At 69.1% G+C, this 57468-nt stretch carries 53 protein-coding genes (2 of these 53 only partly in view); 37 read left to right on the forward strand and 16 right to left on the reverse strand.

The features are described from left to right. The 4 genes from EDF40_RS15175 to EDF40_RS15195 form a co-directional block, all read left to right on the forward strand. A protein-coding gene (locus EDF40_RS15175) for a hypothetical protein (RefSeq protein WP_123340336.1) crosses the window boundary here: on the forward strand, positions 1 to 1204 show its 3' portion. Its footprint begins 398 nt before the window's first position; only the last 1204 of its 1602 coding nucleotides appear in the window; its start codon lies off the left edge, out of view; the stop codon is at positions 1202 to 1204. A gap of 226 nt (positions 1205 to 1430) precedes the next feature. Next, a complete protein-coding gene (locus EDF40_RS15185; protein ID WP_123340335.1) occupies positions 1431 to 2840 on the forward strand; it encodes a hypothetical protein in 1410 nt (469 codons plus the stop codon). Positions 2841 to 3045: 205 nt separating this feature from the next. Beyond that, positions 3046 to 4668: a putative Ig domain-containing protein gene (locus tag EDF40_RS15190; RefSeq protein ID WP_123340334.1), complete on the forward strand. Its 1623-nt coding sequence runs from the start codon at positions 3046 to 3048 to the stop codon at positions 4666 to 4668. Positions 4669 to 4841: 173 nt separating this feature from the next. Then, positions 4842 to 5474 (forward strand): FMN-dependent NADH-azoreductase, encoded by a 633-nt coding sequence (locus tag EDF40_RS15195; protein WP_123340530.1) that lies wholly within the window; start codon positions 4842 to 4844, stop codon positions 5472 to 5474. 2 nt (positions 5475 to 5476) lie between these two features. On the opposite strand, the gene EDF40_RS15200 is transcribed toward EDF40_RS15195, so the two are convergent. The 3 genes from EDF40_RS15200 to EDF40_RS15210 all read right to left on the reverse strand — a co-directional run bounded on the left by EDF40_RS15200 (position 5477) and on the right by EDF40_RS15210 (position 7262). Further along, positions 5477 to 5857, reverse strand: a complete 381-nt coding sequence (locus tag EDF40_RS15200) for an antitoxin HicB (protein ID WP_123340333.1) — start codon at positions 5855 to 5857, stop codon at positions 5477 to 5479. Positions 5858 to 5868: 11 nt separating this feature from the next. Further along, positions 5869 to 6072: a type II toxin-antitoxin system HicA family toxin gene (locus tag EDF40_RS19670; RefSeq protein ID WP_395866523.1), complete on the reverse strand. Its 204-nt coding sequence runs from the start codon at positions 6070 to 6072 to the stop codon at positions 5869 to 5871. Between the two features lie 146 nt (positions 6073 to 6218). After that, positions 6219 to 7262, reverse strand: coding sequence for an MBL fold metallo-hydrolase (locus EDF40_RS15210; RefSeq protein WP_185003117.1), 1044 nt, complete (start codon positions 7260 to 7262; stop codon positions 6219 to 6221). A gap of 159 nt (positions 7263 to 7421) precedes the next feature. Here EDF40_RS15210 and EDF40_RS15215 point away from each other — a divergent pair, with 159 nt between their 5' ends. The 3 genes from EDF40_RS15215 to EDF40_RS19285 all read left to right on the forward strand — a co-directional run bounded on the left by EDF40_RS15215 (position 7422) and on the right by EDF40_RS19285 (position 8905). Then, entirely contained in the window at positions 7422 to 8465 is a 1044-nt protein-coding gene (locus tag EDF40_RS15215) for an ATP-dependent DNA ligase (protein WP_123340330.1), read from the forward strand. Positions 8466 to 8603: 138 nt separating this feature from the next. Next, on the forward strand, positions 8604 to 8765 hold the full coding sequence (locus EDF40_RS19280; protein ID WP_159573681.1) for a hypothetical protein: 162 nt from the start codon (positions 8604 to 8606) through the stop codon (positions 8763 to 8765). Next, positions 8762 to 8905 carry a hypothetical protein gene (locus EDF40_RS19285; RefSeq protein WP_159573682.1) on the forward strand — a complete coding sequence of 48 codons (144 nt, stop codon included), beginning with the start codon at positions 8762 to 8764 and terminating at the stop codon, positions 8903 to 8905. The genes EDF40_RS19280 and EDF40_RS19285 overlap by 4 nt, the downstream gene beginning before the upstream one ends. Before the next feature lie 20 nt (positions 8906 to 8925). Here the strand turns inward: EDF40_RS19285 and ligD are convergent, their stop codons facing one another. Continuing rightward, complete coding sequence (gene ligD, locus EDF40_RS15220; RefSeq protein WP_123340329.1) at positions 8926 to 9945, reverse strand: non-homologous end-joining DNA ligase; 1020 nt, start codon at positions 9943 to 9945, stop codon at positions 8926 to 8928. Between the two features lie 32 nt (positions 9946 to 9977). Between ligD and EDF40_RS15225 the strand changes: the two genes are divergently transcribed. From EDF40_RS15225 to EDF40_RS15235, 3 genes are read left to right on the forward strand one after another with little or no spacing between them, the layout of a single operon-like run. Further along, positions 9978 to 10814 (forward strand): DUF429 domain-containing protein, encoded by an 837-nt coding sequence (locus EDF40_RS15225; protein ID WP_123340328.1) that lies wholly within the window; start codon positions 9978 to 9980, stop codon positions 10812 to 10814. 9 nt (positions 10815 to 10823) lie between these two features. Further along, positions 10824 to 12041: a glycosyltransferase gene (locus EDF40_RS15230; RefSeq protein WP_123340327.1), complete on the forward strand. Its 1218-nt coding sequence runs from the start codon at positions 10824 to 10826 to the stop codon at positions 12039 to 12041. A gap of 1 nt (position 12042) precedes the next feature. Beyond that, positions 12043 to 12663, forward strand: coding sequence for a uracil-DNA glycosylase (locus tag EDF40_RS15235; protein ID WP_123340326.1), 621 nt, complete (start codon positions 12043 to 12045; stop codon positions 12661 to 12663). 22 nt (positions 12664 to 12685) lie between these two features. On the opposite strand, the gene EDF40_RS15240 is transcribed toward EDF40_RS15235, so the two are convergent. Continuing rightward, complete coding sequence (locus EDF40_RS15240; RefSeq protein ID WP_123340325.1) at positions 12686 to 13114, reverse strand: DUF6892 domain-containing protein; 429 nt, start codon at positions 13112 to 13114, stop codon at positions 12686 to 12688. Positions 13115 to 13212: 98 nt separating this feature from the next. Here EDF40_RS15240 and EDF40_RS15245 point away from each other — a divergent pair, with 98 nt between their 5' ends. Together EDF40_RS15245 and EDF40_RS15250 are read left to right on the forward strand one after the other, a co-directional pair. Further along, on the forward strand, positions 13213 to 14667 hold the full coding sequence (locus EDF40_RS15245) for an APC family permease (RefSeq protein ID WP_123292412.1): 1455 nt from the start codon (positions 13213 to 13215) through the stop codon (positions 14665 to 14667). 201 nt (positions 14668 to 14868) lie between these two features. Then, positions 14869 to 15489, forward strand: coding sequence for a hypothetical protein (locus tag EDF40_RS15250; RefSeq protein WP_123340324.1), 621 nt, complete (start codon positions 14869 to 14871; stop codon positions 15487 to 15489). Positions 15490 to 15517: 28 nt separating this feature from the next. Here the strand turns inward: EDF40_RS15250 and EDF40_RS15255 are convergent, their stop codons facing one another. The 3 genes from EDF40_RS15255 to EDF40_RS19550 all read right to left on the reverse strand — a co-directional run bounded on the left by EDF40_RS15255 (position 15518) and on the right by EDF40_RS19550 (position 17127). Continuing rightward, positions 15518 to 15955, reverse strand: coding sequence for a hypothetical protein (locus tag EDF40_RS15255; protein WP_123292410.1), 438 nt, complete (start codon positions 15953 to 15955; stop codon positions 15518 to 15520). A 282-nt stretch (positions 15956 to 16237) separates the two neighbouring features. Beyond that, on the reverse strand, positions 16238 to 16774 hold the full coding sequence (locus EDF40_RS19400) for a DUF6264 family protein (RefSeq protein WP_395862785.1): 537 nt from the start codon (positions 16772 to 16774) through the stop codon (positions 16238 to 16240). After that, the gene (locus EDF40_RS19550) at positions 16747 to 17127 is read right to left on the reverse strand and encodes a hypothetical protein (RefSeq protein WP_123340322.1); all 381 of its coding nucleotides are present in this window, start codon (positions 17125 to 17127) and stop codon (positions 16747 to 16749) included. Before EDF40_RS19550 ends, EDF40_RS19400 begins: the two co-directional genes overlap by 28 nt. Before the next feature lie 76 nt (positions 17128 to 17203). Here EDF40_RS19550 and EDF40_RS15270 point away from each other — a divergent pair, with 76 nt between their 5' ends. Then, a complete protein-coding gene (locus EDF40_RS15270; RefSeq protein WP_148053865.1) occupies positions 17204 to 17539 on the forward strand; it encodes a hypothetical protein in 336 nt (111 codons plus the stop codon). Positions 17540 to 17564: 25 nt separating this feature from the next. Here the strand turns inward: EDF40_RS15270 and EDF40_RS15275 are convergent, their stop codons facing one another. After that, a complete protein-coding gene (locus EDF40_RS15275) occupies positions 17565 to 18056 on the reverse strand; it encodes a DUF427 domain-containing protein (RefSeq protein ID WP_123340320.1) in 492 nt (163 codons plus the stop codon). Between the two features lie 198 nt (positions 18057 to 18254). Here EDF40_RS15275 and EDF40_RS15280 point away from each other — a divergent pair, with 198 nt between their 5' ends. After that, positions 18255 to 19676: an amino acid permease gene (locus EDF40_RS15280; protein WP_123340319.1), complete on the forward strand. Its 1422-nt coding sequence runs from the start codon at positions 18255 to 18257 to the stop codon at positions 19674 to 19676. A gap of 74 nt (positions 19677 to 19750) precedes the next feature. Here EDF40_RS15280 and EDF40_RS15285 read toward each other — a convergent pair whose 3' ends face one another. Together EDF40_RS15285 and EDF40_RS15290 are read right to left on the reverse strand one after the other, a co-directional pair. After that, on the reverse strand, positions 19751 to 20623 hold the full coding sequence (locus EDF40_RS15285) for a D-alanyl-D-alanine carboxypeptidase family protein (RefSeq protein WP_221180484.1): 873 nt from the start codon (positions 20621 to 20623) through the stop codon (positions 19751 to 19753). Between the two features lie 182 nt (positions 20624 to 20805). Continuing rightward, positions 20806 to 21003, reverse strand: a complete 198-nt coding sequence (locus EDF40_RS15290; RefSeq protein ID WP_123292404.1) for a hypothetical protein — start codon at positions 21001 to 21003, stop codon at positions 20806 to 20808. A 127-nt stretch (positions 21004 to 21130) separates the two neighbouring features. Here EDF40_RS15290 and EDF40_RS15295 point away from each other — a divergent pair, with 127 nt between their 5' ends. Further along, on the forward strand, positions 21131 to 24577 hold the full coding sequence (locus EDF40_RS15295) for a DEAD/DEAH box helicase (RefSeq protein WP_148053864.1): 3447 nt from the start codon (positions 21131 to 21133) through the stop codon (positions 24575 to 24577). 52 nt (positions 24578 to 24629) lie between these two features. Here the strand turns inward: EDF40_RS15295 and EDF40_RS15300 are convergent, their stop codons facing one another. Next, positions 24630 to 25409 carry an aldo/keto reductase gene (locus tag EDF40_RS15300; protein WP_221180483.1) on the reverse strand — a complete coding sequence of 260 codons (780 nt, stop codon included), beginning with the start codon at positions 25407 to 25409 and terminating at the stop codon, positions 24630 to 24632. Positions 25410 to 25558: 149 nt separating this feature from the next. Between EDF40_RS15300 and EDF40_RS15305 the strand changes: the two genes are divergently transcribed. The 4 genes from EDF40_RS15305 (at position 25559) to EDF40_RS15320 (ending at position 28474) form a co-directional block, all read left to right on the forward strand. Further along, entirely contained in the window at positions 25559 to 26383 is an 825-nt protein-coding gene (locus EDF40_RS15305) for an HNH endonuclease family protein (protein WP_123340528.1), read from the forward strand. A 76-nt stretch (positions 26384 to 26459) separates the two neighbouring features. Next, positions 26460 to 27125: a GPP34 family phosphoprotein gene (locus tag EDF40_RS15310; protein WP_123340316.1), complete on the forward strand. Its 666-nt coding sequence runs from the start codon at positions 26460 to 26462 to the stop codon at positions 27123 to 27125. A gap of 103 nt (positions 27126 to 27228) precedes the next feature. After that, positions 27229 to 28032 carry an SDR family oxidoreductase gene (locus EDF40_RS15315; protein ID WP_123340315.1) on the forward strand — a complete coding sequence of 268 codons (804 nt, stop codon included), beginning with the start codon at positions 27229 to 27231 and terminating at the stop codon, positions 28030 to 28032. Between the two features lie 25 nt (positions 28033 to 28057). Beyond that, positions 28058 to 28474, forward strand: a complete 417-nt coding sequence (locus tag EDF40_RS15320) for an SseB family protein (RefSeq protein WP_185003119.1) — start codon at positions 28058 to 28060, stop codon at positions 28472 to 28474. Between the two features lie 107 nt (positions 28475 to 28581). Here the strand turns inward: EDF40_RS15320 and EDF40_RS15325 are convergent, their stop codons facing one another. Together EDF40_RS15325 and EDF40_RS15330 are read right to left on the reverse strand one after the other, a co-directional pair. Next, positions 28582 to 29445 (reverse strand): nuclease-related domain-containing protein, encoded by an 864-nt coding sequence (locus tag EDF40_RS15325; protein WP_123340313.1) that lies wholly within the window; start codon positions 29443 to 29445, stop codon positions 28582 to 28584. A 215-nt stretch (positions 29446 to 29660) separates the two neighbouring features. Continuing rightward, complete coding sequence (locus EDF40_RS15330) at positions 29661 to 33155, reverse strand: TM0106 family RecB-like putative nuclease (protein ID WP_123340312.1); 3495 nt, start codon at positions 33153 to 33155, stop codon at positions 29661 to 29663. 148 nt (positions 33156 to 33303) lie between these two features. On the opposite strand from EDF40_RS15330, the gene EDF40_RS15335 reads away from it, so the two are divergent. From EDF40_RS15335 to EDF40_RS15345, 3 genes are read left to right on the forward strand one after another with little or no spacing between them, the layout of a single operon-like run. Beyond that, positions 33304 to 35826, forward strand: coding sequence for a protein kinase domain-containing protein (locus EDF40_RS15335; RefSeq protein ID WP_185003121.1), 2523 nt, complete (start codon positions 33304 to 33306; stop codon positions 35824 to 35826). Further along, positions 35823 to 36536, forward strand: coding sequence for an ABC transporter ATP-binding protein (locus tag EDF40_RS15340; protein WP_123340310.1), 714 nt, complete (start codon positions 35823 to 35825; stop codon positions 36534 to 36536). Before EDF40_RS15335 ends, EDF40_RS15340 begins: the two co-directional genes overlap by 4 nt. Next, positions 36530 to 37897 (forward strand): hypothetical protein, encoded by a 1368-nt coding sequence (locus EDF40_RS15345; protein WP_123340309.1) that lies wholly within the window; start codon positions 36530 to 36532, stop codon positions 37895 to 37897. The genes EDF40_RS15340 and EDF40_RS15345 overlap by 7 nt, the downstream gene beginning before the upstream one ends. On the opposite strand, the gene EDF40_RS15350 is transcribed toward EDF40_RS15345, so the two are convergent. Then, positions 37870 to 38115, reverse strand: a complete 246-nt coding sequence (locus EDF40_RS15350; protein ID WP_185003124.1) for a DUF1653 domain-containing protein — start codon at positions 38113 to 38115, stop codon at positions 37870 to 37872. The genes EDF40_RS15345 and EDF40_RS15350 overlap by 28 nt on opposite strands. 33 nt (positions 38116 to 38148) lie before the next feature. On the opposite strand from EDF40_RS15350, the gene EDF40_RS15355 reads away from it, so the two are divergent. The 4 genes from EDF40_RS15355 to EDF40_RS15370 all read left to right on the forward strand — a co-directional run bounded on the left by EDF40_RS15355 (position 38149) and on the right by EDF40_RS15370 (position 40220). Next, positions 38149 to 38748, forward strand: coding sequence for a TMEM175 family protein (locus tag EDF40_RS15355; protein WP_123340308.1), 600 nt, complete (start codon positions 38149 to 38151; stop codon positions 38746 to 38748). An 18-nt stretch (positions 38749 to 38766) separates the two neighbouring features. Next, positions 38767 to 39138 (forward strand): hypothetical protein, encoded by a 372-nt coding sequence (locus tag EDF40_RS15360; RefSeq protein WP_123340307.1) that lies wholly within the window; start codon positions 38767 to 38769, stop codon positions 39136 to 39138. Positions 39139 to 39282: 144 nt separating this feature from the next. After that, entirely contained in the window at positions 39283 to 39747 is a 465-nt protein-coding gene (locus EDF40_RS15365; protein WP_123340306.1) for a thioredoxin family protein, read from the forward strand. Further along, positions 39744 to 40220 carry a DUF4395 domain-containing protein gene (locus tag EDF40_RS15370; RefSeq protein ID WP_123340305.1) on the forward strand — a complete coding sequence of 159 codons (477 nt, stop codon included), beginning with the start codon at positions 39744 to 39746 and terminating at the stop codon, positions 40218 to 40220. The genes EDF40_RS15365 and EDF40_RS15370 overlap by 4 nt, the downstream gene beginning before the upstream one ends. 147 nt (positions 40221 to 40367) lie before the next feature. Here EDF40_RS15370 and EDF40_RS15375 read toward each other — a convergent pair whose 3' ends face one another. After that, positions 40368 to 41309, reverse strand: a complete 942-nt coding sequence (locus EDF40_RS15375) for an ADP-ribosylglycohydrolase family protein (RefSeq protein ID WP_123340304.1) — start codon at positions 41307 to 41309, stop codon at positions 40368 to 40370. A 91-nt stretch (positions 41310 to 41400) separates the two neighbouring features. On the opposite strand from EDF40_RS15375, the gene EDF40_RS15380 reads away from it, so the two are divergent. From EDF40_RS15380 to EDF40_RS15430, 11 genes are all read left to right on the forward strand, one after another. Continuing rightward, entirely contained in the window at positions 41401 to 42051 is a 651-nt protein-coding gene (locus EDF40_RS15380) for an NrtR DNA-binding winged helix domain-containing protein (protein ID WP_123340303.1), read from the forward strand. Between the two features lie 9 nt (positions 42052 to 42060). Continuing rightward, the gene (locus tag EDF40_RS15385) at positions 42061 to 42648 is read left to right on the forward strand and encodes a hypothetical protein (RefSeq protein ID WP_123340302.1); all 588 of its coding nucleotides are present in this window, start codon (positions 42061 to 42063) and stop codon (positions 42646 to 42648) included. A 190-nt stretch (positions 42649 to 42838) separates the two neighbouring features. After that, positions 42839 to 43735 (forward strand): MurR/RpiR family transcriptional regulator, encoded by an 897-nt coding sequence (locus EDF40_RS15390; RefSeq protein WP_123340301.1) that lies wholly within the window; start codon positions 42839 to 42841, stop codon positions 43733 to 43735. Between the two features lie 8 nt (positions 43736 to 43743). Continuing rightward, positions 43744 to 44670 carry an N-acetylmuramic acid 6-phosphate etherase gene (gene murQ, locus EDF40_RS15395; protein ID WP_123340300.1) on the forward strand — a complete coding sequence of 309 codons (927 nt, stop codon included), beginning with the start codon at positions 43744 to 43746 and terminating at the stop codon, positions 44668 to 44670. 39 nt (positions 44671 to 44709) lie between these two features. Next, entirely contained in the window at positions 44710 to 46233 is a 1524-nt protein-coding gene (locus EDF40_RS15400) for a PTS transporter subunit EIIC (protein WP_123340299.1), read from the forward strand. Positions 46234 to 46669: 436 nt separating this feature from the next. After that, entirely contained in the window at positions 46670 to 46852 is a 183-nt protein-coding gene (locus tag EDF40_RS15405; RefSeq protein WP_123340298.1) for a helix-turn-helix domain-containing protein, read from the forward strand. Positions 46853 to 46854: 2 nt separating this feature from the next. Next, a complete protein-coding gene (locus tag EDF40_RS15410; RefSeq protein WP_123340297.1) occupies positions 46855 to 50109 on the forward strand; it encodes a helicase-related protein in 3255 nt (1084 codons plus the stop codon). Further along, positions 50106 to 50771: a DUF4391 domain-containing protein gene (locus tag EDF40_RS15415; RefSeq protein ID WP_123340296.1), complete on the forward strand. Its 666-nt coding sequence runs from the start codon at positions 50106 to 50108 to the stop codon at positions 50769 to 50771. The genes EDF40_RS15410 and EDF40_RS15415 overlap by 4 nt, the downstream gene beginning before the upstream one ends. Positions 50772 to 50773: 2 nt before the next feature. Next, positions 50774 to 52657, forward strand: a complete 1884-nt coding sequence (locus EDF40_RS15420; protein ID WP_123340295.1) for a site-specific DNA-methyltransferase — start codon at positions 50774 to 50776, stop codon at positions 52655 to 52657. Between the two features lie 26 nt (positions 52658 to 52683). Continuing rightward, the gene (locus EDF40_RS15425; protein WP_221180482.1) at positions 52684 to 54339 is read left to right on the forward strand and encodes an RNA-binding domain-containing protein; all 1656 of its coding nucleotides are present in this window, start codon (positions 52684 to 52686) and stop codon (positions 54337 to 54339) included. 129 nt (positions 54340 to 54468) lie between these two features. Beyond that, positions 54469 to 57468, forward strand: partial view of a type III restriction-modification system endonuclease gene (locus tag EDF40_RS15430; RefSeq protein ID WP_123340293.1) — the 5' portion only. It continues 72 nt past the right edge of the window; the window shows 3000 of its 3072 coding nt (coding positions 1-3000); it begins with the start codon at positions 54469 to 54471; its stop codon lies off the right edge, out of view.

Consider the following 57468-nt stretch of genomic DNA (forward strand, 5'->3'; position numbering starts at 1 on the left):
CGAGGCATCGACGCCCGTCACCTGGGCGGAGCCGTCGACCAAGGACTCGCCGATCGTCCTCACCGCGACCGCCGGCCAGCCGTTCTCGCACACCTTCACCGCCCAGGGCGGCGACGGCCCACTGGAGTACCTGTTCAACCCGCTGAACTTCTTCCCGAACAACGACGTCAACGGCTGGTCCTGGAACGAGCAGACCGGTGTCCTGAGCGCCACCCCGAAGAGCACGATCGACGGGCCCGCTCTGTTCGAGGTCACCGCGACCGACCTGCACCAGACCGCGGTGCAGTACATCCAGGTCGACATCGAGCCCGGCGCCCCGGTGGGTGTCACGTTCGGCGTCGACAGCTCGGACTCCGACGTCAGCTGGCAGGTCGATGCCGACGGGACGATCCGGGAGTACACGCCGGGTGGCACCGGTGAGACCGTGGTGTCGGAGGTCCCCGCCACCGTCGGCTCCTCGATGACCCTCGCGGGGCTGGCCGTCGACGCGCTGGGCAACCGCACCACCCCGGGCGACGAGTACCCGCGGTCGACCGTCACGAGCACCACCGCGTCCGACGGCGTGGTCTGGGACCCGAAGTGGTCGGCGAACACGGTGACGTTCTCAGAGCCGGGTACCCGCACGCTGACGGTGTCCGAGGGCGGCGTCTCGACCTCGTTCACGGTCCGCGTCTCCGAGGCCCCCGCTCCCGTCGCCGGCATCGCCGTCGGGGTGCTCCCCGCGGACGAGACGTCCGGCGACCGGTGGGGCGTCGAGGGCGACGTGATCACCTACTACCCGGCGGACGGCGACGCGCAGCGGGTCGACGCGATCCCGGCCCGACAGGGTGACCGGGTGCAGATCCGCGCCCTGGCCGTGGACGCCGACGGGCAGCCGGTCGGTGACCACACCGACCTCACCTTCACGAGCGACGTGGCCAGTGACCGCATCGAGTACGACCCCGAGGCTGTGGCCACGTGGGTGACCTTCGAGCACGCGTCGCCGCACACGGTCACCGTGGCGTCCGGTGACGTGACGAGCACCATCCGCTTCGAGGTGCAGCCGACGGCGACGACCACGGTCACGACCACCCACACGCCGACCGCGTCGGGCACCCTCGCGTACACCGGCGCCGACGAGTCCGGCCCACTCGCGTGGGCCCTCGGCCTCCTGGCGTCGGGCGCCGGCCTGCTCGTCTGGCGCCTCCGTCGCCGACTCGGCTGAGGCACGTCACGGCGACCGCCTGACGGACGGGAGGCGCGGGGCACGACCGCCCCGCGCCTCCCGTCCGCCGTCGCGCGTCCCTGTGAGAAACCCCAGATGAGAGCCGGTAGTACCGAGATGAAACCGTGATCTCCGGCGGACTCGGAACGGGTCCGCGAACCGTAATGTCAGCACAGAGGAGCGCGCGAGGACCGCGCGCTCACCATCGGACTCCCAGGGGGGAACCATGCACCAGTCCACCAAGCCGCCCGTCCGCCGCGCGGCGACGATCGGCATCGTCGTGGCGGCGACCGCCATCGGCTCGGTCATCGGCGTCGGCGCGTCCGCGACGGCGGCGACGCCGACGCAGACGAGCACCACGGCCACCGCGACACCGAGCGCCGCCCCGACGACGGAGGCGCCGACACCCAGCGCCAGCCCGACACCCAGCGGAAGCCCGACGACGACCAAGACGCCGACGTCGACGCCGACGCCGACGCCGACGCCCGGCGCCGGCCCCGCCGCGAAGGCCACGGACAGCACCACCCCGGCGGCAGCACCGGGTGACGGCAGCGACCTCGCGTTCACCGAGCCGTCGACCCAGGCCGCCCCGGTCGCCCTCACCGCGACGGTCGGCACGCCGTTCAGCCACACGTTCAGCACCACGGGCGGCAACGGCACCGTCGCGTACGCCATCCAGGACGCCCCGTCGGCGGACTACACGGTGAACGTCGAGACCGGCGTGCTGAGCGGCACACCGACGACCGCCGGCACGTTCGACTTCGAGGTCGTGGCCCTCAGCGGCTCGACACAGGTGACCGAGTACGTCCGCCTGACCGTCTCACCGTCGCCGGTCGTCTTCACCGAGCCGTCGACGAAGGCGAAGCCGCTCGCCCTCACCGCCACCGCCGGCGCGACGTTCACGCACACGTTCCGCACCACGGGCGGCAGCGGTTCGCTGGCGTACGCGATCCAGGACGCGCCCTCGTCCGACCTGACCGTCAACGTCGAGACCGGGGTGCTCACCAGCACGGTGACCACCGCGGGCACGTACGACTTCGAGGTCGTCGCGCTCCGCGGCACCGCGACCGCCACGGAGTACGTGCGCCTGACCGTCCTGCCGGCCGCACCCGTTGGGGTCCTGGCGATCGTCGACACCGGCACGCCCGGCGCAACGGTCTGGTCGGTCGCCCCCGGTGGCGTCATCAGTGCGTTCTCCGGCGGCGGCGATCCCCTCGGGACCGTCGCGTCGATCCCCGTCCAGCAGGGCAGCTCACTGGTGGTGTCCGGCCTCGCCGTCGACCGGTTCGGCAACCCGACCGCACCGGCTTCCGTGAGCACCGGGTTCGGCACGACGGTGACGAGCTCGGTCGCGTCGGACAAGGTCGTCACCGATCCCCGGGGCGACGCCTCGAAGGTGACGTTCCCGCACGCTTCGGACCACCGTCTCACCATCACCCAGGGTGGCGCCTCGACCACGTTCGTCGTCGCCGTCCGACCCGTCGCCACGGCCGCGGTCGCGACCACGACGAGCGGCACCGGCAGCACTCTCGCGTACACCGGCGCCGACGAGACCGGCCCCCTCGCGTGGGCCCTGGGCCTCCTGGCCGCCGGCGGCGGCCTGCTGGTCCACCGCCTGCGTCGCCGTCGCGCCTGAGACGCGACCGACGAACGGACGGGAGGCCCGGTGCCAGCTGGTAGCGGGCCTCCCGTCCATCGTGCGGGAACCCCCAACCATGGTCACATTCTGATCAAGACGGTCGTGTCCGCGCGCGGATACCAATACGATCCGAGCAAGCCGAGGATTCTCGGCGGATTCTTATGTTCCGGCACCCGACCGGACTGAACACCTGGGGGAAGAAGTGCGCCGTAGCACCTCCACCGTCCGACGCGCGTGCGCCGTCGGCACCACCGTCGCGCTGATCGGTCTCACGACCGGTCTGGGCGTCATGACCGCCACCGCCGCCACCGCGGCCGAGCCGACCACGGCCGTCACCACCCCGGCGACGACCGGCACCGCTGACGGCACGACGCCGAGCGACTCCGCGACGGACGGCACCGGCACGCCCGCGGCCGACACCGGTGCGACCGACGGCACCCCTGCCGCCGGCGACACGACCGGTGGCACCACCGGCGACGACGACGCCCCGGCGGGCGACGGGACCGGCACCACCGCCCCGACCACCGAGCCGACCGACGCCGCCACCACCGGCTCGGGTTCGACGGCACCGGCCGGCACCCCCGCCGCCCCGGCAGCGACCACGCCCGCTGAGCCCACCGTCACCGCGACCACCCCGGCCGCCGCCGCGCAGTCGGTCACCATCACCGGCGACCTGTACGTCGGCTCGGACCTCGTCGCGCGACAGTCCGGGTTCACCAAGGGCAGCAAGATCTCGTACGTCTGGACCTCCGAGACCGGTGCCGTCCTGTCCGAGAGCGCCACCTACACGATCGCGGCCGCCGACGCCGGTCAGGAGATCACGGTCACGCTCGAGGGTTCGGTCGTGGGCGAGACCGCCACGGCGACCACCGAGACCGCCGTTGCCCCCGTCTTCGTGGACGAGGACGGCCAGCCGCTCTCCGACGAGGAAGGCGACACGTCCATCGAGGCCACCGCCGGCGAGGCCTTCTCGCAGACCTTCCGTGCCCTGAGCACCCCGGCGCCGGTGCTGTCGGCATCGTCGTTCGACGACGACGGCGACGAGCAGTCCACGCTGCCGAAGGGGATCTCCTTCGACGCCAAGACCGGTGTGCTCTCCGGCACCCTGACCGACGCCGACCAGTACTACCAGCTCATGATCACGGCGACGTCGACGAGCCCGAGCGGCACCGTCTCGAACCAGCAGTTCGTCGACATCGACGTCCAGGCCGGTGCCCCCGTCGGCATCGAGGTCGTCACGCTCAACCAGAACGCGCTCGAGGACGGCAGCGACACGACGGCGTGGATCATCCACCCGAACGGGGACGTCTACACGGGTGACCTGCTCAGCGACTCCGAGCCGGTCAAGGGCGGCAAGGTGACCGTCAAGCAGGGCGGCACGCTGCTCGTCTCCGGTGCCCAGGTCGACCGCTTCGGCAACCAGATCCTGCCCGACTTCGACGAGGAGACCGGCGAGCCGGAGTTCTTCGTGCCGACCGTCACCTCGGACGTCGCGTCCGACGTCATCGCCGCTGACTCCGAGCTGGGCGGGGTGGGCCTGGTGTCCGTCACGTTCCCGCACGCGTCCACACACACCCTGACCGTCTCCGGTGCCGCGGTGCCGAGCACGGTCTTCGCGGTGGACGTGCAGCCGACGATCGCCCCGGCCGCAGTCATCAAGCCGATCGTCCCCGCGGCGGTCGCCACGCACCACGTCGGCTCGGGCCGGCTCGCCTACACCGGAACCGATGCGACGGGTGCCCTCCCCTGGGCGCTCGGCCTGCTCGTCGCCGGTGCCGGCCTGATCGGCGCCCGCACCCTGCGCCGTCGCCGCGCACAGCGCTGACGTACGACCAGCGCTGACGTACGACCAGCGCTGACGTACGACCAGCGCTGACGGTCCCCGTCTCCCGTCCGTCGCGTGCCCGCGTGACGGACGGGAGGCCCGGCTCGGCCCCGCCTGACCCCGCACCGGGGCGGCGGGGCCGTTTCCGTCCCACCGTCGGTAGCGTGGGCACCATGCCCACGCTGCTGCACATCGACTCCTCGGCCGACCTGTCCCACTCCCGTTCGCGCGCGCTGACCGCCGCGTTCGCCGACGCCTGGCGCGCACGCGGTCCGGAGTACACGGTGGTCCGCCGCGACTTGCACGTCGACCAGCTCCCCCACCTCGAGACCTCGGCGCTGCACTGGGCGGCAGCGGACCGCACCGCGGACGAGACCGTCGCTCCCGAGGCCGAGGCCCTGCGCCAGGAGGTCATCGACGAACTCCTCGCCGCCGACGTCGTGGTCGTCGGGTCGCCGCTGTACAACTACACGGTGCCGTCGACGCTCAAGGCCTGGATCGACCGCATCCACGTCCCCGGGGTCCTGGCGGGCGACGTGCAGCCCCTGGCCGGCCGTCCGGTCGTGACCGTGGTCAGCCGTGGCGCGACCTACGACGCCGGCACCCCGACCGAGGACTGGGACCACGGCTCGCCGGTCCTGCACCTCATCCTCGGCACGGCGCTCGGCATGAAGCTCTACCCGATCACGGTCAGTGCGACCCTGGCCGACCGGCTGCCCGACCTCGCCCCGCTCGCCGAGCACGCGTCCGCCGAGCTCGCCGACGCGACGACGACGATCGAGCGCTTGGCCACCACGCTCGGCTGACGTCAGGACGCGTTCACGAGCTGGTGCACGCGTTGCGCCGAGAGCCCGAGGACGGACGCCATCTCGGCGTAGGTGTAGCCCTCGGCCCGCATCCGGGTCACCACGTTCCGCGCGAGCCGGGCCGCTTCAGCTCCGTCTTGCCGGGCCTGCTCAGCGAGCGCGCGGGACGTTTCCCAGTCTGCGCGGGCGTCGTCGGGAAGGACGAACTCGACGTCGATCGCGACGTCGTCCTCCGGGACGTCCAGCGTCAGGGCGACGCACTCCCGCGCCATCCACTCGACGTCGGCGACGCGGCGGGCCTGCGTGACCGCGCCGGCCGCAGGGATCTCGATCGCCCACCAGCGGCCCTCTCGGTACGCGGTCGCTCGGTACGTCGTCGTCATCGTTCCTCCGTTCATCGCCAGCTGTCCGGTGCGTCCGGGAAGATCCTGAGCACCTGCCGCACCACGCCGGGGCTCAGTTCGCGGTGCTTCGGTATGACGAGGCGCCCACCCTCGGGTCCGCGCCACACCTCGTGGCTCCCGCGGGTCCGGTCCAACCACCATCCCCGATGCCGCAAGAACGTCGTGACCACCCGGTGCTGCACAGCTCGCACCACGATATCAAGCCCTTCTAGTCAGGTCCATCAAGGGCCAGTAGAAAATCTGACCTCTTTCCGAGTCTGACGAGCGACCGTGCGCGAACGGCGCAGGCCTCCCCGACCTGTGCAAGAAGACGATCGCCCGAGCAGGTGTGGAGGAACGGTCAGGCGGGACGGACCTCGCCCGACCGGCCGAGCAGCTCCGCGTGGAACGCCGTCTGCGTCAGTGCACTCGCGAGCAGGAACCCGGACATCGACTCGATCCCGCCACTGAACGGCACGCGTGCGGCGACCTCGAACAGCGTGGGCCGGTCGAGCAGGTCGAGCGCCTCGGCGACGTGCTGCGACCGCTCCTCGCGGTGCCGCGCCAAGGTCTGCGCGCGGGCGACGACGTCGGCGAACCGGTACTCGTGGCCCGGGCAGACCTCGAGTCCGGCGTGCACGTCGAGTCGGCCGAGCGACGCCAGGTAGTCCCCGAGCGGGTTCGTGGCGGTCCGACCACCGAGGCCGATCCCGGAGTTGATCCGCGGCAGCACGTGGTCGCCGGTGAACAGCAGACCGTCCGCCTGGTCGAGGAAGCACACGTGCCCGGCGGTGTGCCCGGGCGTCCAGAGGGTCCGGATGGTGCGCCCCGGGATCGGCAGCACCTCGCCGTCGGCGAGCAGCAGGTCGGCGTACGGCGCCTCGCTCCGCCCGAGTCCGATCCGTCGCCCGCTCCCCCAGGCCGCGACGACCCCGTCGTGCAGGTGCTGCGGCAGGCCCCACGTGGCGATGTCGGCGTCGTTCTGCGCCGCGTCGGTACGCTCACGCTCCAGCGCGTCGACCTCGAGCCCGTGCATCGCGACCCGCGCACCGGTCGCTCGGCGGATCGCGGCGGCGGCACCGAGGTGGTCGGCGTGCAGGTGCGTCACGGCGACGAGGGACACGTCGTCGAGCGACCGGCCGATCGCCGACAGTGCGGCGCGGACCTCGTCGAGCCCGCCGTCGGCCGACCACCCGGGATCGATCAGCGCGAGCGATCCGTCCGACCCCTCGACGACGTAGACCAGGGTCGCGTCGGGCACTCCGAACCGGAACGGCACCGCGAAGGTCCAGATACCCGGCCGGACCTGTTCGACGGGCGGCAGGACGCCGTCGCGGAGCGCGGCGGCCTGCACGGGGCTGATCGGTTCCGGAGTCGGCGCTGCCGACGGGGGCACGGTCGTCACCCGCACCACAGTACTGACGCGAGCCGACCTGCCCCGGGTGATCCGGGCCTCCCGGCCGCACTCGGTGAGCAGAAGGGGTCGGGTCGTCGCGCCGGACCCGACCATTCCTGCTCACGAAGCGCGCAGCGCCGCCCACCGGAGCCCGAGTAGACACGACGCATGGAGATCGCACCGATGCTGGCCAAGGCCGTCGCCGACGTCCCGGAACCCGACAGCGTGACCGGCGGACTGCGGTACGAACCGAAGTGGGACGGCTTCCGCGGGATCGTGACGATCGACGGCGACGACGTCGAGATCGGCAGCCGCGGGGCGAAGCCGCTCACGCGCTACTTCCCCGAACTCGTCGAGGCCTTCCGCGCGCAGTTCGGCGGCCGCGACCACCCGGTGGTGCTCGACGGCGAGGTGATCCTGCGCTCGGGCGAGCCCGGAGCCGAGCGCCTCGACTGGGAGGCACTGTCGCAGCGCATCCACCCGGCGGCCTCGCGGATCGCGAAGCTCAGCGCCGAGACGCCCGCGCAGTTCGTCGCGTTCGACCTGCTCGCAGCGGACGGCGACGAGCTGGTCGACCTGCCGTTCGACGAGCGACGCGAGCGGCTGGAGCATCTCGCCACCGACATGTCCGACCCGCTGTTCGTCACGCGCACCACACTCGACGTCGACCAGGCCCGCGAGTGGCTCACCACCTTCGAGGGTGCCGGACTCGACGGTGTGGTCGCCAAGCGCCGGGCCAAGCCGTACGAGCCGGGCAAGCGGACCATGCTCAAGATCAAGCACCACCGGACGGCCGACGTCGTCGCGATCGGGTACCGCGTCCACAAGAGCGGATCGGGCGTCGGGTCGCTGCTCGTCGGCCTGTACGGCGACGACGGTGAGCTCCGCCAGGTCGGCGGCGTGTCCGCCTTCTCCGACAAGCGCCGGCTCGCCCTGGTCGACGAGCTCGAGCCCGTCGTGCTCCGCGATGCGGACGGGAGGCCCGTCACCGGTGACGGGGAACGGTCGCGTTTCTCGTCTGGTCGCGACACGTCGTTCGTCCGGCTGGCGCCGGAGGTCGTGCTCGAGGTCCGCTACGACCAGATGGAGGGCGACCGGTTCCGGCACACCGTGCAGTTCGAACGGTGGCGTCCGGACCGCGACGCGGAGTCGTGCGGGTTCGACCAGCTCGAGGTGCCGTCGGCGTACGACCTGCGGGATGTCCTGTCCTGACACGTGGTTGTCCGTTTTTCGTCGTCTTGCCGGTGATCGCAGGAAAGTAGTTAGCCGAACTAGCGAAACGCTGCCACGATGGAGACCAGCAGCACGAGGCACCCATCCCGGGAGCCCCAGGACCGAAAGCGGATCGACATGAGCACCAGCACGCTTGTCCGCCACTCGCAGCGGAACCCCTTCACCGAGGTACGCGAGGCACGCCGCCAGCGCACCCTGCAGCTCAGTGCGGTCATCAGCGCCATCGCCGGCGTGACCGCCACCGCGCTCGCACTCGTCACGATCGGCCTGGGCTCGTGATCGTCGACGGCATCAGCGACGCGCACCGCGGCACCTGGTCGCGCCTGACCCGCCTGCACACGGCGAGCGTCGGACTGCCGATGCAGACGTCCCGCGTCGACGACCCCGACCGCTCGACGGACACGCTGCCCGCCGTCTGACGGTCCGCGCTGGCTCCGGGTCAGGACTTCTTCGCTCGGGACGGTTGCACGCGCGGAGGCTCGCCCGGCATCTTCGGGAAGTCCGGCGGGAACGGCAGTTCACCCTCGCCGTTCTCCAGGTCGCGATCCCACCACGCCAGCAGTGGCGCGATGCTCGCCGGCTCGTCGTGCATCGCCTGCCACGGGTCGCCGATCGTCGCCAGGCGCTCGGGGACGGTCCGGATCGTGAAGGTCGTCGGGTCCGCCGTCGGCAGCTCGTCCCACGTGATCGGCGTCGACACCGAGGCGTGCGCCAGTGCCCGCGGGCTGTAGGCGCCGGCCATCGTGCGGTCACGGTTCGCCTGGTTGAAGTCGACGAAGACCCGCTGCCCTCGCTCTTCCTTCCACCACGCCGTCGTGACCCGGTCGGGCATCCGCCGTTCGAGTTCCCGGGCGGCCGCGATCACGGCGTGCCGGACGTCGAGGAACTCGTGCTCGGGGGCGATCGGGGCGAACACGTGCAGACCGCGGTTGCCGCTCGTCTTGATCCACGCCGTCAGACCCGCTTCGTCCAGGACCTTCCGGAGTTCCTGCGCCACGGGCACCGTGTCCGAGAAGTCCGTGCCGGGCTGCGGGTCGAGGTCGATGCGGAGCTGGTCCGGGTGGTCACTGTCCTCGGCGCGCGAAGCCCACGGGTGGAAGACCACGGTGTTCATCTGCGCGGCCCACACCGCGACGGCCGGCTCGTCGACCACGAGCTGCGGGTGCTTCCGGCCGCTCGGGTACGTCACCGTGACCGACCGCACGTAGTCGGGGGCACCCTTCGGCGGGTTCTTCGAGAAGAACTGCTCGCCGTCGACACCGCCGGGGAACCGCTGCAGCGAGATGGGTCGGTCGCCGTTCGCGCGGACGAAGGCGTCGCCCACCGTCACCAGGTACTCGGCGAGGTCGGACTTGGTGATCCCGGCGTCCGGCCAGAGCACCCGGGACGGGCTGCTGATCCGGACCTCGCGGTCCCCGTCCGGACCGGGCACCCGCACCGTCGTCGCTTCGCTCGCCATGCAGCGGAAGGTACTCGGTGCACGATGGACGGGTGAGCGCGTACCTCGGAGTGGACCTGGCGTGGGGACTCGGCACCGCGAGCCGCGCGCCCAACGAGACCGGACTGGTCGCGATGGAGGCCGACGGCACGATCACCGACGCCGGATGGGCCCGCGGGGTCGACGACGTCACCACCTGGATCGCGGAACACCTCGGACCGCGGTCGCTCATCGCCGTCGACGCCTCGCTCGTCGTGACGAACCCGACCGGCATCCGCGAATCCGAACGGCAGGTCGGGCAGCGCTACGGCCGGTGGAAGGTGGCGGCGAACCCGACGAACCAGGCCTCCGCGGCGAGCGCCGGCGCCCGCCTGCTCGGCCGGCTCACCGCGCTCGGCGTCGGGTACGTGTCCGACACGGCGTCGATGCACGCCAGGACCGGGCCGGCGATGTTCGAGTGCTACCCGTACACGACCCTGGTCGGCGTCGAGGAGCTCGGGTACGACGTCGAGCGGCCCCGGTACAAGCGCCTGGACCTCAGGGTGCCGGCAGCCGAGGCCCGGGCACGCCGCGCCGAGGCCTTCGACGAGCTCGTCCGGCGCCTGCGCGAGACCCCGCTCGACCCGCCGTTGCAGCTCGACTCGCATCTGCTGACTGCCGGCCTCGCCGACCCGTCGGTGCTGCACGGTCCGACGCACAAGCACCGCGAGGACCTGCTCGACGGTGCCCTGTGCGCCTGGACGGCGGCGTTCTGGGAGCGGCACGGCGACGGGCGCGTGCAGATCCTGGGAGGCGATCCGAGCCTCCCGTCCGACCTGGTGGACGAGGCGGGCCGCCGGCCCGTCGTCGTGGCGCCCGCGCGCCCGTCGCAGCGGGGCACGCGCGGCTAGGGTTGACCGGTGAGCACGACGAGCGAACCCCTGCACATCGGGCTGGTGTCGCTGCACACCTCCCCCGGAGACGAACCCGGCTCGGGCGAGGTCGGCGGCATGAACGTCGTCGTCCGGCACCAGGCCGAGGCGCTGGCCGATCGTGGCCACCACGTCGACATCATCACGCGGCGTTCGGCGCCGGCGCAGCCGGATTCGGTGTCGCTCGTGCCGGGGGTGTGCCTGCGGTTCCTGTCGGCGGGTCCGGCGGAGCCGGTGCCGAAGGGCGAGCACGACGCGTTCATCGAGCCGTTCCGCCACGAGCTCGAGCAGCTCGGGCCGTTCGACGTCCTGCACTCGCACCACTGGTTCTCCGGTGCCGCTGCGCTGCCGGTCGCCCGTGAGCGTGGCATCCCGCACGTGCAGTCGTTCCACTCGATCGCCGCCGACCCCGAGACGCCGTTGTCCGAGGGTGAGCGGCCCGAGTCCGCCGGGCGCATCACGGGCGAGCAGCAGCTGGCGCGTGAGTCCGATGCGGTCGTCGTGGTGTCCGAGGCCGAGGCGTCGACGGTCCGGACGCGGCTCGGCGGTGCCGACGCGCGGATCTGGATCGTGCCGCCCGGGGTCGACGGGTCGGTCTTCCGTCCGGCAGCCGCCGGTGCGCGCCGGGCCGCCACGCCCTACGTCGTCGCGGCGGCTCGCGTGCAGCCGTTGAAGGGGCTCGACCTGGCCATCGAGGCGATCGCGGGCATCAGCCAGGAGGCCCGTCCCACCTTGGTCATCGCCGGGGACGCTTCGAGCGAGGCGGGTGACTACGTGGACGAACTGCGTCGGCTCGCCGCCGCGCGGGGCATCGCCGACCGCGTCACCTTCATCGGGCCGCAGTCGCGTGCCGACCTGGCGTTCCTGTTCCGTGGCGCGGCAGCCGTGCTGGTGCCGTCGCACTCCGAGACGTACGGCCTCGTGGCGCTGGAGGGCTCGGCGTCCGGGGTGCCGGTCGTGGCCGCGGCTGCCGGGGGGCTGCGTGAGGCCGTGGTCGACGGTGAGACGGGTGTCGTGCTCGAGTCGCGCGAACCGTCGGTGTGGGCCGCCGAGATCGAGCGGATCCTGACGGACTCCGGGTACGCGGCCGCGCTGTCCTCGGCCGGGCGGGAGCACGCGGAGCGTCTGAGCTGGGAACGATCGGCTTCGGGGCTCGAGGACGTGTACCGCCGGGTGCTCGGCAGCGGATCGCGGGTCGGATCGTGAGATGACGGCGTTCGACGCGTTCTGGGCAGCGCTCGACGCCGTGCCGGTGGAGGCGGACGCCGAGGCACTGTACGACCTCGGTTCGGCCGAGGGGCGGTTGCGGCGGTCGAACCTGCAGCGGTACATGGAGCAGTTCGGGCCAGCGGCGGACACCCTGCTCGTGGCCGAGGCACCCGGGTGGCGCGGCATGACGAACACCGGCATCCCGTTCACGAGCATGCGCGAGCTCGGGACGGACCGGTTCGGCGACGACTACCTGGTGCCGCCGGAGCCGACCGCCCCGTGGGAGGCCTCGTCGCGCGTGGTGCAGTCGGCGCTGTCCGACTGGGCCGGGCCGCTCCCCGTGGCGTGGGCGATCTTCCCGCACCACCCGTTCGTCGCGCCGGACCGGTTGACGAACCGCACACCCCGTCCGGCCGAGGTGCGGTCGGGAGCACCCGTGGCCCTCGCACTGCTCGATGCTCTCGGTGGCGTCGACCGGGTCCGGGTGGTCGCGGTGGGGCGGAAGGCCCAGGGTGCGCTCGCGTTGGCCGGCATCGAGGCGATCGCCGTCCGGCACCCTGCGCAGGGCGGCGCGAAGCAGTTCACCGAGCAGCTTCGAGCGTTGGACCGCTCGCTGTAGTTCCCTGTGCCGATCCCACCGGTCAGGCTGAGCGGACCTCGACGCCCTTCGCAGCCAGGGTCTCGGCGACGTGGGCGGGCAGCGGCGCTGCCGCGTACACGGTGCGGAGCGCCGGCAGGTCGAGGACGTCGTCCCAGTTCTGCGGGTTGAAGCGGTCGTCGGAGCCCTCCCACCCGGGGTGCACGTCCTGCAGCACCTCGAGCTCGGTGTCGACGGTGAGCTCCGTGACGAGCGACAGGTGCGACGGCAGGAGTTCCAGGTCGTCGTAGTACTCACGGGCCCGGTCGTCCTGGCCGTCGACGTCGAGGTCCTCGTCCGTCTCGTCGGCGGTCTCCGGGTCGTAGGGGTCGAGCACGTCGAGGTCGTAGCAGAGGACGTCGAGCACCAGCAGCTTCGCGTTGAAGTCGGCGAACTCGACGGGCTCTTCGGTGGTGTTCGACTCGTGGTCCATGGCCCGGAGAGTATCCGTCGCCGAGCGACCGTGTTGCGATCGCGAGAAACCTTCCTGTGGGACTAGACAGCAAGGTGTCTCGCGCGCAAGGGTGACGCATGGCCACCACCAAGACGGACCGACCACAGCAGGAGCAGCCCGAGCTCCGCAGGGTCATCGGTCCCAAGCTCCTGCTGCTGTTCATCGTCGGCGACATCCTGGGAACGGGTGTCTACGCGCTCACCGGTCAGGTCGCGGCAGAGGTCGGAGGAGCAGCGTGGCTCCCCTTCCTCATCGCCTTCGCGGTCGCCCTGCTGACGGCCTTCTCGTACCTGGAACTCGTGACGAAGTACCCGCAGACCGCGGGCGCTGCGCTCTACGTGCACAAGGCCTTCGGCGTCCACTTCATCACCTTCATCGTGACCTTCATCGTGATGTGTTCCGGCATCACCTCGGCGTCGACGGCGTCGCGGGCGTTCGCCGCCAACCTCGGCGTCGGGTTCGGCCTCGAGTTGCCGAACGCCGTCGTGATGCTCATCGCCATGGGCTTCATGCTCGCGGTGATGGCGATCAACTTCCGCGGTGTCAGTGAGAGCGTGAAGACGAACGTCGTCCTCACCCTGGTCGAGCTGTCCGGTCTCGTCATGGTGATCCTGATCGGCTTCTGGGCGATCGCAGGCGGCAACGCGGACTTCTCGCGGGTCGTGATGTTCGAGACCCCGGAGGACAAGACCCTGCTCATGTCGATCTCCACAGCGACGTCGCTGGCGTTCTTCGCGATGGTCGGCTTCGAGGACTCGGTGAACATGGCCGAGGAGACCAAGGACCCCTCGCGCATCTTCCCGAAGGTGATGCTCACCGGCCTCGGCATCACGGCCGTGATCTACACGCTCGTGTCGATCTGCGCCGTCGCCGTCGTGCCGATCGGTGAGCTCGCCGGCAACGAGACCCCGCTCGTGACCGTCGTGCAGACCGCCGCCCCGGACTTCCCGATCGCCGACCTGCTGCCGTTCATCTCGATGTTCGCCGTGGCCAACACCGCCCTGATCAACATGATGATGGCGTCGCGACTGCTGTACGGCATGAGCAAGCAGGGCGTGCTGCCGGGCTTCCTGGCCCGCATCTCCCCCGCCCGTCGCACCCCGTCGAACGCGATCGTCTTCACCACCGCGATCTCCCTGCTGCTCATCGGTTGGGTCTCGCTCGACCCGGACTCCCCGATCGTGGTGGTCCTCGGTGGCACGACCTCGCTCCTGCTGCTCACCGTGTTCGCCGTCGTGAACCTGACGGTGCTCGTGCTCCGCCGCGACAAGGTCGACCACAAGCACTTCCGAGCCGGCGTGATCATCCCCGTCATCGGCATCATCACCTGCCTGTGGCTCGTGCTGCCGTTCTCGTCCGGCCGTGACCCGCAGCAGTACCAGATCGCCGGTGCACTGCTGGCCCTGGGTGTACTGCTGTGGATCCTGACCTGGTTCACGCACGGTCGCAAGCAGCCCGAGAAGGCCCCGACCGGCCTGGTCACCGAACCGACGAAGGTGCAGCACCCGCCGCACGACCACCGCGACGTCTGATGGACACGACCGCCGTCATCTGGACGATCGGACGACGCTGACGTCGGGGCTGACGGTCCTGGTGCCCGAACCCCGTGTTCGGAGCACCAGGACCGTCAGTGCGTCACGGCGGCCCCCGATCGGGCGGGTGCGGTTCCCAGGCGGCGCCCGTACGCTCGTCGTGCTCCGTCTGCCCCGCCCCGTCCGTCGAGAGGTCCCGTCATGCGCCGTGTCGGCATCACGCTCGCGTCGGTGTTCGGCGCCGGCATCGTGGTCGTCGGGATCGGGGTGGTGGTGCTCGTCGTGATCGCGGTCAACTCGATCGCCGGCATCGCGAAGTCCAGCGCCGCCGACGCCACCCCCACGTGCCCGAAGGTCGCCTCGAAGACCGTCGGCGGCATGGTCGTCCCCGCCGGCCCCATCGCGGGCTTCTGCCAGGACCGCCTGGTCAACGCCGCGTCCGTGATCCAGGCCGCGAAGGCAGTCGGCATCGGGCCGCACACCCAGGCCGTCGGGGTCATGACGGCGATCGGCGAGTCGAGCCTGGTGAACCTGGACCACGGCGACGCCGCGGGACCGGACAGCCGCGGCCTGTTCCAGCAGCGCGACAACGGCGCCTGGGGCACGTACGAGCAGCGGATGGACCCGTACACGGCGGCGTCGATGTTCTACGCGAAGCTCGTCAAGGTCCCCGGCTGGAAGACGATGACGCCGACGCAGATGGCGCACGCGGTGCAGATCAACTCGGACCCCGAGCACTACGCGAAGTCCTGGCCCGCGGCGAAGGCCGTCGTCGAGGGCCTGACGGGCGAGACCGTGCCGGACACCGCCCCGCAGGGCTGACCGTTCACGAGACCGCCGGGCCCGACGGTCACGCGACGTCCTGGTCCTGGTCGTGCTCGTCGAGTTCTACCATCGCGGCACCGCCGTCGTGGACGATGACCTGCGCCCGCAGCCGGATCGCGTGCTCGTCGAGGGCGCAGGCGCACGCGTCGACCCACTCCCAGTCGACCGGGTGCACGCGGTCGACACCGGGCCGCTCCCACGCGAGGACGACGTCGACCGCGCCGAGCTGTCCGACGATCTCGGAGATCAACGACGCGAAGTCGCTGACGTGCTCGTCGGGCTGGTAGGGCAGGTCCGCGATGGGCAGCAGGAACGGGATCGACATCCCGAGCTCGTCGAGGAACACCACCCAGCACTGCCGGCGCACCGGGCGGTCGACCAGGGCGGCGACGAGTTGGACGACGTCGTCGTCGGTACGGACAGGGGTTCGGATCAGGCGGTCGAGGGTGTCGGTGTCAGGCATGACTCCAGCGTCGCGAACCCGGCCCGCCCACCGACGGCCGCCGTGTGCATCTGTGGACAACCTCGCCGCCGCAGCCACCTGTGGAGGAAGACCTCGAGGCCGCGAGCCGTTCGACTTCGGCGATCCCGACGCCCCCGCGGTCGCTGGTCGGGCCTCCAGGTCGAACCCGACCGGCTCGGCGAGGTTCCACGACATGCCGCACGCTGATCGCCGAGGTTCCAGACCTCGACGAACAGGGCGCCGACATGCCGAGATTTCGGAACCTCGGGACGGCAGCGCCCCTCAGATGCCGTGCGTCACCGAGCTCTCGATGAGGAGCAGCGCCGCGAAGAACACCGCGACGACGGCGGCCATCCCGACGAGCACGACCGGCCACGCCAGCCGACGCCGAACCAGCCGCAGGATGCACACCACGATCGAGGCGACGAGCACCAGTGCGATCAGGATCGGCCCGACCGTCACGACCGAGTCACCGAGCCCCGCGTTGCAGGTGTTCCCCGGGGCAGCGCACGACACGAACGCCAACGACATGAGCTTGATGCCCCACCCCGCTGCCAACGCTTCGAGCGTCAGCACCACGAGCAGGGCGATGGAGGCGACCACGTCCGCGACGCGGCGGCGGCCTGCCAAGGGGTGGCGGGCCTCCCGTCCGAACCGTGCCGGAGCCGACCCGAGCGGATCGAGACGCGCCCCCGGAACCGACTCCGGACCCGAGCCGGGCACCGACTCCGGACCCGACCGAGGCGCCGAACCGGCGTCAGCCGGACCGGACGACCGGGCGGGCGCGTCCATCAGGACCGCCGGCCGCGCGTGGACCAGAGGGCCGCGGCGATGAGCAACGGCTGCCCGAACAGGCGCGCCACGCGCTTCTCGTCGGTGTCCAGGCCGAACGCGTCGCGACGGTTGACCCACTGCGACAGGTTGCCCGGGAAGATCACCGTGAAGAACAGTGCAGCGACCGAGCCGACGAAGCGCCGGGCCGGTTTCGGTGCGAGCACGAGCGCCGAGCCGAGGGTGACCTCGGCGACGCCGGACGCCAGCACGGTCGTGTCCTCGGAGAGCGGCACGAACTCCGGGACCTGAGCCGTGAACTCCTTGCGCGCGAAGGTGAGGTGACTCGTGCCGGCGAACACGAGCGCCAGGCCGAGCAGGACGCGGAGGAAGGAACGCATGCCTCCATCGTGCCTGCTCCCGGGCAACGGTGCTCGCACGTGTACGGAACCCGACCGGCTCGGTACATTCAGACGTATGGGAGCACCCTCTCGGGACCACGAACCGCCAGCAGCCCCAGCGACGTTCGCCGTGCTGCTCGGCCCGGTCGCGTTCTACCTCGGCATCATCGTGCCGGCGCAGGGCACGGTCCGGCACGTCCTGCTCGGTGCTGCGTTCGGCATCGTCTGCGTGCTGAGCGGCTGGCGCGCGATCGCCCTCGCCGGTCGCCGTCGCCGGGCGGTGCAGGTCTGGGCGTGGATCGGCATCGTCATCGGTACGGCCGGGCTGGTCATGATCCTCTGGCAGCTGCTCGTCATCGCGACCGCCGGGGCGTTCCCACCGCCCTTCTGGTCGCCCTACGCGAACCGCTGACGCGGGTCACCAGCCGAGCGACGGCTCACCAGCCGAGCGTGCCCGGCGCGCCCTTGAACGGTCCGACGACGTCCGACGTGATCCAGCCGCCGTAGAAGTCACCGTCCTGCGACTGCACGACCTCGCCGCCGACCTCGCACGAGTCCATCGCCGACGGGTAGATCGCGACACGGTCCCGGAGCGACTCGTAGCCGGGCTCGGGCGTCGGGTAGTTCCACGCAGCGCGGCTCGCGACGGTGCCGTCACCGCCGACCACGTTGAAGTACCGCGCCCGGCCCTTGAACTCGCACATGCTCGAGCCCTGCGCAGGGCGGAGGTCGAGGTCCGCCATCGGCAGGTAGTAGACCGGCGGGTGCGACGTCTCGAGGACCCGCACCGCATCGGTGGTGTCGGCCACGACGGTGCCGCCGAACCGGACGACGACGCGGGCGGTGACGGGCTCGACGGCGGGCGGGCGGGGGTAGTCCCAGACCGATTCCTGTCCGGGGCCGGGTTCGATCCGTGTGGGATGGCGCATGGGATCGTGTATACGCCGTGCGGCTGCGGTCGGGCTGGCGGGCTGGCCCGAGTCACGGCCGGGCGGGCCCGAGCCTCGGGGTGAGCGACGCTTCACGGGCCCGGCGGCGCGAGGACTGTCGCTCAGCCCGAGTCTCGGCCCGCCGACCGGCCGCCCGCCGCCCGCGCACGAGACCGCCGCAGGGTGCACCATGGGCGGGTGACGACGACGACACGCACGCTCTTCCGACGGAAGCCCATCGAGACGATCGATGACGACACCGGAGCCGAGGGTGGCCTGAAACGGCACCTCGGCCTCTGGCAGCTCACCGCGATCGGCATCGGCGGCATCATCGGCGCGGGGATCTTCACCCTCGCCGGCACCGTTGCGAACGGCGTTGCCGGTCCCGCGGTCCTCATCAGCTTCCTGGTCGCCGGCGTCGCGAGTGCTGCCGCAGCGCTGTCGTACGCCGAGTTCGCCGGCCTCATCCCGAAGGCCGGCAGCGCGTACACGTACGGCTACGCGGTCCTCGGCGAGATCGTCGGGTGGTTCATCGGCTGGGACCTGCTGCTCGAGTACACCGCGATCGTGGCGGTGGTCGCGATCGGCATCTCCGGCTACGTCGGGTTCCTGGTCGGCCAGTTCGGCATCGACCTGCCCGCCTGGATGCTCGGCGCGCCCGGCACCGGCGACGGCCACGTGATCGACGTCTTCGCGATCATCCTGTGCCTGGTCACCGCGTTCGTGCTCACCCGCGGCATCCGCAGCGCCGCCCGGTTCGAGTTCGTCGCCGTCGGCATCAAGGTCGCGCTGGTCGTGCTCATCGTCGTGCTCGGCGTGTTCCACATCAACAGCGCGAACTACTCCCCGTACTTCCCGTTCGGCTTCGGCGGTGTGATGACCGGCGCCGCGACGGTGTTCTTCGCGGTGTTCGGCTACGACGCCATGTCCACCGCGGCCGAGGAGTCCGTCGACGCCCGCAAGCACATGCCGAAGGCGATCCTGCTGTCCCTCGGCATCTCGATGGTCCTGTACGTGCTGGCGACCCTGGTGCTGACCGGGATGCAGAAGTACACCGACATCGACCCGGCCTCGGGCTTCTCGTCGGCGTTCGCGTCGGTCGGCCTCGGCGGTGTCGCGAACGTCATCGCGATCGGTGCCATCGTCGGCATCGTCACGGTGCTCGTCACGTTCATGCTCGGCGCCAGCCGCGTCTGGTTCTCGATGAGCCGCGACGGCCTGATGCCGAAGTGGTTCTCGAAGACCGACCCGAAGCGCCACGTCCCGACCCGCGTCACGTGGATCCTCGGCATCGCGTCGGCGATCCTGGCGGGCGTCCTGCCCATCGGCGTCGTCGCGGAACTCACGAACATCGGCATCCTGCTCGCGTTCGTGGTCGTCTGCTCCGCGGTGATCGTGCTCCGCTACCGTCAGCCCGACCTCGACCGTCAGTTCCGGTTGCCGTTCATGCCCGTCATCCCGATCATCGGCGTCATCGCGTCGCTGTGGCTCGTGACGTTCCTGCAGTGGGAGACGTGGGTGCGGTTCGCCGTCTGGTTCGCGATCGGCCTGGGCGTGTACTTCGGGTACTCGCGGAAGCACAGCAAGCTCGCCGGCTCCGAGCCCGCTGGTCACCGCTAGGGAACGAGCCTCGCGTACACGAACGAGAGCCTGCCGGATTTCCGGCAGGCTCTCGTTCGTTGGTTGGTCGTCGGTCAGCGCTTGAGCTCGCTGACCAGCCCAGCGCGGTTCTTCTTCGCGACAGCGATGAGTCCCTCGACGTTGCCGGCGGCCTGGATCGCAACCGGGTCGCCGTACTGCGCCGCGAGTGCGGCGCGCAGGTTGCCCAGCGAGCCCGGGACGTTGTAGGACGCCTTGAGCTCGTTCAGGAAGTCGGTGTCGATCTCGACCGCTGTGAACTCGCCGACGAGCCAGGTACGACCGTTGTTGGTGATGAGCTTCATGTCTGTGTCTTCCTGTCGTTCGTTGACGGGCGGTGCTGGTTCGTCCGGCTGGTAGGAGCCGTCGTACTCGAAGTGCCACGGCTCGCGAGAGTCGAAGCCGTCGCCGACGGGCTGCCAGCCGTAGGTCGGGCCGTTCGCGTTCATCCACGTCTTCTCGGAGGTGCCGTAGCTGTTGACGCCTCCGCTGAAGTCCACGGCACGGCCGAGCCCGTGGATCGAGGTCCCTGGGTAGGCCGCCTTGTTGAACCCGGGCTGGTTGGTGATGTACCCGTTGTAGAGGTACTTCTGGCGCGCGAGGTCGCGGTACGCCTCGGCCATCGTGAGCTGCTTGTTGAGTCCAGCCTGGAAGGCCTTGCTCAGAGCGAAGAACGCGGTTGCAGCACTTGCCAGCAGGAACTGGTTGCCCAGGTTGTTCGTCGACACTGCGACGTACGTCAACTCACTGGTCGGGATCTCGCCGTTCGGGTAGTCCTCTGCGGCTCGGGTCGAGAACGCGCGGTCCCTCGTCGAGGTCGACTCGGGGTAGGACGGATACGAGAGGTTGGACGGCTCGGCGGCGAACGCACGCGATGTGCCGCTGAGTGTCGCCGCACTGACGGCAGCCGCGGCTGCGAAGAGCAACATCGATCGCCTGCTCGTTCCCCCGAGGAAGACCGGGTGCCCGTCCTCCTCGGATGGACCGGATGGACTGCTCATGGAGCTCCCCTCTGCGGGGCACGCCCCTCGCGCCCCCTGAGCAGACTGTCAGTTCTACCCCACAGGAAGGGACCCCCAGAACGAGGGGGCCCGTCCAGGAAGAACCGTCGCTAGCGTCCGCTCCAGCGCACCCAGCCCTGCACCTGCGCCGCAGCGCTCTCGAGCGACGAGTGCGCCCCGTTGATCGAGTGGTCCGGCGAGTCCACCGTGAACTGGTCGGTCCGGGTGACGTCGCAGACGACCTCGGAGCCGAGCCACACGTTCCAGTGGTCTGCGGAGTCGTGCACCCACCGCAAGCGGTCCGGCATGAGCGTGTCCAATCGAGTGGAGAGCGGCGAGCAGTCGTCGCCCGTCCACGCAGACGGTAGCCCTGCTCGATGTGTGCCGTTCGGGTCGGCGGCTCCGCGCGTCGGTGGCAGCTGGCACGATTGACCCGTGCCAGCAGCCCCGATGATCGACGCCGTCGACGTCATCCGTTTCGTCGGGCCGCAGACCTTCGGTCGCGCACGCGACGTCGTGCGTGCCGGTCTGGTCGACGATGCCGTCTGGAACGCCGACGACGGCACCGTCACGGCGACCGTCTCGGGCACCGCCGACGACCCGTACGAGTGCCGCATCGACATGACCGTGGCCCGCGGCGACTTCATCCGCCCGGTCCGCAGCACGTGCAGCTGCCCCCTCGGCGGCGACTGCAAGCACGTCGCCGCCGCGCTGCTCACCATCAACGCGCGTGCCCTGGCCGCCAACGCCGGCCCGCGTCCGGAAGCGCCGGCTCCGCCGCCCTCGGACTGGAGGCACGACCTCGCCCGCCTCGCCGGTGACGACGAGCAGGCGGTCGCCCCGCAGGGCACCCGGATGGGTCTGCAGTTCGAGTTGCGTGACGCGGTCCCCGCCGCCCTCGCGGCCCGTGCCCGCGCCGCCGGCCGCGCCCTGCCGGCGCCGTCCCGCACCGTCCGGCTCGGGGTCCGACCGGTGACCCGCAGCGACGCCGGCAACTGGGTGCGCGGCCAGCTCACCTGGGGCACGCTCCCCTACTCGCAGAACCGTCTGGGCCTCGGCGCCGAGCAGCACGGGTGGTTCATGCAGCTCGCGGCCCTGCACCGTGCCGGCCAGCTCGCGGGGTTGCCCGGCGAGAGCGACTGGCTCCACCTCGACGACTTCCGCAGCCCGCTTTTGTGGCCGTTGCTCCGGCAGGCGTCGGGGCTCGACATCGCCTTCGTGACCGGCAAGCGCGAGGGCGGGGTGGTCCTCGGCGAGCAGGCCCAGGTGCTGCTCGATGTCTCTCGGCCCGGTGTCGCCCGGCACGACGACGCCGTGGTGATCGGCGCGAGCGCGGTGCTCGACGGCCGCCCGGTGGTCCCCGGTGCCGCGCGGATGGTCGGCGACCACGGCGTGTACGTGTTCCGTGAGAGCCCGGAGTTCACCGTCGGGCTTGCACCGACCCCGGCGCCCGTGCCCGAGGACCAACGGCGCATGCTCCTCGAGGGCACCCGCATCACGGTGCCGACGGCCGAGGTCGACGAGTTCCTGGCCGACTGGTCGCCCCGGCTGCGCGGTGCCCTCGGGCTCGTCAGCTCCGACGGGTCGGTGGAGCTGCCGGAGCGCACCCCGCCCGAACTCGTGCTGACGGCGACGTTCGAGCCAGCCCGGGCGCCCCGCACCGACGACCGGGTGCACCTGCACTGGCGCTGGCACGTCGACGGCCGCAAGGACCCGGTGTCGCTGCACGGCCCGCTCCCCGACCTGTCCGGGCTCCGCGCCGCGGACGATCCAGCCAGCACCGACGTTCCGGCCGGCACCGATGCGGCAACTCCCGACGCCGACGCGCCCGCGGCCCTGGAACGCGCCACGTCGACAGCGCGAGCCGACGACGCGACGTCTGGCGAGCCTCCCGTCCGCCCTGCCGGACCCGGTGGCGGACTGGACTGGTTCCAGGACGGCACCGTCGACGGGGCCGACGTTGCGGTGTTCGCGAACGAGTTCCTGCCCGAGTTGCCGGCGCTCGGCGTCCGCACGGTGGTGCAGGGTGAGCGCCTCGACTACGAGCGGTTGAGCGGGCGGCCGCACATCCGCGTGACGACGATGCCGTCGGACAAGCACGACTGGTTCGACCTCGGCATCATCGTGAGCGTCAACGGCAAGCAGATCCCGTTCACCCCGCTGCTCACGGCGCTGGCCGGTCGGCAGCGGCGGCTCAAGCTCGTCGACAACTCCTACTTGTCGCTCGCGGATCCCGCGTTCGACCGCCTCAAGGAACTCATCGACGAGGCCCGCGACCTCGACGAGTGGGAGCCCGACCAGCCGATCCAGGTGACGCCGCTGCAGGCCGGGCTGTGGACCGAGTTCGACCTGCTCGCCGACGAGACCTCGCACGACGAGCGCTGGCAGGCGATCACCGCGGGGCTGATGGGGGCGACTCCCCCGGGTGACGTCCCGGTGCCGGACACCGTGCACGCCGAACTGCGGCCGTACCAGCACGCCGGGTACGCCTGGCTGTCGTTCCTGGCGGCGCACGGCATCGGCGGGGTGCTCGCCGACGACATGGGCCTCGGCAAGACCCTGCAGGTGCTCGCGATGGTCGCCGCGCGCCGTGCCGCCGAGCCCGACGGGCCACCGTTCCTGGTCGTCGCGCCGACCTCGGTCGTCGGCAACTGGGTGGCCGAGGCGGCGAAGTTCACGCCGTCACTGCGGGTCGCGGCCGTCACCTCGACGTCACTGAAGGACCCCGGGCTCGTCGCCCGCACGGCCTCGCAGGCCGACGTCGTCGTCACCTCGTACGCGCTGCTGCGGCTCGACTCGCAGGCGTGGACCGACCTGCCGTGGTCGGCGCTCGTGCTCGACGAGGCGCAGTTCGTGAAGAACCCGCAGTCGCAGACCCACCGGGTGGCGTCCGAGCTGCAGGCACCCGTGAAGTTCGCGATCACCGGCACCCCGCTCGAGAACGGGCTGACCGACCTGTGGGCGCTGTTCCACATCGTCGCGCCCGGGCTGCTGTCCACCTGGACCCGGTTCGGCGACGACTACGTGAAGCCGCTCGCCTCCCCCGACCTGCGGGGCGATGCCCGCCAGCAGCTCACGGCGAGGCTCCGGCGGCGGATCCGGCCGCTCATGCTCCGCCGGACGAAGCAGGCCGTCGCCGCCGACCTGCCGCCGAAGCAGGAACAGGTCGTCCGGGTCACGCTCGATCCAGCGCACCGCGAGCTGTACGAGCGCACGCTCAACCGCGAGCGCCTGAAGGTCCTCGACCTGATCGACGACCTGTCGAAGAACCGGATGATCGTGTTCCGGTCGCTGACGCTGCTGCGGATGCTCGCGCTGTCGCCGGCGCTGGTCTCGAACGGGTCGGACTCGCCCCTGTCTTCCTCGACGCCGATCCCGTCCGCCAAGCTCGACCTGCTGCTCGACGAACTCGAACAGCTCGCGGCAGAAGGCCGACGCGCCCTGGTGTTCAGCCAGTTCACGTCGTTCCTGCGGATGGTGTCCGATGCCCTCGACGAACGGGGCGTCGGCTACGAGTACCTCGACGGCTCCACCCGCAAGCGCCCCGAGGTCATCGAGCGCTTCCGGCAGGGCACCGCGCCCGCGTTCCTCATCTCGCTGAAGGCCGGCGGCTTCGGGCTCACCCTGACCGAGGCCGACACCGTGTTCGTGCTCGACCCCTGGTGGAACCCCGCTGCTGAGTCGCAGGCCGTCGACCGGACCCACCGCATCGGGCAGACCCGGTCGGTGAGCGTGCAGCGCTTCATCGCCGAGGACACCATCGAGGAGAAGGTCCTGGCCCTCGCCGCGCGCAAGGCCGAGCTGTTCGCCACGATGATCGACGACGACGCCCTGTTCGCCGACGACCTGACCGCCGACGACATCCGCTCGCTGCTCGCCTGACGCGCGGGAGCGGTCAGGCGAGCGCGAGCGCGCCTGTCAGCGGGCGAGCGCGTCAGCGCGCGAGCGCGTCGATCGCCGCGACCTCGTCCGCCGACAGCTCGATGCGGGCACCGGCGGCGTTCGATCGGATGCGCTCCGGGTTCGACGACTTCGGGATGACGACGAAGCCGTGCGCGACGTGCCACGCGACGATGACCTGGGCGCTGTCGGCGTCGTGCTCGCCCGCGATGTCGAGCAGCGTCGGGTCCTGCAGGTTGCTCGCCTTGAAGGGGCTGTAGCCCTCGAGCACGACCCCGCGCTCGGCCAGCCCGTCAGCGATCGTCTGGTCGTACTCGACCGGGCTCCACTTGATCTGGTTCACGGCTGGGGCGGTGCCGGTCGCGGTGACGAGCTCGTCGATCTGGTCGAGCGAGTAGTTGCTCACACCGACGGCTCGGGTCAGTCCGTCGGCCTGTGCCTGGACGACCTGCTCCCACACGTCCGGGCGGGCTTCGCCGTTCGGCGGCCAGTGCACGAGCCAGAGGTCCAGGTGGTCAAGGCCGAGCTGGTCGAGGCTCTCCTCGATCGTCTCGCGCACCCGGTCAGCGTTGTCCGGCGGCAGCTTCGTCGTCACGAACACGTCGTCGCGGGCGAGGCCGGACTCGGCGAGGGCCTTGCCGACGCCGCGCTGGTTGCTGTAGCCGGTGGCGGTGTCGATGTGGCGGTACCCGGCCGCCAGTGCTTCGCCGACGGCGGCGGGGGCCTCGCCGTCGGGGATCTGCCAGGTGCCGAAGCCCAGGAGCGGCATCGACCCACCGGTGACGGACACGGACGGATTCGCGTAATCGGTCATGCGGACCTGTCTACGCCGTGGTCGTTCGGCCGTTCGGAGCGTGGCGGTCCGCAGCCGTGTCCGAGGTCTGCGGCATCATCGGTCTCCGGCACCATCGTCCGGGCTACCCCGGCGCCGCACCGCCGCACCACCAGGAGTTCCACGCACCCATGACGTCCCGCCGACGCCGCCGTACCCGCATCAGCCTCACCTCCGTCCTCGTCGTCCTGGCCCTCGCGGTCGGTGGCTACGCGCTCGACGCCACCGGCGTCCTCGGACCGGACGCCGACGCGGCCGCCGGGCCCACAGCGGTCGCCACGGCCACGGTCGGCACCGAGAGCGACGCACCGGAGCCGAGCCGGGCCTCCAGTCCGACGGATCCGACGGATCCGACGGATCCGACGGATGCGACGGATCCGACCGTCAGTACGTCGACCGACACCGACGCTGCGGACGCCCGCGCGCTCCTCGCCACGCTGCCCGTCAAGGGCAAGGCCCCCGGCACCGGCTACGACCGCACGGGCGAGTTCGGCAGCGCGTGGATCGACGTCGACCACAACGGCTGCGACACCCGGAACGACGTGCTCGCGCGCGACCTCAGCGGCATCGTGCGCCAGGGGCCGTGCAAGGTGGTGACCGGCACGCTCGTGTCGCCGTACACCGGGGCGACGATCGACTTCGTGCGCGGCAACACGACCTCGACCCTCGTGCAGATCGACCACGTCGTCGCGCTCGAGAACGCCTGGCGCACCGGTGCCCAGCAGCTCAGCCAGTCGGAGCGGGAGGCCCTGGCGAACGACCCGTCGAACCTGTTCGCCGTCGACGGCCGGTCGAACTCGCAGAAGCGCTCGGGTGACGCCGCGACCTGGCTGCCCGCGAACAAGGCATTCCGCTGCACCTACATCGAGCACCAGGTGTCCGTGAAGGCCGAGTACCGACTGTGGGTCGCGCCCGCTGAGCGCGACGCGATGGAGCGGGTGCTCGGCGCCTGCTGACGTCGGGCGCTCTGCCGCCGCTGAGTGTCGACCTGGAGGCCCGGCGCACCTCCGCCCCGCGTGGCAGGCTGCGGACATGGCTGAGCAACTCACGGTCCCGCAGGCGTTCGCGCTCCTCCAGGTCGAGCCCGACGGCCGGAAGTCCCTCGACGGGCAGACGCTGGACACCGGTCTCGCGGGAGCGGTCCTCGCCGACTTGGCACTCCGCGGTGCCGTCTCGCTGCAGAACGGCCTGGTCACCGTCGTCGACGGCGCCGCCACGGGCGACCCGGTGCTCGACGGCGTCGTCGGCTCGATCGCGGCGTCCGGCGCGCCGCGCAAGGCGAAGTGGTGGGTGAGCCGGCTCGGGAAGCCGCGACTCCGCGACGACGTCTTCGCCGGACTCGTCGAGCGAGGGATCATCAGCGTCGAGCAGGGCAAGGTGCTCGGGCTCTTCCCCACCACGAAGCACCCGGAGCGCGACGGAGCTCCGGAGGCACTGCTGCGATCGGGCATCGCGGACGTCCTGGCTCGGCGGGCGAGCCCGACACCGTTCTCCGCTGCGGTCATCGGGCTGCTCGACGCGACGAACACGCTCCGCAAGCAGTTCGGCGCGGTCGACAAGGGCCTGGTGAAGGAGATCACCTCGGGCACCTGGGCGAGCCCCGCGGTGAAGGCCGTGCTCGAGGAGATCCAGGCCGCGGCGATGATCGTCATCATGGCGGCGACCACCGCGACGACGACCACGGTCATCACGAGCTGAGGTCGGCACCGCCGGGCAGTCCTCGGCACCCCCCGACCACCCCGCAAAACGACAGGTGTAGCCTAAAGGGAATTCATCGTCGAAGACCTCAGGAGGCCTCCCCATGCCCGAAACCAACTCCGTCACGTCCCGCTTCACCGACCGTGTCGTCCTCATCACCGGTGGTGGCTCCGGCCTCGGCCGTGCGACCGCCGTCCGCCTGGCCGCCGAGGGCGCTGCGCTCTCCCTCGTCGACGTCTCCGAGCAGGGACTCGAGGCCTCGAAGGCCGCCGTGCTCGAGGCCACCCCCGACGCCCAGGTCCTGACCACCGTCGCCGACGTCTCCGACGAGGCCCAGGTCGACGCCTACGTCGCAGCCACCACCGAGCGCTTCGGCCGTATCGACGGCTTCTTCAACAACGCCGGCATCGAGGGCAAGCAGAACCCCACCGAGTCGTTCACCGCCGCCGAGTTCGACAAGGTCCTGTCGATCAACCTGCGCGGCGTGTTCCTCGGACTCGAGAAGGTGCTCAAGGTCATGCGCGAGCAGGGCTCCGGCATGGTCGTGAACACCGCGAGCGTCGGCGGCATCCGCGGCATCGGCAACCAGTCCGGGTACGCCGCCGCCAAGCACGGCGTCGTCGGCCTGACCCGCAACTCCGCCGTCGAGTACGGCCGCTACGGCATCCGCATCAACGCCATCGCCCCCGGAGCCATCTGGACGCCGATGGTCGAGAACTCGATGAAGCAGCTCGATGCGGAGAACCCCCGCAAGGCCGCCGAGGAGTTCATCCAGGTCAACCCGACGAAGCGCTACGGCGAAGCCCCCGAGATCGCCGCCGTCGTCGCGTTCCTGCTGTCCGATGACGCGTCCTACGTCAACGCGACGGTCGTCCCGATCGACGGCGGGCAGTCGGCCGCGTACTGAGCCGCACCGTGACAGCATGGCTGGCGTGAGCAACGACGAGACGAACGGATCTGCCTTCGGCCGAGGCCTCGACAAGGCCCCGCCCACCGCGGCCGCCGAACTCCGCCGCCGGATGGCAGCCTCGCCGGCGGGCTTCTTGCGCAGCGCGGCGTGGGTGCCGTGGAAGCCGGCGGGTACTCCGGAGGCCGGCAGCGTCGCGCACGTCATGATCCGTGACAAGCCGTTCGTGCCCGTCTTCACCGACCCCGCCGAACTCTCCGCTGGCCTGCCCGAGGCCGACGGGCGTCCGGTTCCGATGTCCGAGCTCGTGACCGCGCTGCCCGAGGAGTTCGGCATCGTGGTCGACCCGACGAGCGCTGCCGAAGCGAACTTCCTGCACGCCGACGTCCTCGCCCAGATGCGGGTGCAGATGCAGGGTGGGGTCCCGACGGCCGACGACTGAGGCCCTTTCCGAGCGAGTGCGGGGGCAGGTGCCGGCGGCACGCCGTCGCCACTCGACGAACGCTAGAACAGGCACACCAATCAAGCGCCGGGCAGGTCGGCCGCTGCTCAGCTGCTCGCGGTCAGAGCGGCACCGGCGCTCGCCCACCAGTAGCCCAGCAGCGCTCCTGCGGGGACTGCAAGTACGGCGACCGCGACGGCGCGACGCATCATCCGCTTCCGCCGCGCCGCCTGGCCGATCTCCCGCTCGAGCCGTTCGAATCGCTGGACGTGGCGAAGGGTGTCGTTCACCACGACAGCCTCGACGTGCCAGGTCCCGCGTTCCTCGGCCAGCATCGACAGGAACCGGGCGGCTTCGTCGGAATGGACTCGCGGCAGACCCCTGATCCAGGCGCCGATCTGACGGGGCTCGACCGTCACGACGGCCGGTGCGGTCTTCCCGAACTTCAGCGTTCCCGCTGCGATGACCAGGATTGGCTGGACCGGGATCGGTCCGCCGGCTGCGGCGGACAACAGGCGAGTCGCTCGTTCCCCCTCGGCGAGGGCGCGGTGCACGTGCGGTGTCCGCTGCCCGTTCACGGTCAGCATCCGGCCGCCGACCCACACCTTCTGCCCCGAGTGGTTCTTGGTGTTGATCGAGAACACGCCGGTGGGTCCGACGACGACGTGGTCGATGTCCGTCGTGCTCTTCCCGACCGGTACCGCGTGCAGCACCGTGAACTCGGGGCCGAGCGCATCGAGCTGGGCAGCGACCTGCCGTTCTCCGACAGCGCCCTTGAACCACGAGCGGGCTTCGTCACGAAGCGGGTCGTGCCCCCAGAAGCGCTGCCAGCCGGTTCGCGCCGGCCCCTCAGCCTGGATGGCCAGGCACTCCTGCATGACGGCGTACCCGGGCTTCCGTGCACGGAGCGTCAGCGCAGCCCCGCCCCTCGGAGTCGGGCGGTGGTCGGCGACAGCGGTGTTCTCCCCCATGTGTCCACCGTCCCAGGACGACAGGTGTCGGGACCAGCCCTCGTTCTGGCGTCACAGCCGCGGCGGTGCGGCTCGGCGCTCTGGCACGCTGACGGTTCTGGTTCACGATCGCCGGACTTCCTGAACCAGGACCGTCACTCGCCTGGCAGCACGCCGGGCTCCGCCACCGAGCGGCGGCGGAGCGGCCGGCGCGGCCGGCGCGGCCGGCGCGGTCGTCAGCGAGCGGGCTGGACGAGCCCGATGAAACGGGACAGCAGCGACAGGCCGGCGATCGACGGCGGCAAGCCCGTGGTGAGCGCCGGCGAGTGCACCAGGTACGCCGCCCACTTCGCCCGCGAGATCGCGACGTTCAGCCGGTTCGGCATGAGCAGGAAGTCCAGCCCGCGCGGGATGTCCGCTGCACTCGACGCTGCCAGGGACACGATCGACACGACGGCTTCGCGGCCCTGGAACAGGTCGACCGTGCCGACCTGGGTGCCGGTGAAGCCTGCACAGTCGAGCTCCTGACGGATCAGGGCACCCTGCGCGTTGTACGGGGCGACGACGATGACGTCCTCGTCGGTCAGGGCGCGAGCGTCCGAACCGTCGGTCCACGTGCGACCGACGACATCGCCGACGAGCGCCACCACGCGGGCGGCTTCCTCCGGTGACGAGGTCGTGTTGCCCGCGTGCACGACCGGCACGGGGTGCACGCCCGCGTCGATCCCGTCGAGGTGCCGCCCGGACACCATCGACGCGAGCTGCCCGTCGTAGGACAACGCCGAGACGGACTCCGTGAGCGCCGGCTCCATCCGACGAGTGCGGGCCAGGAAGTAGCCGAACTCCGGCGGCAGGACGTGCTCGCCGTCCGCCAGCCAGCCCAGCGCGGACTCGTCGACGGGCTCCGGGTGGGAGCCCTGGGACACCTGCGGGAGCTGCTGCGGGTCGCCCAGGAGCAGGAGTCGGGTCGCGGCGATCGAGGACGCGATGGTCGGCGCGAGGGAGAACTGCCCGGCTTCGTCGACGACGAGCAGGTCGAGGGAGCGGCGCTCGATCGTCGACGCGTTCGCGAACGTCCACGCGGTGCCACCGACCACGCCGCCGGTGCCCGATGCCTCGCACGACGACAGGAACGCGGCGACGGCAGCACCGTTCTTCACGGGCGTCCACGCGGCGGCCTCGAGTTCGTCCTCGGTCGCACCGGACTTCGGCACCTTCACGACCCGGTCCGCGGGCACGCCGGCGTTCACGACCGACGACAGGAAGTTCTCCGAGGTCGCATGGGACTGCCCGACGACGCCGACGCGCCAGCCGTCCTCGCGGACGAGCCGTGCGACGACATTCGATCCGACGTAGGTCTTGCCCGTGCCGGGAGGCCCCTGGATCGCCAGGTACGAGTGGTCGAGGCCGAGCAGCGTCGCCACCACGGCGGACACCGTGTCGTCGCCCTGCACGGGCACGATCGCTCCGCGTGGCGGCACCCGGCGCAGCAGGTCGAAGGCCGGGTCCGACACCATCGAGGGCAGCTCGTCGAGGACCTGCTGCCCCCACTCGGCGATCGCCTCGGGCTGCGGCTTCGCGCGAGGCGGTGCGGACGGCGCGAGCGCGACGGGGAATTCGTGGTGCGGTTCCGCTCCGACGGGAAGCCCCTCCTTCACGAGCACCTCGACGGCGTCGCCGTTGTCCCACACGTCCACGATCACGGCGCGAGAGGACGCGCCCTTCGACCCGGGGCCCGGAGACATGACCGACGGTGGAAGCGGGTCGTCGTAGACCAGGTGGGGCGTGCCTCCAGTCCGGAGCCGTGAACCGGGCGCGAGCGTCCCCGACAACCGGAGTTCCCGCGACTGCGAGCGGGCACGCGGCAGCGTGTCCCAGTCCCGCTCGACGGACGCACGCTCCACGACGAGCACGTCGCGGGTGTCGGCGCAGTCGTCGACCGGGTTGCGCAGGCGGTCGAAGTGGTCCTGCCAGAAGGTCTTCGCCTCGCGCCGGTGGTAGTCGATCGCGGCTGCGGCGAGCGCCAATGCGGTCTCGTCGGACGTGCGGTCGAGGGCGTCGACGTCCTCCAGGTGCGACGCGAGCGCGACGTACACCGGGTTGGGCTCGCGCTCGACGGGGATCGGCGGGACGTCGAGCTCGAGTGCCGGATCGGCTGCGTCCGGGTCGTCGGTGCGTAGGGAGCGGAGCCAGTCGCGCAGGCGCAGGGTCGAGCGGCAGTCGTAGGCGTTGTAGTCGGCGACCTCGTCGAGCATGTGCTGGCCGGCGGCGGTGTCCCCGTTGCGGAGTTCCTCGATCGCGTCGACGTAGGCGGTGATGCTGTCGGCCGCGTTCGTCACATCGCTGAGCCGCAGGTCGTCGCCCATGTACAGCGGCTCGAGCTTCTTGATCGAGTAGCTGTGGCTGCCGACGACCAGGGCCTTGCGGACGATCGGGTACAGGTCGACCAGGACACCCGCGCGCAGCAGGTCGTCGACGGCCTCTTCGCCGACGCCGTGCCGGGCGGCGAGGGAGAGCAGGTGGGTCCGCTCGTAGGCCGCGTAGTGGTAGATGTGCATGCCCGGGTACTGCTGCCGGCGAGCCTCGATGAACGCGAGGAACTGCTCCAGCGCAACTCGCTCGTCGCGGATCGTGTGCGCCCAGAACGCGGTGAACTCCGCGCGGTCGTCGACCAGGCCGAACAGGTAGTCGAGTCCCCAGTGCACGCCGTCCTCGGTGTGCAGCGGGTCGCCTTCGAAGTCGAAGAAGACGTCGCCGGCGTCGGGGGCCGGGATCGCATCGAGCGCGCGGGCATCGAGGACCTCGAAGCGCGGCTTCGCGGGCTGGTCCGGCCCGTCGGCGCCGCTCCGTCGGGCGGTCTCCGTCTCGATCTGGAGGCTCGCCTGGCGCACCAGCCGATCCTGCGTCGCGCGGGACAAGCCCGGCACTGCCCGGGTGCGGACCGCCAGGTCGTCGATCGTCCGCACCTCGTGCTTGATCAGCTTCGCCCGTTGGTCCAGGCGCATGCCCGCCACGAGGACGAGGTCGCGGTGCTCGGCCACCTGGGTCGAGCAGACGTCGCAGCGCCCGCAGCTGGAGTAGCGCGGGTCGCCCCACTGCAGTTCGGCGTCGGCAGTGATCCGCTCGGCGATCACGCGCTGCAGTTCGGCGCGCTGCGTGCGGTACACCGGCGCGATGTCGGCGAGGTCGTGCGTGGTCGTCGTCCGGTCGCCGAGCACCAGGTGCACCTGGGCTCCGGTGGGGATGCCGTGTGCTTGCATCTGCTCGGCGTAGGCGGCGAGCTGCAGCAGGGCGCTGATCTTGGCGTGCCGGGCGAGCTTGGTGTCGTAGACCTCGTACTCGCCGCGGTCGTTGCGGATGATGAAGTCCGCGAAGCCGATGAAGCCCGGGCCGTCCGCCGTGGGTGCCGCGTGGAACGTCGGCTGGTACAGGACGTCGGCGCCGTCGGCGAAGGCCTGTCGCGCTTCGGCTGCGGCGCGTGCGTAGTCCGGCGGGGCGGGGCGGTCGAACTCGACGACGTTCCGCGTGTCCTTGAGGATGTCGAGGTAGTCGAGCTCGTGCTGGTCCCCCAAGCGGGCGGTGCGCTCGAGCATGTCGTCGTGCGACTCCGGCAGGGGTTTCCCGCGACCGAGCTTGACGTCGAGTCGGCGCAGGAACGCCCACTCGCAGGCCGACCACGTGCTGAGGTCACTCGGGCTGAGCAGCACGTGCCCGTCGACGCCGATCTGCATGCGTTCCCCCGTCTCTCTGGTGCCCTGCGAGCCTAGGGCCGCCCGCCGACACCGGAACGGGAACGGGTCGGCCCTTCAGGGAACCGACCCGTTCCGATGCGCACTCGGCTTACCAGCAGATGAACAAGCTGATGGAGGAGAGCAGGATGTGGCCGCCTTCCTCGGGTGCGTCGGCTTCGATCGCCTGCAGGTCATGAGCGTTCATATTCATTCGTCCTTTCGTCGTTGGCTTGGCGAGTGCGAACGTACACACGTCATGTTTGACATGTCAACACTCCACTGCCACGATCTCGACATGGGAACCGGGTGGGCACGGCTTGGCGGCGATTGGACAGGGTGGCGGACGGCGAGTGACCTCGACTGGACGCACCATCAGCAGCCCGAGGGGGCACCGCCCGACCAGGGCTGGAAGGTCCACTTGTCGGCTCGGCTGCAGGATGCCGAGCGGGTTCGATCGCTGGCTGCCGTTTTCTGCAGGACCGCGGAGTGGTCGTTCAAGTACCTGACGAGCAGGACGGTCCTCGAACGGGCCAACGCCAAGGATGCGCCTCGCACGAGCAGCGGGAAGTTCGTGACGATCTACCCTCCGGCGTCCGCGGTCGACGAAGCGCTGCTCGACCATCTGGCTGCGATCTTCGGCGACTGTCGCGGGCCACGGATCCTCGGCGACCTCCAGTGGCGGAAGTCCGTGGTGCACGTTCGCTACGGAGCGTTCCGGTCCCTGTCCGACTGGGACGGCAAGCCTGCCATCCGAGATCCGAGCGGTGCCCTCGTGCCGGACCGCCGAGGGGTCGTGTTCGACCCACCCGACTGGGTCGAACTGCCGAACTGGGTCGCGGCGGAGCGGCATCGATCCGCTGGAGCCAACGAAGCGCTCTCACGGATGCGCGTCTCTGGCGCGTACTCGTTCTCGAACGCTGGCGGCGTGTACCGCGCGACCCACGACGAGCACGGCGAAGTGGTAGTCAAGGAGGGGCGCGAGTACGTCGGAGAACAGGCTGGCCGCGACGCTGCCGGTCGTGTGGAAGACGAGTACGAGACCCTTCGACACCTGGAAGGTTCAGGGGTGGCACCGCGGGTCCACGGAACGTTCCGCTCCGGAGGCTCGGCGTTCATGATGAGCGAACCCGTGCCGGGCACTCCGTTCAACCGTGCGGTCATGTCGCAGAACCCGCTCACCGCCGCCGAGGCTGACCGTACGGCGCTCGACGAACACGCAACGAGCGTCCGCCAGGCCGTGCGCGCGATCGAGCGTCAAGTCGAGCGACTGCACGCGCTCGGAGCCGTCCACGGTGACATCTCACCGCGGAACGTGCTCGTGGAGTCTCCGACAGCAGCGCGGCTGATCGATTTCGAATCGTCCACGGTCGGGGAACTTTCTGGGACGGTCGGGCCAACGACACCGGGCTTCAGCGCGCCGAACGCGGTCCGTGGGCCAGACCGAGATCTGTTCGCGATCGCATGCCTGCACCTCGCCGCACTCGTTCCCCTCACGACGCTCTTCCCACTGGACCCCGGGAAGATCGATGAAGTACTCGCCGCGGCCCGGGTCTGGTTCCCGACCGCGCCGGTGGACGCGCTGCGGAGCGTCATCGGCCGATGCGTTGCCCTGCCGGACGGGAACACTGCGCGATTGACGCCACCCAGTGTTGCCGAGCTCCGGGACGCGATCAGATCGAGAAGGGCTGCCACCGGGTCGGAGCGCCGGCCCGGCCTCGAGCACGGAGCGGACGGCCTCGCACTTGCGCTGCAACGGTCTGAGCCCGACACGAGAACTCCCCCGGGTCCGCTCTCGAGCGAAGCGCCCTCAGGCGCGGGCCTGTTCTCCGGCCGGGCTTCTGAGGTACTCCTGGGCAGGACAACGCCGACGTCCTTCGCCCGACTGCGGGACGAAGTCCTCGGCACGCTGCGCGTCGATCTCGAGGACGGGCTCGCGGGGATCGGCCTCGCGCTCCTCAGTGCTCCGACCCGGAGCGTCCACCGGGACACCGTGGACGTGATCGCGGAACGCCTCACGGAGTTCAGCCACGACGGCAACCGTGCTCAGCGCCTGCCTGCCGGCCTCCGCAACGGACCGTCCGGCATTGGGCTGTTCCTGGCGCTGCACGGACGCCTGCACGATGATGCTGCGGCCGTCGAGGCCTCCCGACGCATGCTGGAGATCGACCTGCACCGCCTCGAGCACCGACAGGGGTGGGGCCGGCAGCTCCGCCACAGCGGCCGACTCGTGCCCTTCCTCGGGTCCGGCTCCGCCGGCGTCGGGGTCGCGCTCGTGCAGGTGTTCCGCGCGACGACCGACCAGGACCTCCTGCCGGTGCTCCACAGCGTGGTCGAAGCAGCGTCGCCGGAGTTCACCGCGCATTCGGGTCTGCTCGACGGACGCGCGGGACTCATCCACTTCCTCGTGGACGTCGGCGAGATCGGGATCGCACCGTTCGATGCCGAGTCCGTCGCCACGCGCTTGGACGAACACCGCCGGCGTCTCGCGCTGCACCGCCTCCAGACTCCCGACGGGGTTGCCTACCCAGACCAGCATCTCCGAGCAGTCGACGACGGTTGGGGCCATGGCGGAGCGGGTGTCCTCACCGCCCTGGCCGCGATCGAGGGCTTCGAACGTTGTCGCGGCCTGCAACACGATGTCCCGTCGTTCCTCCGCGGCGGACACGGATGATCGCGCTCTCCGTCCTCGGGATCTCGGCACGCTCGATCCGTCCAGACGGCCGCAGGATCATCAGCGACGTGCGCTTCCGCGCCGAGCCCGGCAGCCTGACCGCCATCGTCGGACCGTCCGGAGCCGGCAAGTCGACCCTGCTCGACCTGGTGACGGGGATCGAGGTGCCAGCGACCGGCTCGGTCCTGCTCGGCGACACGCGCATGCACCCTGCCACGGACTCCGCCAGAGCACGGTTGCGAGCGCGGGTGTTCGCCGTAGCACGACAAGGTGACGACCTCGTCGATGCCCTGTCGGTCGACGACAACGTCCTGCTCGGTCAACGTCTCGCCCGCAGGATCGACCGATCGTTCGCGGAACGCGTGTGCGCGGCGCTCGACCTCGACCGTGACGTTCGTCGAACGCCGGTACAGCACCTGTCGGGCGGGCAGCGGAGGCGAGTCGCCCTCGCAAGAGCGTGCGCGGCCGGTACGGCGATGCTGGCCTGCGACGAACCGACCACTGCACTGGACGACTCGAATGCCGGGCTCGTCCGTGCGGTCCTCCGGGGCGTGGCGACCTCGGGCAGGACAGTGGTCGCCGTCACCCACGACTTCCAGCTGGCAGCGGACGCCGACCGGATCGTTGCGCTGGTCGACGGGCGGACTGCAGCGCTGCTCGACCGCCCGAGCAAGCAACAGGTCCGCCGCCTCATGGCGGTGCCGTGGTGATCGCTCTCCTCGCTCTGGCTCGCACGGTTCGCGCTGATCTCCGTCCGGCGCTCGGGTTCGTGATCACGGTGGTCGCCGCCGTGATCGGGCTCGGAGTGGTGGTCGGCGGCGGGCTCGATCTCGCGGGCGCCCACCCGGACACCGCACGAGCACTCGAAGCGGTCATGCAGCTCACGGCGCTCAGCTCGACAGTCGCTTCATTCATGTCGGCGCGGGGGCTCGCGATCTCGCTGCTGCCGGAGACGCGCTGCCTTCGAGCACTGGGTGCGAGCTGGATGACGTTCTGGACGTTCGGAGCCGTGGTCGTCTCCTCCGCAGCGGTCGTCGCCGTGCTGTTCGCTGTCGTGGTCGAACAACGGCTTCGGACGAGCTGGGTCGTCGGTCTGGCGGAGGTCCTCGGCGTGACGGCTCCTCGTTCAGGCGGCGTCCCGAGCGGTGTGATCACGTGTCTGCTCGCGGTCGTCTGTGCAGCAGGTTGGTGGAGTGGGCTCCGAGCTGGCCGGTTCGCCGTCGTCCGGTCCGGTCGCGCCTGGAGGGCGGTCGGTGCGTTCACTGTGGCAGCGTTGTTCGTGGCGCCCTCGGTGCTCGCGGTTGCGTTCGCGCCGCACCTGATGAGCGTGGCGAGCGGCGCCGGAGACGAGACAGCTGCCAGCCGCCTGACCGTGCTCGACTCGTCCGACGGTCCGCTCATCGTGATGTCCGCCGCTGGCTTCGGACTCGTCGGCGCGGCAGCCATCGTCGCCTCGGACGCATCCCAGACCATGGTCGGGATCGCCGCTCGCCTCCTGCGTTCCGGTCCGCTCTCGCCGTTCATCGGACTCTGCCTGGCCCGAGCCCGAATCGGGTTGTTCGGCTCGCTCACGACGCTCGTCGCAGCCGAGGTCGGTTTGACGGTCACGAGGACCATGACCGCAACCGTCGCGAGCAGCCTGGCGAGCGAACGGGCCGGAGCGGGCCTGGTCGAACTCGGGCTCACACTCGGTCCGGCGCTCTGCATCGCTGCCGCAGCATCGGTGGGTTCGGCGCTCGCACAGAGCCGCGGGACCGGCAGCGACCTCGCCACGCTCAGGCACGTCGGTTCCACCCAGGGCGGCACGATCACCACACTCTCCGTGGCAGCCGTCGCGATCGGCGCAAGCGGGTCCCTGATCGGGCTCGGTGCGGCCCTCGGTGTGGCCCTGGTCGCGTTCGCGAGCGGCGTGGATGCCTCGTGGCTCGCGGCCGTAGACCCGACCGTGCCACTCGTCTCCGCTCTCACGGCGACGCTCGGCACTGCGGCGGTGTTCGTGTGCAGCGAGCTCGTCGGCGTCGTTCTCCACCACCGCCGTCGCCATCATCGCGGAGGTGTCGAACGCACCTGACCGTCGCCGACGGGCACGAACCGCGGCCCGTCGTACCCGTCGCGGGTGACGTGCGCCGTGAAGTCGGCGAGCGAGCGGACCCAGTGCCCCCGCTCGCCGTACAGCGCCTGGTAGACGACGACCGGTTCCTCGGTTTCGACGTCACGGGCGACGAGCAGCACCTCGTAGTCGTTGCCCTTGAAGTGGCGGTACCGGCCAGGAGTCACGTCGTCGCTCACACCCGCGACCCTAAGCGCTCCTACACTCGGGCCATGACCGAGCACGCTCGAACGGACCGCGGCCTCGACCGACTCGTCAACTTCTCCGACGCCACGGTCGCCATCGCGATCACGCTCCTGATCCTGCCGCTGGTCGACATCGCCAGCGAGATGTCGTCGGGCGAGAGCGCCGGCGACCTCCTGCGGGAGCACTGGCCCGCCCTGCTCGAGTTCCTCATCACGTTCTGGTTGATCTCGCGGTTCTGGATCCTGCACCACCAGGTCTTCGAGCACGTCCGCTCCTACAACGCCCGGGTCATGCAGCTGAACTTCGTGTGGCTCATCAGCATCGTGTTCCTGCCCTTCGCCGCGAACCTGCTCAACAGCGGCGAGAACGACGACCGTGTTGCCCACGCGCTGTACCTCGGCAGCATGGTCGTGACGAGCCTGGCGCTCACCGGCATCGAACTGGTGCTCCGGCGGAACCCGGAGTTGCTCTCCACGCCGCTGGGCGACTCGGCGCGGGGGCTCATCGCCGCCGGCCTGCTGTCGCTCGCCCTGATCCTGTCGGTGGTGTTCCCGAGCATCGGCCTGCTCTGGGCCCTGCTCCTCGTGCTGCAGGGCACCGTCGCCCGGCTGCTCCGCCGAGTCTGATCGCGGTACGGTCAGCGGATGGGCCTGGGGGACGCGGAGACCGTACTGGCACGCAAGAACGCGAACTTCGTCATCGACGAAGCGGCAGCGGAGGCCGGCCTCGTCCGTTCGATCGCAGCACCCGGCCGGTTCGGAATGCGCCGCCACGAAGCCGCGGGAGGCCGACTCACCCTGACCCCCGCGGTCCTCTGGTTCCGCGCGCACCCGTTCAACTCCGTCCGGCCGACGTTCGGCATCCCGCTCGACTCGATCGCGGAGCTCCACGACACCTCACGCAACGTCTCGCGGCAGATGCAGGTCGTGCTGCAGGACGGGCAACGCCTGACCTTCGTCATCTGGGGAGTTCGAACGTTCATCGAGCGGATCGACCAGGCGCGCGCCGCGCTCTGACGACGACGATGCCGCCGACGCCGACGCTGACGCCGCCGCCGACGCCGACGCGACAGCGCGCCCTGCCGCCGTCACGTGCCGTCACGTGCCGTCACGTTGGCACCGAACGCAGCAGATTGCACCGGAACGACGTACCGTCACGGCATGACCGTCATCGTGGCCGTCGCCGTCCTGGTGGGAGTCCTCGCACTCGCCACCGTGATCGGCCTGCTCCTGCGCACGAGGACGGGCCGAGCGGTTCCCCAGACCGGCCGCGCGCGCAGCACCCACGCCACCCCCGACCGCACCGTCGCCGACATCGCTCCGGCAACCGCCTTCGGCACCCGCGCCACCCTCGTCCAGTTCTCGACGCCGACCTGCGCCCGCTGCCCGGCGACGGCCCGCCAGCTCGACGCCCTCGCAGCGCAGCACCCCGGCGTCGAACGGCTCGAGATCAACCTCGCCGAGCACCCGCACCTCGCCACGCGCTTCAACGTCCTGCAGACCCCCACGGTCCTGCTCGTCGACGGCTCCCACGCCGTCCGCACCCGCTTCGGAGGCCCACCCCGCCCACCGGAGCTCACCGCAGCCCTCAACACCGTCCTCACCGGCCCCCAGGAGTCCCGATGACCACCGCCCCTGACACAGCAGGCATCGACCCGCGCTCCCCGCGCTTCGGCGCCGCGATCACCACGGTCCTGCTCGCCCTGACGATCGTCCTGACGCTGATCCCCGCAACCTGGGTCGTCGGCATCGTCCTGCTCGCGGTCATCGTGGTGCTCTTCGCCATCGGCGGCATCGCCGGCATCCGCCGCCACCCCTACGGCGCGCTCTTCCGTCGCGTCGTCCGGCCGCGGCTCGCCCCACCCGCCGAGCTCGAGGCTCCCGAACCTCCGACCTTCGCCCAGCAGGTCGGCCTGTTCGTCACCGCCGTCGCGCTCCTCCTCGCCCTGCTCGGCGTACCGTACGCAGCCCCGATCGGCGCCGCGGTCGCCCTGATCGCAGCCTTCCTCAACGCCGTGTTCGACGTCTGCATCGGCTGCCTGCTCTACGTGTGGCTGGTCCGCGCGGGCGTCTTCCGTCCGCGACGCGGCATCGCCTGACGGCGGTCGATCGGGAGGCCCGGCTGGCCTCCGGCCCGCCACCAGCGCTGCCGATGTGGTCGCCTCCAGAGCGGTGGGCCGGCCCCACGAGAACGACCAGCCCGACGGCGGAGGCTCCCCCCACGGCAGCCTCCGACGCCGGCCCGGTCAGACGGCGAGCGCCTGCTCACTGAGCGCGACGAGGTCGTCGGCGCGCAGGTTCGGCCAGCCGTGCAGCAGCTCCCGCCACTGGGCCGGCAACGACGACGCTCCGTACAGCGCACCCGCGAGCCCGCCGGCGATCGCGGCGACCGTGTCGGTGTCGTTGCCGGTGCGGACTGCGCGGACCAGGGCGTCCTCGAGCGAGGAACTCTGGCGCACCGCGGCGTAGGCGGCCTGCAGCGCGGACACCACCCACCCGTTCGACTCCGTGAAGTCCACGGGCTGCGAGTGCTCGGCCGTGACTATCCGGTCCACCCACACTCGGCGCCGGTCGAGGTCGAGCAGGTCGACGCCACGCAGGACGTCGAGCTCGCCGGTCAGCACCGCGTGCCGGATCGCCACGCACCAGAGCACGCACGCGTCCCCCGCGTCGGACTCATAGTGCGTCAGGTCGCTGATCCCGCGAGCCGCCGTGGCGAGCCGTTCCTCTTCGCCGACGTCACCGCGCACGAAGCCGAGCACCAACGGTGCGGTCCGCATGAGCGACCCGTTGCCGGCGGAGCGGCCCTTGTACTCGTGCTCCTGCCGGGCCGAAGCCCGCGCGACGGAGGCGATCCGCGCCTCCAGACCGGTCAACACGTTGCGCGTCTGGATGCCGACGTCGGGCGCGTTGACCGACCACGCTGCCCAGGCGGCCACCAGGCCGTCGAGGGCTGGCTCCGAAGCCGGGTCGCCGCCGCGGGCGACCGTGCGGAGGATCGGAACGGCCATGCTCGTGTCGTCGGTCCACTCCCCGGGCGCCCAGCCGAAGGAGCCGCCGCCGGTCATCGTGATCGGGGTCGGCTCGGGCACTGCCGGTCGGAACTCGTACCCGGCGCCGAGGGCGTCGCCGGCGGCGGAGCCGAGGACGGCGCCGACTGCTCGGTCGTTGATCTGCGAGGTGGTCATGTGGACCTCCGGATCGGGTTTACGCGGGATTGCGTAAAACCGATCCTGCACCACTCGCCATGTTTGCGCAAGTGTGCGTAAAATCGCGATCATGACCGACGAGTACCGCGACGCGAGCGGCCGACGCCTGACGGACTACCCGCGGCCCTCCGTCGCCGTGGACACCGCCGTGCTGACCATTCCGGTGGGCGGACCGCTGTCGGTCGTGCAGGTCCGCGATGCCACCGAGGGTGACTGGCGGCTACCGGGAACGTTCGTGCACGAGGGCGAGCGGCTGGCGGACGCGGTGCTGCGGTCACTCCGCGAGAAGGCGGGCATGAGCGGGCTCGCACCACAGCAGCTCCATGTGTTCGACGACCCGGCGCGGGACGACCGTGGATGGGTGCTGTCGGTGGCGCACCTCGACGTGGTGCCGGCGCATGCTCTGGACCTGGACGAGCCCCAGGGACGACTCGCGCCGGTGATCGAGGCGCGCGGGATGGTGCACGGGCACGACGACATCCTCGAGTTCGCGGTCGTTCGACTCCGGTCCGTCTACCGCACTGCCCCCGATCCACACGGGCTGCTCGACGAGCCGTTCACGATGTCGGAGTTGCGGCAGCTGCACGAGGCGGTCCTCGGCGAGCGCCTCCTGCCGGACTCGTTCCGGCGAGCCATGCTGCCGAAGTTGACCGCGACGGACACGAAGCGGGCGGACGGGCCGGGGAAGCCAGCGACGCGGTACACGGTGATCCGCTCGTAGGGTGGGGGCATGGGGGAACTCGAACTGACAGGACGGCGAGCCTGGCGACGGACGACCCTGCTCGCACTGATCGGAGCCGTCGTCGGCGCCGTCATCGGCGGGCTGCTGGCCACGACCGAGTCGGGCGCCGTCGCAGTCCTCACCGTCGTCGGCTTCGGCGCGTCCGTCGGTGGCCTGACCGGTACCTTCTCGATCCTCGCCACGACGATCGGGATGTCGACCGCCATGCAGGCCACAACGGCGGGGCTCTCTCCTGCCGGCAAGCGCATGGTGACGCAAGCGATCAAGACCGGCAGCCCGATCCAGCCACCCGAGTCCGACCTCGCCCTCCGAGCGCGCGAGCACGCACGACTGCTCTCCACCTACCAACCGCTCGCCCTCGCCCAGTTCCTGCTGCTCTACGTGGGCATCGCCGGCATCCAGGTCCCGAGGCTCGCGGACGACGACGTCTTCGGCTCGGCGTTCTCGCGGTTCCTCTGCGCAGCACTGCTCATCACCGCACTGGTCATGACGCCGATCCTGCTGCGAGCGGTTCGTCGGTCGCGGCGGTACCTGCGGGCGGCGACCGACGTGGCGTCCCCGGCCCCGCAGTCCTGACGAGCACGACCGCCCGGGTTCGCGTCCGCCGCTCATCGAGTGAGCAGAAGACGTCGAGTCCGCCGCAGCGACTCGACGTTTTCTGCTCACTGAACGCGCGAGCCCCGCCGCTCGGCCACCCCACCCACCTGTAACACGCAATTTACTTTCACCCCTGGCGCTCGCGCACGAAAGACGCTTTCATAGCCGGATGACGATCACCGAACGGCCCGACCGGGTCGAGCGCGCCGACGCCTTCGCCCTCGTCCGCACCCAGTCGGCCACGATGCCGTCGAGCATGCGCGCCATCGCCGACGCCGTCCTCGAGGACCCGGCAGCCGCAGCCACCACGAACGCCGCCGAACTCGCCGGCCGCGCGGGCGTCTCCCCCGCCACCGTCTCCCGCTTCGCCCAGCACCTCGGCTTCGCGAACTTCGCCGGCCTGCAGCGCAGCATGACCCGGGCCGTCGAACGGGGCATCCACGAGCGCGAACACACCGAGATCCACGCCGGGGTCGCCGTCGACGACGACGTCGCCACCGTCATCGCGAAGGTCACCGAGGACGTCCGCGCCGTGATGGCCGACACCCGCGCCGCGCTCGACCCGCACGCCCTCGAAGCCGCGGCCGCAGCGGTGAGCAGTGCCCGCCGTGTCGTCCTGTACGGCGTCGGCGCGAGCGGCATCGTCGCGCGGGACCTGCACCTCAAGCTCGAGCGCATCGGGATCGTGAGCTCGATCGCCGACGACCCGCACAACGCCTTGACCCTCGCGAGCGTCATCGGCCAGCACGACGTCCTGGTGCTCGTCAGCCACTCGGGCTCCACCACCGAGACGCTCGAGGTCGCCCACGCCGCCGCGGCCCAGCGGTCGACGATCGTCGCCATCACCGGCCACGCCAACGCCCCGCTCGCCACCACGGCCCACCACGTCCTGCTCGGCGTCGCCGGTGCCGAGAGCGCCCTCCGCCCCGCCGCGATGGGCAGCCGCATGAGCCAACTCGCCATCGTCGACGCCCTGTTCATCGTCGTCGCGCAGCGCACCGACGAGCGGTCACAACCGCTCCTCGCCCGCAGCCGCGACGCCGTCCGCACCCACCACCGGAACTGAGCACCACCATGACCACGAAGCACGACAGCCACGACGCCCTCCGCGACGAACTCGCCGCCCTCACCACCGAGGCGACCGACCACTCCTTGGACGACATCGACACGATCTCCACGCTGGAAGCCGCCCAGCGCATGAACGCCGGAGACCGCAGCGTGCCTGCGGCTCTGGAGCCGTGCCTCCCGGCCATCGCCCTGGCGGCAGACTCGATCGCCGGAGCGTTCGCGCGCGGCGGCAGACTCGTCTACGTCGGCGCCGGCACGCCGGGCCGGCTCGGCGTCCTCGACGCCAGCGAGTGCCCGCCCACCTTCGGCACCGATCCCTCGCAGGTGGTCGGCGTCATCGCCGGCGGCGACATCGCCCTGACCACCGCCGTCGAGGGCGCGGAGGACGACGAAGCAGCGGCCGTCCGCGACCTCGACGCGCTCGGCCTGACGGCCGACGACGTGGTCGTCGGGATCAGCGCGTCCGGCAGGACGCCCTACGTCATCGCAGCCATCCTGGAGGCCCGTCGCCGCTCCGCCCTGTCGGTCTCCGTCGCGTGCAACCCCGACTCGGCCGCGGGGCGGGAGGCGGACATCGCCATCGACGTCGTCGTCGGCCCCGAGTTCATCGCCGGCTCGACCCGCCTGAAGGCGGGCACCGCGCAGAAGCTCGTGCTGAACATGCTCACCACGCTCGCGATGGTGCGCAGCCACAAGACCTACGGCAACCGCATGGTCGACGTGCGGGCCACGAACGCGAAGCTCGTCGCGCGGGCGTTCTCGCTCGTGCAGGACGTCACCGGCGCTGCTTCCGCCGACGTCCAGGCGGCGCTGGATGCCTCGGACGGCGAGGTGAAGACCGCCATCGCCGTGATCCTGACCGGCTCGTCCGCTGCCTCCGCGCGCTCCCGGCTCGAGGCCGCCAGCGGTTCGCTCCGCGCCGTCATCTCCTGACGCTTTCTTTCCATTTCCTTTCCCCCGAGGAGCACGCCAATGCCCGATGCACAGCAACTCGCCCAGCAGATCCTCGACTCCGTCGGTGGCTCCGCGAACATCGCCGACGTCGAGAACTGCATGACCCGCCTGCGGGTCGAGGTCGTGTCCGACTCCTCCGTCGCGCTCGAAGACCTCAAGGCCACCGACGGCGTCATGGCCGCCATCGCGGCCGGCTCGAACCTGCAGATCGTGCTCGGCCCGGGTCTCGTCGACCGCGTGGCCGACGGCCTGGAGGCCCTGCGCGCGGCCGACCCGCTGGCTGCGGCTGGCGGGCCTGGGGCGTCGCCCGAGGAGCTCGCCGCTCGCGGTGCGTCCATCAAGGCGACCGCGCGGTCCCGTTCCGACGGCCGCACGATGCGTGCGATCCGGAAGATCTCCGCGATCTTCATCCCGCTCATCCCCGCACTGATCGCCTGCGGGCTGATCGCCGGGATCAACGGCATCCTGACGAACCTGGGGTGGGTGCCCGGGGTGACGCCGTTCCTCGGTGTGCTCTCGTCCGGCTTCCTGTCGCTGCTCGCCGTGTTCGTCGGGATGAACGCCGCGAAAGAGTTCGGCGGCACGCCCATCCTCGGCGGTGCGGTCGGCGGCATCATCGTCGCGGCCGGTGTCGCGAACGTGACCGTGTTCGGGGAGACCCTCGCTCCTGGGCAGGGCGGCGTGCTCGGCGCCATGGCCGGCGGCATCCTCGCCGCCTACGTCGAGCGGTTCATGCGCAAGGTCACTCCCGACGTCATCGCGCTCATCGTCGTGCCGACCGTGACCGTGCTGGTTGCCGGCTCGGTCACGCTGGGCATCCTGATGTCCGTCGCCGGAGTCGTCTCCGTCGCGATCGGGACCGCTGCCACCTGGCTGCTCGCGAACGGTGGAGCCTTCGCCGGCTTCGTGCTCGGAGGCCTCTTCCTGCCGCTCGTCATGACCGGCATGCACCAGGGACTCATCCCGATCCACACCACCCTGATCGACCAGACCGGGTGGACCGTGCTGCTGCCCGTGCTGGCGATGGGTGGTGCCGGGCAGATCGGTGCGTGCATCGCGCTGTGGGTTCGGTTCCGGTCGAACGCCTCGCTGGTGCGGACCATCCGCGGTGCGCTGCCGGCCGGATTCCTCGGTGTCGGCGAGCCCCTGATCTACGGCGTGACGCTGCCCCTCGGTCGGCCGTTCATCACCGCGTGCATCGGCGGGGCGTTCGGCGGCGGTGTCGTCGGGCTGTTCGACCAGCTCGGGCACTCCGTCGGCGCGATCGCCATCGGTGCCTCCGACCTGTCGCTCATCCCGCTGCTGAACGGCTCGTCCGGGTACGGGTGGGCCCTTCTCGGGTACGGGTCGGGGCTCATCGTGGCGTACGTCGTCGGGTTCGTGGCGACGCTGCTGTTCGGGGTGTCTGAGTCGGTGAAGGCCGACCTGGTGGCGCATTCGACGGCATCCTCAGGCGACCCGGTCGCTCCCGCGGGGCCCCTCTCGATTGCTCACGCTGCTGCGTCCGCTTCGGCTGCTGACTCCGTCAGGGCTACGCGCTGATGCGGTTGGGCGCGAGCGAGTATCTGGCGCATAGTTCGCTGGCGAGTCCGACGTTCTCAGCCGCAGCGGCGGCGGGTCGACGCTCGCGTTCACCTCGTTGCACATCCCGGAGGACTCCCCCGCCGGGGCAGCCGGATCAGATGTCACCCATCCGTGCAGCCGACCCGAGAGTGTGGTCGTGCGCTGGCTGAAGGGGCACAGATAGTCGCTTCGGAGCCTCGCGGCGGATAGTCTCACGAGTGCGGCCAGGTGGGAAGTCATGACCCTGGTCTCTCGCGGATCAGCGCCTCGATGGGTGGCCCGTGGATCCGAACAACGAACGGGACGCCGCGTTCGGCGACCTTGGCTTCGCGCGGTCCACACCGTGTTGAGGCCTACTTCCCACTAAGCTCGGCCACATCCGGATACATCCGGCTCAATCCGCATGGGGGTGTGAATGTCAGGGCCATGGCTTTCTGCCGACGACGTCGCCGAGCATTTGGGCGTCACGAAGGACACCGTCTACGCCTGGATCGCCGACAAGGGGATGCCGGCGCACAAGGTCGGGCGGCTCTGGAAGTTCCAGGCGAGCGAGGTCGACGACTGGGTGCGTGGTGGTGGCGCGAGGGCCGGCGCCTGACCATGCGGATCATCGACAACGTCTCCGACCTGCTCGGCGATGACCTCACGTCCGAAATCGGCCGCGGCTCGAAAGTACGCATCGCCGCCTCGACATTCTCGATCTTCGCTTTCGAGGCACTGCGCAAGGAGCTTGCGCACGTCGACAAGCTCGAGTTCATCTTCACGTCGCCGTCGTTCAGCAACGGGCAGGCGACAGACAAGCTGCGCAAGCACCGCCGCGAGTTCTTCATCCCACACGCAGAGTCGTCGCTCTACGGATCCGAGTTCGAGATCCGCCTCCGCAACCAACTCACGCAGCGCGCGATCGCACGGGAGTGCGCCGCATGGGTGCGTGAGAAGGTCACTTTCCGATCGAATGCCAGCGGCCACCAGATGCAGCAGTTCGCCGTAGTCGACGATCGCGCCGCGTACATGCCGCTGCAGGGCTTCACGACGGCCGATCTCGGATACGAGCGCGGCAACGCAGTCTCCAACATGGTCACGAAGTTCGAGGGCGCCCCCGAGGCAAGCGGCTTCCTCAATCTATTCGAACAGATCTGGGCAAGCCCCGGTCAGCTCGACGACGTCACGCGAGTCGTGTACGACCACATCGCGAGCGTGTACGCCGAGAACTCTCCGGCTCGCATCTACTTCCTCATCCTCTACAATCTCTTCGCCGAGTTTCTCGATGACATCAGCGAGGACGTGCTTCCAAACGACCGCACCGGCTATCAGGACACCAAGGTCTGGCAGAGCCTGTACAACTTCCAGCGGGATGGCGCGACCGGCATCATCAACAAGCTCGAGACCTACAACGGCTGCATCCTCGCGGACAGCGTCGGACTCGGAAAGACATTCACCGCCCTGGCTGTCATCAAGTACTACGAGCTACGCAACAAGTCCGTCTTGGTACTCGCGCCGAAGAAGCTCGCCGAGAACTGGACGAACTACAACGCCAACCTCACCACCAACATCTTCGCGAGCGACCGTTTCAACTACGACGTCCTCGCCCACACCGATTTGTCCCGCACGCGGGGTGAGTCGCTCGGCCTCAGGCTGGATCGCATTAACTGGGGCAACTACGATCTCGTTGTCATCGACGAGTCGCACAACTTCCGCAATGCCGACTACGCGGAAGAGAAGGAATCGCGTTACCAGCGTCTCATGAGACAGGTCATCCGCGAAGGCGTGAAGACCAAGGTGCTGATGCTGTCTGCGACGCCAGTGAACAACCGGTTCAACGACCTCAAGAACCAGTTGCAGTTGGCATACGAGGGCGAGAGCGACGCCCTCGCCGACAAGCTCGCGCTCTCAACCTCGGTCGAGCGGCTGTTCCGCGATGCCCAGGCGGTGTTCAACGAGTGGTCGAAGCTCCCCGATGAGGAGCGCACCGCCGACCGCATCCTGCGGATGCTCGACTTCGACTTCTTCGAGCTGCTCGACGCTGTCACCATCGCACGATCTCGCAAGCACATTCAGGCGTTCTACGACACGAGCGAGATCGGCGCCTTCCCTCGGCGCCTGCCGCCCGCCTCCATCCGCGAGCCGCTCACCGACCTCAGCGACGTTCCCTCCTTCTACGAGATCTTCGAACAGCTGCAGGTGCTTACGCTGGGCGTCTACACGCCGCTCGCGTATGTGTTCCCGAGCCGCATCAGTAAGTACGAGGACCTCTACAACGTCACGACCGGTAACGCCCGCTCGAACCTCGGCCAGCAAGGACGCGAAGAGGGCCTCAAGAAGCTGATGACCGTCAACTTGCTCAAGCGTCTCGAAAGCTCGGTCGAGGCCTTCCGCTTGACGTTGGCGAAGATCGAATCCGCCGTCGACAGCACGCTTACGCGGCTCAATAACCACTCCGGCTCCCTCCCGGAGATCCGCGACATGGACGATCTCGACTTCGACCTCGACGATGAGGATGACGCTAACGTCGAGGCGCTGTCATTCGGCGAGAAGATACGCATCGACATCGATGACATCGACGTCGAATCGTGGCAGCGAGACCTCTGGCATGACCGCGAGACACTGCGCGAACTCCTAGACGAGATGCGCAAGGTGACCCCGGCGCACGACCTCAAACTGCGCAAGCTGCGGCACCTGGTCCAGCAGAAGACAGAGCATCCGCTCAACCCAGAGAACCGCAAGGTGCTGATTTTCTCCGCTTTCGCCGACACCGCGAATTACCTCTACCGCGAACTCGCGCCGTTGCTCCAGCAGGCCGGGCTCGAAAGCGCGGTGATCACCGGCGGTAGCCACGGCGCGAAGTCGACAATCGGCACCGGCTTCGATTTCCAGCAGGTAATGTCGATGTTCTCGCCACGATCGAAGCAGCGGCACCTCACCATGCCGAAGGATGCCCACGACATCGACATTCTGATCGGCACCGACGTCATCAGCGAGGGCCAGAACCTGCAGGACTGCGACTACCTCATCAACTACGACATCCACTGGAACCCGGTGCGGATCATCCAGAGATTCGGTCGGATTGACCGTATCGGATCGATGAACGAGGTCATCCAGCTCGTCAACTTCTGGCCCGACATCTCACTCGATGAGTACATCAACCTGAAAGAGCGCGTCGAGAACCGGATGGTGATCGCAGACCTCGCCGGATCAGCCGACGACAACGTGCTCGATCCTAAAGATTCTGATGCCGCGTTCCGCAAGGAGCAGCTGCGCAAGCTGCAGAACGAGAACATCGAACTCGAAGACGTCCGCGCCGGGGTCTCGATAACGGATCTCGGCCTCAACGACTTCCGTATGGACCTGCTCGCCTACCTGAAAGAGTACGGCGACATCGCCACGGCTCCCCGGGGCCTGCACGCCGTGATCCCTGCAGACGCTTCCATCGGCCTTCTCCCTGGTGTCATATTCGCGCTGAAGAATGTCAACGCCGATCCGTCGGTGAACCGTGGCAACCGCCTGCACCCGCACTACCTGATCTACGTCGATGAGGCTGGCGACGTCATCGCCGACCACACCGAGGCGAAGCGGCTGCTTGACCTTGTTCGTGCCGGGTCTCGCCCGCATGATGAGCCCGTTGCCGAGGTCACGCGAGTATTTAACGACGCCACCCGCGAGGGTGCAGACATGGGTAAGTACTCGGCTCTGCTGACGGATGCCATTCGTTCGATGATCGAGGTCACCGAAGAGCGCGACATCGACAGTCTGTTCCGCGGTGGGCACACCACCGCGCTCACGCAGCAAATCGCGGGGCTCGATGACTTCGAGTTGATCGCGTTCATTGTGGTCGTCGATCGGGCGGATGCCTCGTGAGCGACCTGCTATTTCAGTGGCCGGCTGGTGCACGTTTCGGCGCTCGCGTGCCGAAGGAGAGGTTCTACGAGCACGGATCGGTCAGCTCAGCAGTGCGCGAGAAGTTCGTCACAGACGTGCAGCGGATCACGTGGACGCACAAGCTCGCCGAAGAGACGATCAACCTCACGGGCACGACGGCGGTGCCCGAGATCGAGATCTTTGAGCTCGACAGCAAGATCGACGACGTCGCCGACGCGGTGCTGACCGCCATCGATAAGGCCGTGCCCAACCCGATCATCTTTGAGATCACGCGGGAGAGATCCGGGCGCCGTGAGGTGCGGATGGCCACCGCCCACAAATCGCGCGGCGCCGGAACGTCCAAGGTTCGGTGCTACTACTCGACGCGGTGGATGCCAACCGATGCAGAGCGGTCGGCGTTGCCAACGGCGATCTCGTTGGCGGCGCTATACGCCGCGCTCCTCGCCTCACTCACCCCCATCGACGTGCGCCCCGGCGAGGAAGCGTCTGAGGTTTCCGAGAGAATGGAATCGGTGCGCCGGCTTCAGCGAGAAGTCGCCGGACTCGAACGCAAGATCCAATCGGAGCCTCAGCTCAATCGAAGGGTCGAATTGCGCCGGATGCTGAAGACGAAGCAAGCAGAACTGGAAGAGCAGAAGTGACCATGGAGAAGCGCCGGATGACATCCCCTGACCTCACCCAGACGAACATCGATAGACTCGCCGAGCTCTTCCCGACCGTGGTGACCGAGACGGTCGATGAGGTTGGCGGACCTCGTCGCTCCATCGATTTCGACCTGCTCCGTCAGGAGCTCACCGACCATATCGTCGAAGGCCCGCAGGAGCGCTACCAGCTCGACTGGCCCGGCAAGCGTGCCGCTGCTTTCGCTGCCAACGCGCCGATCGCGAAGACCCTGCGTCCCGTGCGCGAAGAGTCGGTCGACTTCGACGCCACGAAGAACCTCTTCATCGAGGGCGACAACCTCGACGCACTCAAGCTGCTGCAGGAGTCTTACCTCGGCAAGGTCAAACTGATCTACATCGACCCTCCCTACAACACCGGAAACGACTTCGTATACGAGGACGACTTCGGTCAGACGGCGCACGAGTACCTCGCCGGATCAGGGCAGTTCGGGACGGATGGCACGCGATTCGTCGCCAATACGGAGGCTAACGGGCGGTTTCACTCGGATTGGTTGAGCATGATCCTGCCGCGGCTCAAGCTCGCACGGACCCTGCTCGCCCAGGACGGGGTGATCTTTATCTCGATCGACGACCATGAAGTTGCATCGCTGCGGAAAGTCGCTGACGAGGTCTTCGGCGAAAGCAACTTTGTAGCTTCCGCCGTGTGGCAGAAGCGCACTTCCCCGGAGGCGCGTAAGCGGCTGGCGGCCGGGCATGAGTATATCCTCGTCTACGCCAGAAATGCCACCGTGATCGAAGAGGCCCTCTCGCCGCTGCCCCTGGATGAAAGGGATCGTTCGGCATTCTCGAATCCTGACAACGATCCTCGTGGCCCGTGGGTTTCATCAGACTTCACCGCACCAGGCTTCCGACCAAACCAGATGTATGCCATCACCACGCCGTCCGGGGCTGTGGTCAGTCCGCCCCCTGGCAGGTGCTGGATGAATCTCGAGGACGAGTACAAGAAGCAGGTAGCGGAGCGACGGTTCTGGTACGGGCCGGACGGAACGGGCATACCCCGCCGAAAGACCTACCTGGCTGAGCGCAACGGTAAGTCGGCCTGGACGTGGTGGCCGAACTCAGAAGTGGGCCACACGCAGGAGGGGACGCGCGAAGTCCGGGCGCTGTTCGACAAGGACGGTGAGACGTTCTTCGATTTCCCCAAACCTGTGCGACTTATCGAGCGGGTAGTGCAGCTCGCAACTAAAACCGATCGAGCGAATGTCGTTGTCGACTTCTTCGCAGGATCGGGGACGACAGCGCACGCCGTAATGAATGCGAACCTCGCAGACGGTGGGAATCGACGGTTCGTTCTTGTCCAGATGCCCGAGCTGCTCGATGCGAAGTCTGCTGCCGCCATTGCGGGATATCACTCGATCGCGGATATCTCGCGTGATCGAGTTCGTCGAGCTGGCGCTGCTGCAGCGAAGCAAGCACTCGGACGTGATTCCGCGCTCGATGTTGGGTTCCGTTCGCTTCGCATCGACACCACGAACATGACCGACTTGGATGCCACTGCTGACGACTTGGTACAGGCCTCGCTAATGTCAGCGGTTGACAGCGTAAAGCCCGATCGATCGAATGAAGATCTGCTCTTCCAGGTGCTGCTCGACTGGGGACTCGAACTGGCGGCGCCGATCACGGTCGAAGAAGTTGCGTCCCGATGTGTGCTGTCTGTCGACGATGACGCCCTGATCGCTTGCTTCGCCAACCAGGTCACCGAAGATCTTGTGAAGACGATCGCAGCGCGGCATCCACTCCGTGCTGTGTTCTTGGACGCGGGCTTCGAAACCGACGCCGCACGCATCAATGCCGAGCAGATCTTTCGCGAGGTGTCGCCCGAGACTGATGTTCGAACGATCTGAGGCCCGCATCTATGACCCCTGCGGAAATGACTGCACTCCTCGACCGCCTCATCGCCGGGTGGGAGAACGAGGTTGTTGAGTTCAAGGAAGCCGGCGAGAGTTACTCGACAAACGACATCGGCAAGTACTTCTCCGCGCTCTCGAACGAAGCCAACCTGCATGGCGTAGACGCAGGCTGGCTGGTGTTCGGTGTCAGGAACAGCACTCGTAACGTTGTCGGCACGCCGTACCGTTCGGAGCCAGACCGTTTGCACAGCCTGAAGATGCAGATCGCTGAGAGCGCCGACCCGAGCGCCACATTCAGTGAGATCCTCGAGCTCGCGCATCCCGATGGCCGGGTCCTGCTCCTCAAGGTTCCCCCTGCGCCGCGTGGCATCCCCATCGCATGGAAGGGGCATTACTACGCGCGCAGCGGCGAGAGCCTAGACTCGCTGCATCTGTCGAAGCTCGACGAGATCCGTGCGCAGACGTTGGCCACGGACTGGACCGCAGTTGTCGTCCCCTCCGCAACGATCAAGCACCTCGACTCCGCCGCCATCGCCCGTGCTCGCCAGGGGTTCGCTGAGCGGAACCCTCGCCTGGCGGAGCAGATCGAATCCTGGAGCGACGCCACGTTTCTGGAGAAGGCGCGTTTGACCGTGGAAGGCGGCATCACAAGGGCTGCGCTGATCTTGCTCGGCGCCCGCACCTCTGAACACCTCCTTAGCCCTCATCCTTTGGAGCTCACCTGGAAGCTCGTCGGCCAGGAATCCGCTTACGAACACTTCCATCTGCCGTTCCTGCTCACCGCAACTTCACTCAAGAACCGGATCCGGAACGTTCAAATCCGGCTGGTGCCGCCGAACGAGCTGATCTACCGCGAGATCAGCAAATACGACGAACGCAGCCTCCTCGAGGCGATTTACAACTGCATCGCCCACCAGGACTACCGGCGCAACTCCCGCGTGATCGTCGTCGAGTACGTCGATCGTGCGGAGTTCATCAGCGTCGGCGAATTCTACGACCGTACACCCGAGTCGTACATGCTCAGCGAACAGGTTCCGCGCCGCTACCGCAACCCGTTCCTGGTCGCTGCGATGACCGAGCTCAACCTCATCGACCACATGGGCAACGGCATCCACCGGATGGTACAGGACCAGGTTCGTCGGTTCCTCCCTCTGCCCGACTACGACCTATCGGATCCCGGCGAGGTCAAGCTGACCATCTCCGGCGCCGTCATCGACGAGGCGTACTCGCGCCTACTCATGGTTCGTACCGACCTACCGCTGGACGATGTGCTCGCACTTGACCGCGTTCAGAAGCGTCTACCGATCACCGACGAGGCTGCCTCGCGCTTGAAGCGCGCAAGGCTGATCGAGGGACGTAGGCCCAGCTTCCACGTGTCGGCCGTCGTCGCTGACGCAACCGATGCTCGGGCGCAATACATGCAGACGCGTGCGCTTGATGACGAGTACTACGCGAAGCTCGTGATCGAGTATCTACAGCAGTTCGGTCAGGGCACTCGGAGGGACATCGACGGCTTCCTCTGGAACAAGCTGCCGGATGTCCTCACAGATAGCCAGAAGCAGAGCAAGGTGCACAACTTGCTGACACGCTTGCGAAAGCAAGGTGTCATCGAAAGCATCGGGGCGACGCGAACGGCTCGCTGGCAACTCTGTTCAACCGAAACCATCCATGACTAGGCATGGCGTCAGCACCTCGCGAAGGGCCGACTTGCCCGATTTTACGCGGTTGACGCACCATCCCAGTTTGGGTTTCGCCACCTCCGCAGTAACCCAAACTAACAAAGACAAACCGAAACAGGCAACTCGATGAAGCTCCAGTTCAAGGTCCAGCGGTACCAGACCGAGGCCGTCGATTCCGTGGTCGACGTGTTCGCCGGCCAGCCCTTCGCCGACGGGGTGAAGTACCGTATCGACCCGGGCAAGGACATCGCCCCGACTCTCCTCGACGACGCGGGCCTCCGAAACTCCGCGATCGCCGTCGCGATGCCGCAGCTCTTGGAGAATGTCCACGCCGTCCAGAGGCCTCGCGGTCTGCCGCTGTCGAAGAGTCTCGTGACGTCGCCGGCCGCGCCGATCAATCTCGACATCGAGATGGAGACCGGCACCGGCAAGACGTACGTCTATATCAAGACGATCATGGAGCTGCACAAGCGCTACGGCTGGTCGAAGTACATCGTCGTCGTACCGAGTATCGCGATCCGCGAAGGGGTGAAGAAGTCGTTCGACATCACCGCCGACCACTTCCAGCAGCTCTACGGCACGAAGCCCCGCACGTTCGTCTACAACTCATCCCGGTTGCACGAGCTCGAGCGGTTCTCGTCCGACGCCGGCGTGCAGGTGATGGTCATCAACACTCAGGCCTTCAACGCGACCGGCAAGGATGCCCGTCGCATCTACGAGGTACTCGATGATTTCCAGTCGCGCAAGCCGATCGACGTGATCGCCGCGAACCGGCCGATTCTGATCATTGATGAGCCTCAAAAGATCGAGGGCGACGGCAAGAAGGCCTCGAAGTCACTGACGGCCCTGGGGCTGTTCAACGCACTGTTCGCGCTGCGGTACTCGGCGACGCACAAGATCGACCGCACGAAGGTGCACCGCCTCGACGCGCTGGACGCGTACAACAAGAAACTCGTGAAGAAGATCGCAGTGCGCGGCATCACAGTGAAGGGCCTGCCGGGCAGCACCGCATACCTCTACGTTGACGGACTCGAAGTCGGCAAGGGCGCTGACTTCCCGAAGGCGCGTGTCGAGCTCTACGTTCAGCCCGCCGGCAGCGCGAGCCCGAAGCCGAAGTCGGTGCGCCTTCGAAAGGGGTCCCGGCTTCACGACATCTCGAACGGTATCGAGGCGTACAAGGATCTCGTCGTCGTGGACGTCGACGCGAACCAGGACTTCATCGAACTGTCGAACGGTGAGCGCATCTTCGCCGGGCAGGTGACCAACGATCTCACCGACGACGCGAAGCGTCGCATCCAGATTCGTGAGGTCATCCGCGCGCACCTCGACAAGGAGCGCGAGCTGTACGCGCAAGGGATCAAGGCGTTGTCACTCTTCTTCATCGATGAGGTTGCCAAGTATCGCGACTACGCCCGGGAGGACGCGCTCGGTGACTACGCGCGAGTCTTCGAGGAAGAGTACGAGGCGATTGTCGCCGACTACCTCGGCCAGATGGATCTCGACGAGGCCTCGGAGCGGTATCGCGCGCACTTGTTGTCCATCCCGGTCGGGAAGACCCACCAGGGCTATTTTTCGATCGACAAGAAGTCCGGGAACCAGGTCGATGGGTCTGTGAAGAAGACAGGCGAGACCGCCGGCCAGTCCGACGACGTCGCAGCTTACGACCTGATCCTCAAGGACAAGGAGCGGCTTCTGTCGTTCGAGGAGCCCGTCCGGTTCATCTGGTCGCACTCGGCCCTACGAGAGGGCTGGGACAACCCGAACGTCTTCGTGATGGGCATGCTCAAGAAGAGCGACCACACCACCACACGGCGGCAGGAGATTGGTCGCGGCCTGCGCCTGTCGGTCGACCAGCACGGCGAGCGAATGGACAATCCGGTCACCGTGCACGACATCAATGAACTGACGGTCGTCACGGACGAGTCCTACACCGAGTTCGTAACCGCACTGCAGCAAGAGATCGTCGAATCGCTAAGCGCCAGGCCGCGCAAGGCGACCCACGACTTCTTCGCAGGAAAGGTCGTCGAGAACCTCGCGACCGGCATGAAGGTCGCGATCAACGACGACCAGGCCAAGCAGCTGCAGTTCTGGCTTACGACGAACGGATTCATCGACTACGAGCAACACCTCACCGACAAGTGGATTGACCGTGGCGAGGTCGACATGCCACCGATGCCCGCCGGACTCGACCAGTACCACTACCAGGTTGCCGAGCTCATCGACTCCTTGCACCTTGCGCTTCCCGCTCCGACTGACGGGCGCAAGCCGAAGAAGGTCCCGCTGAACGCGACGAACTTCCACAAGCAGGAGTTCCAGGAGTTGTGGGGACGGATCAACCACAAGGCCGTCTACCAGGTGGAGTTCGACTCGGCGGAGTTGATCGAGAAGTGCATTCAGGTGCTCGAGAAGTCCCTGAAGATCACCGCCATGCAGTACGTCGTCCAGAAGGGTGTCCAACTCGCGTCCCTCGAGGCCGAACAGCTCGAGACCGGTGAAGGCTTCAAGGTCGCGACCACCAAGGTCGAGGAGTCGGCGCTGTCAGCTGGTTCCACGGTGAAGTACGACCTGCTGGGCGAGATCGCGGAGAAGACGCAGCTCACCCGACGCACCTGCGCGGCGATCCTCACGGGAGTGAACCCCGCGACGTTCGCACAGTTCAAGCAGAACCCCGAGCGGTTCATCACCGAGGCGGCGCGGCTTGTCAACGAACAAAAGGCGACGGTCATCGTCGAGCACCTCACGTACGACGCGCTCGACGACCGATACGACTCCTCTATCTTCACCGAGAACCAGACAGCCCAAGACCTGTCCAAGGCCGGCGACAAGCTCAGCAAGAGCGTCTACGAGTACGTAGTCACGGATTCCAAGGTGGAGCGCTCATTCGTCACCGAGCTCGACACCAGCGACGAGGTAGTCGTCTACTCGAAGTTGCCCCGAGGTTTCTTCATCCCCACGCCGGTCGGCGACTACAACCCCGATTGGGCTATTGCGTTCCGCGAGGGTAGCGTCAAGCACGTCTACTTCGTCGCTGAGACCAAGGGCTCGCTATCCACCCTTCAGCTCAAAGGCGTCGAGGACGCGAAGATCGAGTGCGCCCGAAGGTTCTTCGCCGCCCTCAGTGCAAAG

This window comes from Curtobacterium sp. PhB170 (assembly GCF_003752345.1).
Lineage (GTDB): Bacteria > Actinomycetota > Actinomycetes > Actinomycetales > Microbacteriaceae > Curtobacterium.

Bases quoted from the DNA above. Each gene is read 5' to 3' on its own strand.
- EDF40_RS15185 (WP_123340335.1), top strand. From the start codon at position 1,431: ATGCACCAGTCCACCAAGCCGCCCGTCCGCCGCGCGGCGACGATCGGC.
- EDF40_RS15240 (WP_123340325.1), bottom strand. From the start codon at position 13,114: ATGGACCACGAGTCGAACACCACCGAAGAGCCCGTCGAGTTCGCCGAC.
- EDF40_RS15290 (WP_123292404.1), bottom strand. From the start codon at position 21,003: ATGCCGGACCGCTTGCGGTGGGTGCACGACTCCGCAGACCACTGGAAC.
- EDF40_RS15285 (WP_221180484.1), bottom strand. From the start codon at position 20,623: ATGTTGCTCTTCGCAGCCGCGGCTGCCGTCAGTGCGGCGACACTCAGC.
- EDF40_RS15255 (WP_123292410.1), bottom strand. From the start codon at position 15,955: ATGCCTGACACCGACACCCTCGACCGCCTGATCCGAACCCCTGTCCGT.
- EDF40_RS15355 (WP_123340308.1), top strand. From the start codon at position 38,149: ATGACCGAGCACGCTCGAACGGACCGCGGCCTCGACCGACTCGTCAAC.
- EDF40_RS15400 (WP_123340299.1), top strand. From the start codon at position 44,710: ATGCCCGATGCACAGCAACTCGCCCAGCAGATCCTCGACTCCGTCGGT.
- EDF40_RS15420 (WP_123340295.1), top strand. From the start codon at position 50,774: ATGGAGAAGCGCCGGATGACATCCCCTGACCTCACCCAGACGAACATC.
- EDF40_RS15330 (WP_123340312.1), bottom strand. From the start codon at position 33,155: ATGCAGATCGGCGTCGACGGGCACGTGCTGCTCAGCCCGAGTGACCTC.
- EDF40_RS15245 (WP_123292412.1), top strand. From the start codon at position 13,213: ATGGCCACCACCAAGACGGACCGACCACAGCAGGAGCAGCCCGAGCTC.
- EDF40_RS15425 (WP_221180482.1), top strand. From the start codon at position 52,684: ATGACTGCACTCCTCGACCGCCTCATCGCCGGGTGGGAGAACGAGGTT.
- ligD (WP_123340329.1), bottom strand. From the start codon at position 9,945: ATGGCGAGCGAAGCGACGACGGTGCGGGTGCCCGGTCCGGACGGGGAC.
- EDF40_RS15375 (WP_123340304.1), bottom strand. From the start codon at position 41,309: ATGACCACCTCGCAGATCAACGACCGAGCAGTCGGCGCCGTCCTCGGC.
- EDF40_RS19550 (WP_123340322.1), bottom strand. From the start codon at position 17,127: ATGCGTTCCTTCCTCCGCGTCCTGCTCGGCCTGGCGCTCGTGTTCGCC.
- EDF40_RS15380 (WP_123340303.1), top strand. From the start codon at position 41,401: ATGACCGACGAGTACCGCGACGCGAGCGGCCGACGCCTGACGGACTAC.
- EDF40_RS15250 (WP_123340324.1), top strand. From the start codon at position 14,869: ATGCGCCGTGTCGGCATCACGCTCGCGTCGGTGTTCGGCGCCGGCATC.
- EDF40_RS15275 (WP_123340320.1), bottom strand. From the start codon at position 18,056: ATGCGCCATCCCACACGGATCGAACCCGGCCCCGGACAGGAATCGGTC.
- EDF40_RS15270 (WP_148053865.1), top strand. From the start codon at position 17,204: ATGGGAGCACCCTCTCGGGACCACGAACCGCCAGCAGCCCCAGCGACG.
- EDF40_RS15200 (WP_123340333.1), bottom strand. From the start codon at position 5,857: ATGACGACGACGTACCGAGCGACCGCGTACCGAGAGGGCCGCTGGTGG.
- EDF40_RS15390 (WP_123340301.1), top strand. From the start codon at position 42,839: ATGACGATCACCGAACGGCCCGACCGGGTCGAGCGCGCCGACGCCTTC.
- EDF40_RS19280 (WP_159573681.1), top strand. From the start codon at position 8,604: ATGAGCACCAGCACGCTTGTCCGCCACTCGCAGCGGAACCCCTTCACC.
- EDF40_RS15360 (WP_123340307.1), top strand. From the start codon at position 38,767: ATGGGCCTGGGGGACGCGGAGACCGTACTGGCACGCAAGAACGCGAAC.
- EDF40_RS15315 (WP_123340315.1), top strand. From the start codon at position 27,229: ATGCCCGAAACCAACTCCGTCACGTCCCGCTTCACCGACCGTGTCGTC.
- EDF40_RS15365 (WP_123340306.1), top strand. From the start codon at position 39,283: ATGACCGTCATCGTGGCCGTCGCCGTCCTGGTGGGAGTCCTCGCACTC.
- EDF40_RS15195 (WP_123340530.1), top strand. From the start codon at position 4,842: ATGCCCACGCTGCTGCACATCGACTCCTCGGCCGACCTGTCCCACTCC.
- EDF40_RS15300 (WP_221180483.1), bottom strand. From the start codon at position 25,409: ATGACCGATTACGCGAATCCGTCCGTGTCCGTCACCGGTGGGTCGATG.
- EDF40_RS15325 (WP_123340313.1), bottom strand. From the start codon at position 29,445: ATGGGGGAGAACACCGCTGTCGCCGACCACCGCCCGACTCCGAGGGGC.
- EDF40_RS15215 (WP_123340330.1), top strand. From the start codon at position 7,422: ATGGAGATCGCACCGATGCTGGCCAAGGCCGTCGCCGACGTCCCGGAA.
- EDF40_RS15310 (WP_123340316.1), top strand. From the start codon at position 26,460: ATGGCTGAGCAACTCACGGTCCCGCAGGCGTTCGCGCTCCTCCAGGTC.
- EDF40_RS15370 (WP_123340305.1), top strand. From the start codon at position 39,744: ATGACCACCGCCCCTGACACAGCAGGCATCGACCCGCGCTCCCCGCGC.
- EDF40_RS15385 (WP_123340302.1), top strand. From the start codon at position 42,061: ATGGGGGAACTCGAACTGACAGGACGGCGAGCCTGGCGACGGACGACC.
- EDF40_RS15305 (WP_123340528.1), top strand. From the start codon at position 25,559: ATGACGTCCCGCCGACGCCGCCGTACCCGCATCAGCCTCACCTCCGTC.
- EDF40_RS15340 (WP_123340310.1), top strand. From the start codon at position 35,823: ATGATCGCGCTCTCCGTCCTCGGGATCTCGGCACGCTCGATCCGTCCA.
- EDF40_RS15410 (WP_123340297.1), top strand. From the start codon at position 46,855: ATGCGGATCATCGACAACGTCTCCGACCTGCTCGGCGATGACCTCACG.
- murQ (WP_123340300.1), top strand. From the start codon at position 43,744: ATGACCACGAAGCACGACAGCCACGACGCCCTCCGCGACGAACTCGCC.
- EDF40_RS15405 (WP_123340298.1), top strand. From the start codon at position 46,670: ATGTCAGGGCCATGGCTTTCTGCCGACGACGTCGCCGAGCATTTGGGC.
- EDF40_RS15235 (WP_123340326.1), top strand. From the start codon at position 12,043: ATGACGGCGTTCGACGCGTTCTGGGCAGCGCTCGACGCCGTGCCGGTG.